This window comes from Microbacterium aoyamense (assembly GCF_023155855.1).
GTDB lineage: Bacteria > Actinomycetota > Actinomycetes > Actinomycetales > Microbacteriaceae > Microbacterium > Microbacterium aoyamense.
The window spans coordinates 1-57,282 of record NZ_JAKNUT010000008.1; the positions used below are offsets into that span (position 1 = coordinate 1).

52 protein-coding genes and 2 riboswitches (1 of these 54 only partly in view) are annotated in these 57,282 nt (G+C 69.3%); of the genes, 31 read left to right on the forward strand and 21 right to left on the reverse strand.

The window, feature by feature from the left end:
* Nucleotides 1-325: 325 nt before the first annotated feature.
* A complete protein-coding gene (locus MA876_RS17370; protein WP_248152550.1) occupies nt 326-1,180 on the reverse strand; it encodes a PhzF family phenazine biosynthesis protein in 855 nt (284 codons plus the stop codon).
* An 85-nt stretch (nt 1,181-1,265) separates the two neighbouring features.
* Between MA876_RS17370 and MA876_RS17375 the strand changes: the two genes are divergently transcribed.
* The 6 genes from MA876_RS17375 (at nt 1,266) to MA876_RS17405 (ending at nt 8,691) form a co-directional block, all read left to right on the forward strand.
* Entirely contained in the window at nt 1,266-1,862 is a 597-nt protein-coding gene (locus MA876_RS17375) for a hypothetical protein (protein ID WP_248152552.1), read from the forward strand.
* Nucleotides 1,863-1,991: 129 nt separating this feature from the next.
* Entirely contained in the window at nt 1,992-3,878 is a 1,887-nt protein-coding gene (locus MA876_RS17380) for a right-handed parallel beta-helix repeat-containing protein (RefSeq protein ID WP_275563328.1), read from the forward strand.
* A gap of 136 nt (nt 3,879-4,014) precedes the next feature.
* Nucleotides 4,015-5,493 carry an HNH endonuclease signature motif containing protein gene (locus tag MA876_RS17390; RefSeq protein WP_248152554.1) on the forward strand — a complete coding sequence of 493 codons (1,479 nt, stop codon included), beginning with the start codon at nt 4,015-4,017 and terminating at the stop codon, nt 5,491-5,493.
* 112 nt (nt 5,494-5,605) lie between these two features.
* Nucleotides 5,606-6,163, forward strand: coding sequence for an alpha/beta fold hydrolase (locus MA876_RS17395; protein WP_248152557.1), 558 nt, complete (start codon nt 5,606-5,608; stop codon nt 6,161-6,163).
* 29 nt (nt 6,164-6,192) lie between these two features.
* Nucleotides 6,193-7,026, forward strand: coding sequence for a glycosyltransferase family 2 protein (locus MA876_RS17400; protein ID WP_248152559.1), 834 nt, complete (start codon nt 6,193-6,195; stop codon nt 7,024-7,026).
* A gap of 24 nt (nt 7,027-7,050) precedes the next feature.
* A complete protein-coding gene (locus MA876_RS17405) occupies nt 7,051-8,691 on the forward strand; it encodes an ABC-F family ATP-binding cassette domain-containing protein (protein ID WP_248152561.1) in 1,641 nt (546 codons plus the stop codon).
* 7 nt (nt 8,692-8,698) lie between these two features.
* Here the strand turns inward: MA876_RS17405 and MA876_RS17410 are convergent, their stop codons facing one another.
* From MA876_RS17410 to MA876_RS17430, 5 genes are all read right to left on the reverse strand, one after another.
* Complete coding sequence (locus tag MA876_RS17410) at nt 8,699-8,902, reverse strand: hypothetical protein (RefSeq protein ID WP_248152563.1); 204 nt, start codon at nt 8,900-8,902, stop codon at nt 8,699-8,701.
* Nucleotides 8,903-8,972: 70 nt separating this feature from the next.
* Nucleotides 8,973-9,890 carry a DUF6999 family protein gene (locus MA876_RS17415; protein WP_248152565.1) on the reverse strand — a complete coding sequence of 306 codons (918 nt, stop codon included), beginning with the start codon at nt 9,888-9,890 and terminating at the stop codon, nt 8,973-8,975.
* 1 nt (nt 9,891) lies between these two features.
* Entirely contained in the window at nt 9,892-10,560 is a 669-nt protein-coding gene (locus MA876_RS17420) for an iron-containing redox enzyme family protein (RefSeq protein ID WP_248152567.1), read from the reverse strand.
* Nucleotides 10,557-11,693: a 3-oxoacyl-[acyl-carrier-protein] synthase III C-terminal domain-containing protein gene (locus MA876_RS17425; RefSeq protein WP_248152568.1), complete on the reverse strand. Its 1,137-nt coding sequence runs from the start codon at nt 11,691-11,693 to the stop codon at nt 10,557-10,559. The genes MA876_RS17420 and MA876_RS17425 overlap by 4 nt, the downstream gene beginning before the upstream one ends.
* A gap of 83 nt (nt 11,694-11,776) precedes the next feature.
* Nucleotides 11,777-13,513, reverse strand: coding sequence for an L-aspartate oxidase (locus tag MA876_RS17430; protein ID WP_248152569.1), 1,737 nt, complete (start codon nt 13,511-13,513; stop codon nt 11,777-11,779).
* 70 nt (nt 13,514-13,583) lie between these two features.
* On the opposite strand from MA876_RS17430, the gene MA876_RS17435 reads away from it, so the two are divergent.
* The 4 genes from MA876_RS17435 (at nt 13,584) to MA876_RS17450 (ending at nt 18,234) form a co-directional block, all read left to right on the forward strand.
* Nucleotides 13,584-14,507, forward strand: coding sequence for a LysR family transcriptional regulator (locus MA876_RS17435; protein WP_248152570.1), 924 nt, complete (start codon nt 13,584-13,586; stop codon nt 14,505-14,507).
* Nucleotides 14,508-14,529: 22 nt separating this feature from the next.
* Nucleotides 14,530-15,993 (forward strand): aminotransferase class I/II-fold pyridoxal phosphate-dependent enzyme, encoded by a 1,464-nt coding sequence (locus MA876_RS17440; protein WP_248152571.1) that lies wholly within the window; start codon nt 14,530-14,532, stop codon nt 15,991-15,993.
* A 97-nt stretch (nt 15,994-16,090) separates the two neighbouring features.
* Nucleotides 16,091-17,032, forward strand: coding sequence for a diacylglycerol/lipid kinase family protein (locus tag MA876_RS17445; protein ID WP_248152572.1), 942 nt, complete (start codon nt 16,091-16,093; stop codon nt 17,030-17,032).
* 122 nt (nt 17,033-17,154) lie between these two features.
* On the forward strand, nt 17,155-18,234 hold the full coding sequence (locus MA876_RS17450) for a fatty acid desaturase family protein (RefSeq protein ID WP_248152573.1): 1,080 nt from the start codon (nt 17,155-17,157) through the stop codon (nt 18,232-18,234).
* On the opposite strand, the gene MA876_RS17455 is transcribed toward MA876_RS17450, so the two are convergent.
* The 4 genes from MA876_RS17455 to MA876_RS17470 all read right to left on the reverse strand — a co-directional run bounded on the left by MA876_RS17455 (nt 18,231) and on the right by MA876_RS17470 (nt 21,282).
* The gene (locus MA876_RS17455) at nt 18,231-18,944 is read right to left on the reverse strand and encodes a GAF and ANTAR domain-containing protein (RefSeq protein ID WP_248152575.1); all 714 of its coding nucleotides are present in this window, start codon (nt 18,942-18,944) and stop codon (nt 18,231-18,233) included. The genes MA876_RS17450 and MA876_RS17455 overlap by 4 nt on opposite strands.
* Before the next feature lie 21 nt (nt 18,945-18,965).
* Nucleotides 18,966-19,391, reverse strand: coding sequence for a VOC family protein (locus MA876_RS17460; protein ID WP_248152582.1), 426 nt, complete (start codon nt 19,389-19,391; stop codon nt 18,966-18,968).
* A gap of 82 nt (nt 19,392-19,473) precedes the next feature.
* The gene (locus MA876_RS17465; protein ID WP_248152585.1) at nt 19,474-20,649 is read right to left on the reverse strand and encodes an aminoglycoside phosphotransferase family protein; all 1,176 of its coding nucleotides are present in this window, start codon (nt 20,647-20,649) and stop codon (nt 19,474-19,476) included.
* Nucleotides 20,650-20,694: 45 nt separating this feature from the next.
* Nucleotides 20,695-21,282 carry a TetR/AcrR family transcriptional regulator gene (locus tag MA876_RS17470; RefSeq protein WP_248152588.1) on the reverse strand — a complete coding sequence of 196 codons (588 nt, stop codon included), beginning with the start codon at nt 21,280-21,282 and terminating at the stop codon, nt 20,695-20,697.
* A 74-nt stretch (nt 21,283-21,356) separates the two neighbouring features.
* Here MA876_RS17470 and MA876_RS17475 point away from each other — a divergent pair, with 74 nt between their 5' ends.
* The 4 genes from MA876_RS17475 to MA876_RS17485 are packed head-to-tail and all read left to right on the forward strand — an operon-like array spanning nt 21,357 to nt 25,362.
* A complete protein-coding gene (locus MA876_RS17475) occupies nt 21,357-23,828 on the forward strand; it encodes an MMPL family transporter (RefSeq protein ID WP_248152590.1) in 2,472 nt (823 codons plus the stop codon).
* 29 nt (nt 23,829-23,857) lie between these two features.
* Nucleotides 23,858-24,694, forward strand: coding sequence for a DNA-formamidopyrimidine glycosylase family protein (locus MA876_RS17480; RefSeq protein ID WP_248152592.1), 837 nt, complete (start codon nt 23,858-23,860; stop codon nt 24,692-24,694).
* 21 nt (nt 24,695-24,715) lie between these two features.
* Complete coding sequence (locus tag MA876_RS19175) at nt 24,716-24,838, forward strand: hypothetical protein (RefSeq protein ID WP_275563329.1); 123 nt, start codon at nt 24,716-24,718, stop codon at nt 24,836-24,838.
* A 17-nt stretch (nt 24,839-24,855) separates the two neighbouring features.
* Nucleotides 24,856-25,362, forward strand: a complete 507-nt coding sequence (locus MA876_RS17485; protein ID WP_248152595.1) for a hypothetical protein — start codon at nt 24,856-24,858, stop codon at nt 25,360-25,362.
* A gap of 7 nt (nt 25,363-25,369) precedes the next feature.
* Here MA876_RS17485 and MA876_RS17490 read toward each other — a convergent pair whose 3' ends face one another.
* Both MA876_RS17490 and MA876_RS17495 read right to left on the reverse strand, forming a co-directional pair.
* A complete protein-coding gene (locus MA876_RS17490; protein ID WP_248152596.1) occupies nt 25,370-25,942 on the reverse strand; it encodes a carboxymuconolactone decarboxylase family protein in 573 nt (190 codons plus the stop codon).
* Nucleotides 25,943-26,034: 92 nt separating this feature from the next.
* On the reverse strand, nt 26,035-27,510 hold the full coding sequence (locus MA876_RS17495; RefSeq protein WP_248152603.1) for an MDR family MFS transporter: 1,476 nt from the start codon (nt 27,508-27,510) through the stop codon (nt 26,035-26,037).
* Between the two features lie 117 nt (nt 27,511-27,627).
* Here MA876_RS17495 and MA876_RS17500 point away from each other — a divergent pair, with 117 nt between their 5' ends.
* A complete protein-coding gene (locus MA876_RS17500) occupies nt 27,628-28,272 on the forward strand; it encodes a DUF1345 domain-containing protein (RefSeq protein ID WP_248152605.1) in 645 nt (214 codons plus the stop codon).
* A 3-nt stretch (nt 28,273-28,275) separates the two neighbouring features.
* Here MA876_RS17500 and MA876_RS17505 read toward each other — a convergent pair whose 3' ends face one another.
* The gene (locus MA876_RS17505; protein WP_248152607.1) at nt 28,276-28,491 is read right to left on the reverse strand and encodes a hypothetical protein; all 216 of its coding nucleotides are present in this window, start codon (nt 28,489-28,491) and stop codon (nt 28,276-28,278) included.
* A gap of 53 nt (nt 28,492-28,544) precedes the next feature.
* On the opposite strand from MA876_RS17505, the gene MA876_RS17510 reads away from it, so the two are divergent.
* Nucleotides 28,545-30,560: an ABC transporter ATP-binding protein gene (locus tag MA876_RS17510; RefSeq protein WP_248152825.1), complete on the forward strand. Its 2,016-nt coding sequence runs from the start codon at nt 28,545-28,547 to the stop codon at nt 30,558-30,560.
* 8 nt (nt 30,561-30,568) lie between these two features.
* Here MA876_RS17510 and MA876_RS17515 read toward each other — a convergent pair whose 3' ends face one another.
* The 6 genes from MA876_RS17515 to MA876_RS17540 are packed head-to-tail and all read right to left on the reverse strand — an operon-like array spanning nt 30,569 to nt 37,429.
* Nucleotides 30,569-31,507, reverse strand: coding sequence for a glycosyltransferase family 2 protein (locus MA876_RS17515; RefSeq protein ID WP_248152609.1), 939 nt, complete (start codon nt 31,505-31,507; stop codon nt 30,569-30,571).
* A gap of 37 nt (nt 31,508-31,544) precedes the next feature.
* On the reverse strand, nt 31,545-32,669 hold the full coding sequence (locus tag MA876_RS17520; protein WP_248152826.1) for a cysteine desulfurase family protein: 1,125 nt from the start codon (nt 32,667-32,669) through the stop codon (nt 31,545-31,547).
* A 2-nt stretch (nt 32,670-32,671) separates the two neighbouring features.
* Entirely contained in the window at nt 32,672-33,523 is an 852-nt protein-coding gene (gene nadC, locus MA876_RS17525; protein ID WP_248152611.1) for a carboxylating nicotinate-nucleotide diphosphorylase, read from the reverse strand.
* Nucleotides 33,523-35,355 (reverse strand): L-aspartate oxidase, encoded by a 1,833-nt coding sequence (nadB, locus tag MA876_RS17530; RefSeq protein ID WP_248152613.1) that lies wholly within the window; start codon nt 35,353-35,355, stop codon nt 33,523-33,525. Before nadB ends, nadC begins: the two co-directional genes overlap by 1 nt.
* Complete coding sequence (nadA, locus tag MA876_RS17535) at nt 35,352-36,695, reverse strand: quinolinate synthase NadA (protein WP_248152615.1); 1,344 nt, start codon at nt 36,693-36,695, stop codon at nt 35,352-35,354. Before nadA ends, nadB begins: the two co-directional genes overlap by 4 nt.
* A complete protein-coding gene (locus MA876_RS17540) occupies nt 36,692-37,429 on the reverse strand; it encodes an NUDIX hydrolase (RefSeq protein ID WP_248152617.1) in 738 nt (245 codons plus the stop codon). Before MA876_RS17540 ends, nadA begins: the two co-directional genes overlap by 4 nt.
* Nucleotides 37,430-37,552: 123 nt before the next feature.
* On the opposite strand from MA876_RS17540, the gene MA876_RS17545 reads away from it, so the two are divergent.
* The 4 genes from MA876_RS17545 (at nt 37,553) to gcvP (ending at nt 43,383) form a co-directional block, all read left to right on the forward strand.
* A complete protein-coding gene (locus tag MA876_RS17545; RefSeq protein WP_248152619.1) occupies nt 37,553-38,728 on the forward strand; it encodes a MarP family serine protease in 1,176 nt (391 codons plus the stop codon).
* Between the two features lie 57 nt (nt 38,729-38,785).
* Nucleotides 38,786-38,879: riboswitch (glycine riboswitch) on the forward strand.
* A gap of 1 nt (nt 38,880) precedes the next feature.
* Nucleotides 38,881-38,962: riboswitch (glycine riboswitch) on the forward strand.
* Between the two features lie 49 nt (nt 38,963-39,011).
* Nucleotides 39,012-40,139, forward strand: coding sequence for a glycine cleavage system aminomethyltransferase GcvT (gcvT, locus tag MA876_RS17550; protein WP_248152627.1), 1,128 nt, complete (start codon nt 39,012-39,014; stop codon nt 40,137-40,139).
* Entirely contained in the window at nt 40,136-40,519 is a 384-nt protein-coding gene (gene gcvH, locus MA876_RS17555; protein WP_248152628.1) for a glycine cleavage system protein GcvH, read from the forward strand. The genes gcvT and gcvH overlap by 4 nt, the downstream gene beginning before the upstream one ends.
* Nucleotides 40,516-43,383, forward strand: coding sequence for an aminomethyl-transferring glycine dehydrogenase (gcvP, locus tag MA876_RS17560; protein WP_248152629.1), 2,868 nt, complete (start codon nt 40,516-40,518; stop codon nt 43,381-43,383). Before gcvH ends, gcvP begins: the two co-directional genes overlap by 4 nt.
* 81 nt (nt 43,384-43,464) lie before the next feature.
* Here gcvP and MA876_RS17565 read toward each other — a convergent pair whose 3' ends face one another.
* Nucleotides 43,465-44,298 (reverse strand): CPBP family intramembrane glutamic endopeptidase, encoded by an 834-nt coding sequence (locus MA876_RS17565; RefSeq protein ID WP_248152630.1) that lies wholly within the window; start codon nt 44,296-44,298, stop codon nt 43,465-43,467.
* Nucleotides 44,299-44,497: 199 nt separating this feature from the next.
* Between MA876_RS17565 and MA876_RS17570 the strand changes: the two genes are divergently transcribed.
* The 3 genes from MA876_RS17570 (at nt 44,498) to MA876_RS17580 (ending at nt 49,120) form a co-directional block, all read left to right on the forward strand.
* Nucleotides 44,498-46,306: an ABC transporter family substrate-binding protein gene (locus tag MA876_RS17570; protein ID WP_248152631.1), complete on the forward strand. Its 1,809-nt coding sequence runs from the start codon at nt 44,498-44,500 to the stop codon at nt 46,304-46,306.
* Between the two features lie 158 nt (nt 46,307-46,464).
* Nucleotides 46,465-47,991 carry an ABC transporter permease gene (locus tag MA876_RS17575; protein ID WP_248152634.1) on the forward strand — a complete coding sequence of 509 codons (1,527 nt, stop codon included), beginning with the start codon at nt 46,465-46,467 and terminating at the stop codon, nt 47,989-47,991.
* Nucleotide 47,992: 1 nt separating this feature from the next.
* On the forward strand, nt 47,993-49,120 hold the full coding sequence (locus MA876_RS17580; RefSeq protein WP_248152635.1) for an ABC transporter permease: 1,128 nt from the start codon (nt 47,993-47,995) through the stop codon (nt 49,118-49,120).
* A 23-nt stretch (nt 49,121-49,143) separates the two neighbouring features.
* On the opposite strand, the gene MA876_RS17585 is transcribed toward MA876_RS17580, so the two are convergent.
* Nucleotides 49,144-49,779 (reverse strand): PH domain-containing protein, encoded by a 636-nt coding sequence (locus MA876_RS17585; RefSeq protein ID WP_248152636.1) that lies wholly within the window; start codon nt 49,777-49,779, stop codon nt 49,144-49,146.
* 44 nt (nt 49,780-49,823) lie between these two features.
* On the opposite strand from MA876_RS17585, the gene MA876_RS17590 reads away from it, so the two are divergent.
* The 8 genes from MA876_RS17590 to MA876_RS17625 form a co-directional block, all read left to right on the forward strand.
* Nucleotides 49,824-51,611, forward strand: a complete 1,788-nt coding sequence (locus tag MA876_RS17590; protein ID WP_248152639.1) for an ABC transporter ATP-binding protein — start codon at nt 49,824-49,826, stop codon at nt 51,609-51,611.
* Between the two features lie 83 nt (nt 51,612-51,694).
* Nucleotides 51,695-53,608, forward strand: coding sequence for a translational GTPase TypA (typA, locus tag MA876_RS17595; protein WP_248152642.1), 1,914 nt, complete (start codon nt 51,695-51,697; stop codon nt 53,606-53,608).
* 115 nt (nt 53,609-53,723) lie between these two features.
* Nucleotides 53,724-54,506, forward strand: coding sequence for an AzlC family ABC transporter permease (locus MA876_RS17600; protein WP_248152644.1), 783 nt, complete (start codon nt 53,724-53,726; stop codon nt 54,504-54,506).
* Nucleotides 54,503-54,817: an AzlD domain-containing protein gene (locus tag MA876_RS17605; RefSeq protein WP_248152646.1), complete on the forward strand. Its 315-nt coding sequence runs from the start codon at nt 54,503-54,505 to the stop codon at nt 54,815-54,817. Before MA876_RS17600 ends, MA876_RS17605 begins: the two co-directional genes overlap by 4 nt.
* A gap of 64 nt (nt 54,818-54,881) precedes the next feature.
* Nucleotides 54,882-55,265: a DUF6113 family protein gene (locus MA876_RS17610; protein ID WP_248152648.1), complete on the forward strand. Its 384-nt coding sequence runs from the start codon at nt 54,882-54,884 to the stop codon at nt 55,263-55,265.
* A 9-nt stretch (nt 55,266-55,274) separates the two neighbouring features.
* Entirely contained in the window at nt 55,275-55,595 is a 321-nt protein-coding gene (fdxA, locus tag MA876_RS17615; RefSeq protein ID WP_248152649.1) for a ferredoxin, read from the forward strand.
* Between the two features lie 2 nt (nt 55,596-55,597).
* Nucleotides 55,598-56,710, forward strand: a complete 1,113-nt coding sequence (gene dapC / locus MA876_RS17620; protein ID WP_248152651.1) for a succinyldiaminopimelate transaminase — start codon at nt 55,598-55,600, stop codon at nt 56,708-56,710.
* Nucleotides 56,711-56,889: 179 nt separating this feature from the next.
* A protein-coding gene (locus tag MA876_RS17625; protein WP_248152653.1) for a citrate synthase crosses the window boundary here: on the forward strand, nt 56,890-57,282 show its start. The gene runs 903 nt beyond the window's last position; the window shows 393 of its 1,296 coding nt (coding positions 1-393); it begins with the start codon at nt 56,890-56,892; its stop codon lies off the right edge, out of view.

The window sequence follows — 57,282 nt, forward strand, 5'->3', positions numbered from 1 at the left end:
AATCGGGCCGCAGCTCGGCGACCATGCGGACAGCGCGCTCACGAAGCTCGCGCGGATACTTGCTGGGACGTCCCATGAGACAGATCCTTCCAAGGAATCATGTCTCCGGACATGCCGGGGCGAGTCATAGCAGGTCGCCCGGGGTTTGTGGGCTCTTCTCAGCTTTGCTTGGGCATGTGCGAAGTCCGCAGCCAGTCCGCAGGAAAGATAACCTGTGTAGTGAACTCGCCAGCACAGCTGACAGAGGTGCTGGCAGAAAAGCCGGATCAGATGGCACTAACGGCAGATGAGCGTCACCAGTGCCAGGCGGGCCCGACGTTCCGCTTCAACGTCTGAGCTCGATCGCAACGGCGTGACCCGAGACCACGATCCCGCCTGACGCGGGGATGTCGACGGTCAGCAGCCCCGGGCGCCCGACGTGCGCGCCCTGCTCGATGACGATCCTGCTCGGTACGTTCACAGCGCCGATCTCGCGCAGGTAGGCGCCGACCGCCGCCGCGGCCGAGCCCGTCGCGGGGTCCTCGGTGATGCGCCCCACCGGGAAGATGTTGCGCGCGACGAAGCGATCGTCGGCGGATCGATGGATGACGGTGATGGTCGCGGGCCAGCCCCGGGCATCCATCAACGCTCGCGCGGAGTCGGGGTCGAACGCGAACCCGTCGAAGGCGGCCCGATCGGCGATCGCGAGGACGGGGTGCGGGTTGCCCGCGTTCGCGATGCGGGGCGGAAGCTCGGGATCGAGTGCGTCCGGTGTGAGGCCGAGCAGGTGCAGGATCTCGGCGAGAGCGTCGTCTGCGAGGTTCGTGACGGTCGGAGGGATGCTGGTGAACGCAGCGCGGATGCCCTGGGAATCGCGTGAAACCAGGATCTCGACGGGTCCGACGCTCGTGGCGAAGCGGATGCTCCCGGTGCGTCCGCGCTCGGCCAGTGCGACGGCGGTCGCGACGGTCGCGTGCCCGCAGAACGGCACTTCGGCGATGGGGGAGAAGTAGCGGATGACGATCGAGCCGTCTTCGGCTTCGCCCGTCACGAAGGCCGTCTCGGCGTAGTCGACGTCGGCGGCGATGCGCTGCATCCACTCGTCGTCTCGTCCGCTCGCGTCGAGCACGACGCCCGCCGGATTGCCCCCGTCGGAGTGGGAGGAGAAGGCGGCGTAGCGGAGGATCTCGGGCGTAGGCACACCCACAGGCTAGGCCGATCTGCTTCGCGCATCGGGCGCCGATCGGGGATCCGTGGACCGTCACGAAGGCGTATAGCGTTGTCGGATGGAGTTCGCAGAGCGTCAGCGCATCAACGGCGCCATCGAGGCTGTTCGTGTGCGCCTCGACGAGTTCCTCTGGGCCGATGGTGCGGCCGATCGGCCGGACTGGGAACGGTTCGAGCACCCCGTCATCGTGCGGGGGACGCACGCCATCATCCCCTTGCTGGTCGCCACGGATCCCACGTCGGATGAGGACTTCTCCGAGATCATGCGGCTGCTCACTCCGGACTGGCTGTACTTCTACGGCGGACACGACTACCGGGTCGGCCGATTCGGGGAGGATGACGAGTGGGGCCGCCGTGTGCTGTCACGCGCGCTCGAAGCTCAAGGGCTGGACGTCACGTTCTGGTGGGAGATGAACACCCATGGCGTGATCCTCGCGTCAACGGTCAACCCCACTGATGGGTCGCGAGCGCTCGCCGTGCACGTCGTGCCGCGGGCATGGATCTTCGCCGGAAACCGGACCGTGCCCCACACCGCGCGTGACTTCGCCGACGCTCGGCGGGCCGAGCGTCGTGCCGCGGCAGCGGATCTGCACTGGACTCCGGAGGACATCGGGGCCACTCCTGCCGGATTGTGGGTGACCCACTCCGTCGGCTGAGCCGCCGCCCTCGACCTCGTCACCGACGGGGTAGCGCTCGCGCGCGAATGGGTGGATCGTGTCTGCCAGAAGCGTGATCGGATGACTCCGGCGCATCCGTCGGTCCGAACCGCGCGGTTGGGGCACATCATGAACAAGCGCATCACTGTCGCGTGTCTGATCACCGTCATCGCCGTGCCGATCGCGGCGATCGTGACCGCGGCGCCGGCCGTGGCGGCGACGGTCACGGTGACCACGACGGCCGACGTCGTCAACGGCGCCGACGGGCAGACCTCTCTCCGGGAGGCCCTGACGCAGGCGAACGCGGCGATGGATGCCACGACGATCGAACTCGCGGCATCCAGCACCTATTCGCTCACGCTCTGCGACGACGACGACGCCAATGCGGGGGGCGACCTCGACTACACCGGCAGCCAGTCGCTCACGATCGTCGGCAACGGCGCGACGATCCAGCAGACGTGCGCGGACGAGCGAGTGCTGGACGTGCTGGACAGTGCGCCCCAGGTGGATCTCGGTGAGCTGATCATCACGGGTGGCGACACGTTCGACGGGGCGGCGATCCGGTTCAACGGCGACGTCGATCTCGCGGACGTCACCGTGTCGGGGAACGACGCGGCTACGGGCTACGTGCTCAACAGCGGCGAGTTCGGCAGCGGATCGAGCATAGGTCTCGTGGACTCGATGCTGGGCCCGAACACGGGCACGGGGATTCGCGTCTCGTTCGGGGGCATCACTCTCGCGGGCTCGACGGTCACCCAGAACACCGGGCGCGGCATCGGCGCGATAGACGGTGCGCTGACCGTGACGGACTCGACGATCTCGCAGAACGGGCAGGGCGGCCTCTCGACGACGGGCCAGGGAGATGGCTTGCTCTCTTTCACCGGTTCGACGGCGAGCGACAACGGCGGTCCGGGCGTGTCCTGCTCCGCGTGCGGCGACCTCGTCGTGACGGACTCGACGATCTCGGGCAACGCGCCGGCCGGGTCGACGACCGGGGGCGGCATCATCTGGAGCGTGGATCAGGACCAGCCCGGCGAGGGCCGTACCGCGACGATCACCGGGAGCACGGTCTCGGGCAACATCCGCGTGGGCGCGGGCGGCGGGCTGTTCGTCGGGATCGTGGAGTTGACGGATGACCCGCCTCCTGCGCAGATCGTCGTGACCTCGTCGACCTTCAGCGGCAACTCCGCAACGGGGATGGATGGACGCGGCGGGGGAATCGCGGCCGCGACGGGCGAGGTGCGCATCGACAACTCGACTCTGTCGGGCAACACGGCCGCGACGACGGGCGGCGGGGTCTTCACGAGCACGGGCGACGTCTTCCTGCGGCACGCGACCGTCGCGGGCAACAGCGCCCCGACCGGCGCGAACGTCGGCACGGGCGAAGACCTCGACAGCTTCGGCTCGATCGTCGCCGACGGAGCGGGAGGAGGCGCCGACTGCGCCATCTCCGGCACCACGATCTCAGCCGGCTACAACGTCGGTGGGGACGCGTCCTGCGCTTTCGTCGGTGGTCCCGGCGATCAGTCGAACGTCGGCGATGTGCAGCTGGGCGGCCTCGCGGCGAACGGCGGCTCGACGCAGACGCGGCTCCCGGCAGGGACGAGCCCCGCGGGAGGCGCAGTGCCTGCTGCCGCGTGCACGGTGTTCGCGGTCGATCAGCGCGGATCGGTCCGCCCGGCCGGCGCGGACTGCGAAGCCGGATCGGTCGAGATCGTCGAAGTCTCGGTGCCGTCCTGCACCAAGACCGGCACCGCGGGCAACGACCTGCTGATCGGCGGGGGCGGGCCCGACGTCCTGTGCGGGCTCGGCGGTCGAGATGTGCTGTTCGGCGGAGGCGGCCCCGACCACCTGATCGGTGGGGACGGGAATGACCTGCTCTCCGGCGACGGCGGCGACGACCAGCTCGACGGCGGAGGCGGGGTCGATCTGCTGATCGGCGGATCGGGCGTCGACGATCTCGACGGCGGGCCGGGGAAGGACGTCTGCATCGACACGAGCATCTGGGTCTGCTGATCGCGATGGCGGCGCCCCGGGGTGCGCGGCGAGTCGAATGCCGGGATTCCAGCGTCCGCATTTCGTTATCTTTCTGTGATCGCCGGGATGCCCTTCCGACCGCTCCTTTGTCGGTGGCCATTCGTATCTTTGTTCTATGAAGTTCGCACCGTCGTCGACTCCCGATGCGCGGCTGCTCGCCGCGGCGTCAGCGGTCGCACGAGTGTGCGACGGTCGCCGTCTCGCCGATATCGTGGGGTCGCTCGACGATGACGATCTGCTCGATGCCATGCGGGATGCCGCAGCAGCGCGCGATGCGGCCGACGTCCTGCTCGCTGCCATGTCGGCTGAGGTCGGGCGTCGATCAGCGCGCGAGTTGGGGTACTCGGGATTGGCGCAGCGCAAGGGCCATCGGAATGTGACGTCGCTGGTGCAGAACATCACGGGGCAATCGCGAGGGGACGTCTTCAAGACGATCCGCGCCGGCGAAGACCTCGTCGCCCGTGTGGATCTGGAGCCGGATGCGGCGCTGTCGACCCCGGTGGCACCGCGGTGGCTGGAGCTGCTTCGGCGGGCGCTCGCGTCGGGGCAGGTCAGCCAGGCGCAATTCCATGCGATCCGGACCGGACTCGGCGAACCCCCCGTCGATCGCTATCCCGAACTGGATCCCGGCTTCCTCCCGGAGGCGTGGGCGAAGGCCGTGGAGATTCTTCTGACCGAGTCCGGCTCGACGCCTGTCGAGGAACTGCGGAACGCCGCCCGAACGGCGAGGGATCGGCTCGACCCGGTGGGCGTGACGCTGCGGTTCGAACAGCGCTTCCAGGCGAGGTCGCTCCGCACCTGGGTCGATGAGCAGGGGCAGCATCAGGCGCGGATCGTGTTCGACGACGAGGCTGCCGCCTGGGTGCACTCCATCCTGGGTGCGGCGCTGCGGCCGCGGCGCGGGCCGCGATTCGTCGGGACGGATGCCGCCGATGAGGCGACCAGCGCCCGGGTCGATGACCGCTCGAACGAGCAGCTGCAATACGACACGCTCATGGCGATCCTGCGCACGGGCGCGAACGCCGACCCCGGGCAAGCGTTCGGCGATCGACAGCCCGGTGTGCGGGTGATCGTCGAGGCAACCGCGATCACGGATGCCGGCGAGCGAGGCAGGATGCGCGTCAGCGGCGTCGGGCACCTCGAGGATTCCGGAGCGGCGCTTCCGGGCGGAGTCATCGAGAAGATGCTCTGCGACGCGGGCGCCACCGCTGTCGAATTGGACTCGTTCGGCCGTCCGCTGGACGTCGGTCGAGATCAGCGGCTGTTCACCAGGAAGCAGCGGATCGCGATCGCCGCTCGCGACGGCGGCTGTGTCTGGCCGTCGTGCGTCGCTCCGATCTCGCAGTGCGAGTTCCACCATTCGGATCACTGGTGGGCCGATCACGGGCGCACCGATGTGGACGACGGTGTTCCGCTCTGCCGCAGCTGCCATATGCGACTCCACAATCAGGGATGGCGGATCACGCGATCCCGCGATCCGCTGACCGGCTTGGGCTCGTACTGGCTGCATCCACCACCCGACCCGGTGACGGGCGAGGTCGACGATCCGATCGCGCTGAGGTCGAAGTCGCCGCGACGTTTCCAAGCTGCCTGAACGCGCCGCGAACCGGGGAGAGGTGTGTCCGGGGCGGGCGTCACGCGTTGGGTGGGAGCTCTCCCGGCCGAATACGCTGGAAGCACCCAGCATCGCGAGAGGACCCACCACGATGACCGACATCCAGACCTTCGAGCCCGAAGGCCGCGCGATCCCGTACGTCGTCGAGGGCGAAGGACCCGTGCCGCTCGTGCTCATCGCAGAGCCCGGGCAGGACGCACTGGGCGTCGTGGGCCACTATCTCGCCGAAGAGGCGGGATTCCACATCATCCGGATCGGCTACGGCCCTGGCGAGCGCTCGCTCGACGAGCGCGCGGACGACGTCATGGCGGTCATCGACCACCTCGGTCTCGACCACACGTGGATCGGCGGTCACGGCTTCGGCGGCACGGTTGCGCGCACGACGGTCGCAGCGCACCCCGATCGCGCGAACGGCCTCCTGCTGCTGGGCGTCGAAGACGTCGACATCCCGCTTCCTCCCGTGATCCCCGTGCTGATCGTGCAGGCGACGGATGACGCGGTCACCCCCGTCGCGAACGCCGAGGCCCTCCAGGCGACGGCTCCCGAGCGGGCGACCATCCGCTCGGTCGCGGGCGCCGGTCACCTCTTCCCGCTGACCCACATCATGGACACCGCGGTCTTCATCGAGGAGTACCTCGACTGGGACTGATTCCTTCGCTCGCTCGATAGGGTCGAGCCATGAGCTCACGCGCCACCGTCTCGGTCGTCATCCCCGCCTACAACGAGGAGGAGACAGTCGCCCGCTGCCTCGTCGCGCTCATCGAGCAGACCGAGCCGGCGGAAGAGATCCTCGTCGTCGACAACCGGTCGACGGACCGCACGCGGGAGATCGTCGAGGGATTGATCACGGCGTTCCCGGATGCCGGCATCCGGCTCAGCAGCCAGAATGACGAGCAGGGCATCACCCCGACACGCAACGCCGGATTCGACGCGGCCACCGGTGATCTGATCGGCCGCATCGATTCGGACTCCGTCGTGCAGGCGGACTGGGTCGAGCAGATGCGTGCCGCGTTCGCGGCGGAGCCGGAGGTCGCGGCGATCAGCGGGCCCGTGGACTACTACGACATGCCTCTGCGGTCGTTCGGCCTGCATGCGGACGACGCCGTGCGCAAGGCGACCGTCAAGCTCGCCGGTAAGTACGTGTTCCTCTTCGGGAGCAACATGGCACTGCGGGCGGGTGCTTGGGCCGCCGTACGCGACTCGGTGTGCCCCGATCGCGCAGACCTCATGCACGAAGATCTCGATCTGTCCGTCCACCTCGCGCTCGCGGGGCTCAAGGTCGGCTACGCGCCGGGCATGGTCGCCGGCATCTCGGCGAGGCGCCTCGATACGTCACCCCGCGACTTCCACTTCTACGTCGATCGGTTCGAACGCACGTATCGCGCGCACGACATCCATGATCCGGGCGCCCTCGCCCCGATGGCCGTGCTGCTCGGGATCTACCCGATGCTGCACGTGCAGCGAAAGGTCGAACACCGCATCGAGGAGCGCCGGCACGCGACCGCCGACTGAGCCGCGGACCGTGAGAATGGACTCATGACCGCAACCCTCGTCGCGCGCGGCGTCGCCGGCGGCCATGGCCATCGCACGCTCTTCGAGTCGCTCGATCTGACCGTCGCCCCCGGTGATGTCGTGGGCGGCGTGGGTGTCAACGGCGCCGGCAAGTCGACCCTGCTGCGCCTGCTCGCGGGGATCGACCGACCGCCGGCGGGCACGATCTCGCTCGCGCCGGCCGACGCGTTCGTGGGCTGGCTCCCGCAGGAGCACGAGCGCATCGAGGGCGAGACGGTCGCCGCGTACATCGCGCGACGCACGGGGTGCGCGCAGGCGACGGCGGAGATGGATGCCGCAGCCACCGCGCTCGGCGATCCCACGGCATCCGGTGCGGACGACGTCTACTCCGCTGCCCTCGAAAGATGGCTCGTGAGCGGCGCGGCCGACCTCGACGATCGCATCCCGGTCGTGCTCGCCGACCTCGGCTTCGACGTCGGCGAGTCGGCCCTCATGACGACCCTCTCGGGTGGCCAGGCCGCCCGCGCGGGCCTCGCCGCGCTGCTGCTCAGCCGGTTCGACATCGTGCTGCTCGACGAGCCGACCAACGACCTCGACATCGACGGGCTCGAGCGCCTCGAGGCGTTCGTGCGTGGCCTCCGCGGCGGGGTCGTGCTCGTCAGCCACGACCGCGAGTTCCTCGCGCGCTGCGTGACCCGCGTGCTCGAACTCGACCTCGCGCAGCACTCGAACCGCGTCTACGGCGGCGGCTACGACGCGTACCTCGAAGAGCGCGCGACCGTGCGGCGGCACGCGCGCGAGGCGTACGACGAGTTCGCCGAGAAGAAGGCCGACCTCGTCGCCCGTGCACGCACGCAGCGCGAGTGGTCGAGTCAGGGCGTGCGCAATGCGATGAAGAAGTCGCCCGACAACGACAAGATCCGGCGCAAGGCGTCCATGGAATCGAGCGAGAAGCAGGCGCAGAAGGTCCGGCAGATGGAGAGCCGCATCGCGCGGCTCGACGAGGTCGAGGAGCCCCGCAAGGAATGGCAGCTCGAGTTCACGATCGGCGCGGCGCCGCGTTCCAGCACCGTGGTGTCCACCCTCTCCGATGCCGTCTTCCGGCAGGGCTCGTTCACGCTCGGGCCTGTGTCGGTGCAGGTCAACGCGGGGGAGCGCATCGGCATCACGGGTCCGAACGGCGCGGGAAAGTCGACGCTTCTGCGCGCACTGCTCGGCACGCAGCATCCCGATTCCGGCACCGCCTCGCTCGGGGCCAACGTGCAGATCGGCGAGATCGATCAGGCACGGTCGCTCTTCGTCGGAACGCGGCCGCTCGCGGCCGCGTTCGCCGACCTCGTGCCTGCACTCGACGCGGCCGAGGTGCGGACGCTCCTGGCGAAGTTCGGGCTCAAGGCCGATCACGTGCTGCGCCCGGTCGACGAGCTCTCGCCGGGGGAGCGGACGCGCGCGGCGCTCGCTCTGCTGCAGGCGAGGGGCGTCAACGTCCTCGTCCTCGATGAGCCGACGAACCACCTCGACCTGCCCGCGATCGAGCAGCTGGAACAGGCGCTCGAGTCGTACGAGGGAACGCTCCTGCTCGTGACGCACGATCGGCGGATGCTGCAGGCCGTCCGCACCGATCGGCGGTGGCGCGTCGAGGCCGGCGCCGTGACGGAGCTCTGAGTCCGGCTCAGTCGGCGGACTCTTCTGCGTCGTCCGCCTCGGGCATCATGTCGTCCAGCTCGCCCCCGATGACACCGATGCCGACGGCTTCGTGACTGGGCTCGGGGTCCTTCGAGGCATCCTTCTTCGGCTCTTCGCCGGGGTCCTTCTCGGTGCTCGGCTCCTCGAGGTCCTTCGTGTCAGGAGTCTTCTCGGCGTCTTCGTCAGGCATGGGGTCTCCTCCGGTCGAGATCCAGCGTCGCCCGACCGGCGAGAAGGAGCCAAGGGGTTGACAGCGCCGCTCAGTCGAACTGCGCGGCCGTCGCGCGCGGGTACTCGCCGTGCGCGAGCTTCACGAGGTGCGCGTGCGCGTACTCGCACACGAGCGCGTGGCGATAGACCATGCGGGGCACGTCGACGTTCGAGTCCATCCACAGGCTCATGCCCGCGAGCTTCCAGTGCCGGAAGGTGTCGTCGCCCGTGATGACGGCGAGGATCTCGAGGAACGAGTCGTCGAAGCGGATGCTGTGCACGGCGCGTCGGTACTCCTCGACCGTCAGCGCCATCGAGAACGGGATGTTCATGAAGCACAAGGCGGTCTGGATGTCGAGGCGGATGAGCCGGCGGTGGTGCCGCTCCGCGTCGAGGCGCGGGATGTCGAGCTGGCTCCAATCGAAGGAGGCGGGCGGCATCAGCTCGATGCCGTCGAGCGCGATGAGCACGTCGTAGACGTTGACGTCGTGCTCGACCACGGCGGAGTCCCCGAGCTCCGAGAGCGATTCGGGGCGGAGCGTGACGGGATCCATCGTCGTCGCGGTGTTGCGGATGATGAAGTTCACGAGGTTCGTCTCGACGACGAAGTGGCGGATGAGCAGCTCGACCGCGTCGGGCGAGACGAAGTTCCGCAGGAACCACACGCACAGGGTGTCCATCGTGTGCAGCGTCATCCAGCGGAACGGGAGCACGCGCTTGACGACCGAGATGATCGCGACCAGCACCCGGGACAGCACACGTGCGAGCGGGTAGATCCAGCGACGCGAGAGCCGACGCTGATCGTTGATGATCTGCCGCACGACGGAGCGGTCGAGAGGTACCGACGGGTCGGAGTAGATCGCCTCCCACATGCTCGGGTCGGACTTCACGTATTCGGGCACGCGCACGAACTCCGTGACCTTGTCGGGCACCGCCGCGAGGTCGGGGAGCTTCGGGAACGACGGCATGTCAGCGATCCAGCTCTTCCAGCTGCAGCGCGTACAGACGTGCGACGACCTCCGCGCAGCGCACGACCTCGTTTTCGTCGTCCTCGGTCAGCAGGCCCGACTCGAGGATCGTCTCGAGGCCGCCCGTGTGCTGCGCGTCGGCCTCCTGGTGGTAGGTCATGAACCGCACCTGGGCGTCGGCGAGCCCGAGCACCTCCTGGAATCGCGCGGCCCAGCCGGCCGCGCGCCGTGCGCCGAGGCCTTCGATGATGAACATCGCGCCGAGGAGTCCTGTCGGGTTGGGGCGGTCGGCGTACGTGAACATGTACCCCGAGAGCGCTTCGGAGCCGAGGTTCTTCCGCCCCGCTCGGAGTTCGTCGAGCGAGCCGCCGATCGCGACATAGTCGCGCTCGATCATCAGGTAGTCGCGATGCTCCTCCTCCGCGTGTCGGATCGCCGCCGCCCGCAGCTCGAAATGCGGGATGTCGAAGTTGGATGCCGCGCGCGAGATCCACGGCGAGCCGTCGACGACCTGCTGGCGCAGGTTGAACAGCAGCCGCTCGTAATCGCGGAGCGTGACGGTGCCGTCGGCGAGGCGCGCGAGCACGGGCACGCGGGTGAGCCGGTCTTCGAAGTCGGCCCACACATCGGCGAGGCGGTCCGCGAGTGTAGCGGTGGCAGTGGTGCTCATGAGGGGGCTCCTTCTGGTGGGGCGACGACGGTCAGATGTGCGAAGGCGAAAGAGAAGCGACCCGACTCGGGCACGGCGAGGAGGATCGTCTCGCCGGGCTGGAACCTGCCCGTGAGCCACGCCTCCTCGAGGGCGATGAAGATGCTCGCCGACCCCGTGTTGCCGCGCGTCTCGAGATTCGAGTACCACCGGTCGGTGTCGAGGGTCGGGATGCGGCGCTGCAGCGCCTCGAAAGCGACATCGCGGAAGAGGTTGGTGCTGTAGTGGCACACGACGTGGTCCAGGTGCTTCACGTCGACCAGGCCGATGTCGACGAGCTCCTCGAACTGCGCGATGCCCGCCTGCGCGAGGTCGTCGAGGTCGCCGACATCCTGCCGCAGCACGAACATGCCGGCCGCCTGCGCGTCGTCGACGGGCACGTCCTGCCACGTTCCGCCGACCGCGGGCTCATCGCCCGCCATGCCCGCCCGCATGCAGACGTCGTGCTCGTGGGCGAGCGACACCTGCCGCACCCAGTCCACGCGCAGCGAGGGACGCGAAGGATGGGGCTGGAACTCGACGATCACCGCCCCGGCGCCGTCCGACAGCATCCACCGCAGGAAGTGGGCGTCCATGCCCGCCCGCACGCCGTCGAAGCGGCGCTGGCGCAGGCTGCGGCTCGACAGCTCGGATCCGACGACGGCGGCGCGAGGATGATCGCCCAGCCGGATCTTGCTGACCGCGGCATCGAGCGCCGAAAGACTCGACGCGCACACCCCCGACGCGGACAGCACCTGCATCGGCCCGCCGCCGAGACGCCCGTGCACCATCGACCCGAAGCCCGGCACGAGGACGTCGCCCATCGTCGTCGCGCACGCGAGCATGCGGAGGTCGGATGCCGCGATCCCGCGGTCGTCGAGGGCGGCGCGGAGCGCCTTCACGGCGAGCTCCTCGTTGAGCTCGGTGGGCTCGCCGTGCTCATCAAGCGCGTAGTGCCGCTGCCGGATGCCGTTGTCCGCGAGGATGCGGCGGCGGATCCGCTCGGTCACGGCATCCTCTCCGCCGAGGCGCGCGACGATGCCGTCGTTGTCGACCGGATCACCCGGCAGGTAGCTGCCGAAGCCGGTCAGATATGCGGTCGCGGTCGCTGGCATGCGTCGAGACTAGGCGACCTCGGTGACGTGGAACCGAGAGTTGTCGGAATCTTCCAAGAACGCATGAGCGTCACGGAATATGACTACTCGACGAGCTTGCCCGCCACCGAGACCTCGTCGCGCATCAGGGCGGCGATCTCGTCGGGGATCGGCGCGATCGACTCACGGGTCACTCCCGTGGAAGGCGACCACACGAGGTTCACCTGCAGAGCGGGATCGGTCTCGGGGAAGTCGCTGCGGTTGTGGCATCCTCGGGTCTCACGACGCTCGAGAGCGGCCTCGAGCGTCGCGCGAGCTGCGAGCGCCGCGGACTTGAGATCGAACGCGTGCGCGAGGTCGTGGAACCCGGCGATGTCGGGATGCACGCCGATGTCGGCCATGCGCGCCTCGATCGCGTCGAGCTCGGCGAGACCCGTGAGGAGGCCCTGCTCGTCGCGCACGACGCCCGCGTGCTCGGTCATCGTGTCGCGGATCGCGCGCTGCAGGGCGCGGACGTTCTCGGTTCCGGATGCCGCGAGCAGCGCCGCGATCTCCTGACGGGCGACCTCGACCGCTGCGGCCGATCGCGTCTGGGCCGGAAGTGCCGCCGAGTACTCTGCTGCCGCCTGGCCGACGATCCGGCCGAACACGAGCAGCTCGATCAGCGAGTTGCCGCCCAGGCGGTTCGCGCCGTGCAGGCCCGACGACGCCTCGCCGATCGCGTAGAGCCCGGGCACGTCGGTCGAGTGGTCCTCCGACCGCACCCACACGCCACCCATCGAGTAGTGCGCCGTCGGTGCGATCTCGATCGGCTCCTTCGTGATGTCGAGCATCTGCAGCTCGAGCATCGTCTGGTAGACGCGGGGGAGGCGGGTCATGATCGTCTCGCGGGGGAGGTGCGAGACATCCAGCCACACACCGCCGTTCGCTGTGCCGCGTCCTTCCTTGATCTCGGTGTAGCACGCAAGCGCGACGCGGTCTCGGGTCGAGAGTTCGAGACGCTCAGGGTCGTATTCGTGCATGAAGCGCTCGCCGAGTCCGTTGCGCAGGATCCCGCCTTCGCCGCGGGCCGCCTCCGAGATGAGCGTGCCGGCTGCCGACTCCGGCTCGATGATGCCGCTGGGGTGGAACTGCACGAGCTCGGGGTCGCGCAGGCGTCCGCCCGCTTCGACGGCGAGCCGGAACGAGTCGCCGGTGTTCTCGTCGCGACGCGACGACGTGCGCCGCCAGATGCGGTTGTGTCCGCCGGCGGCGAGGATGACGGCGTCCGCATGGATCAGGTAGCGCGTGCCGTCCTCGAGATCGAAGCCGTACGCGCCGAAGACCGCGCCGTCGTCGTTCACGAGGATGCGCGTGACGTAGACGGTGTCGAGGATCGGGATGCGCAGCTGCGCGGCTCGGTTGATCAGCGTGCGCTGGATCTCGAGGCCGGTGTAGTCGCCGGCGAACGCGGTGCGGCGGTAGGTGTGCGCGCCGAAGAAGCGCTGCGAGATGCGGCCGTCGTCCTCGCGGGCGAAGGGCATGCCGTAGCGCTCCAGGTCGTCGATCCCGCGCGAGGCGCCGGAGGTCACGATCTCGACGGTGTGCGGGTCGGCGAGCAGATAGCTCTCCTTCAGCGTGTCGGCGGCGTGCTGCTGCCACGAGTCCTCGGCATCCATCGTCGCGAGCGCGGCGTTGATGCCGCCCGCCGCGAGGGAGGTGTGCGCGTCGGACTTCGGTCGCTTGCCGAGAGCCAGTACGTCGATTCCGGCCTCGGCGAGCTCGATCGCGGCACGAAGCCCTGATCCGCCCGTCCCGATGACGAGGACGGACGTGGACAGGCGGCGTTCGGGAGTGGTCATCCCTCCACGGTAGGTTCGCGGCATCCATTACTCCAATGCATCTTCTCGCTCGATTCGATAGCCTTTCTGCATGAACCTCGATCAACTGCGTGGATTCGTCGCCGTCGCGCAGACGGGCAACTTCACGCGAGCGGCCGAGCAGCTCTACCTCGCCCAGCCGTCCCTGAGCCGCCAGATCTCGGCCCTCGAACACGATCTCGGAACCGTGCTGTTCGATCGCGTGCGTTCCGGAAGTACGCTCACCGCGTCGGGCGACGCGCTCCTGCCGCTCGCGCGCCGCATGCTCGCCGACGCCGACGCGGTGCGGCACACGCTCGATGAGCTCGCCGGGCTCCGGCGCGGGCGCGTGCGCCTCGGCGCGACGCCGACGCTCTGCGTGAGCCTCGTCGCCGAAGTGCTGAGCGACTTCCATACGGCACACCCGGCGATCGAGCTCCACATCTCCGAGCAGGGGTCGCGCCGCCTGCTCGACGAGCTCGACGCCGGCGAGCTCGACCTCGCGCTCATCACGACGTCCGATGCCGAGGCGTCCGATCGCTTCGCCGTCGCACGCCTGCTCGTCGAGGAGCTCGTCGTCATCTCGGCGTCGGCGGAGCCGCCGATCACGGCGGGCGACAGCATCCGTCTCGAAGACGTCGCGCGATTGCCGCAGGTCGTCTTCAGCCCGTCGTACGACCTTCGTGCCACGACGGATGCCGCGTTCCTCGCCGCGGGGCTGACGCCGCACGCGATCGTCGAGGGAGTGGAGATGGATGCCGTGCTGCGCTTCGTCGAGCGCGGACTCGGCGTCGCGATCGTGCCCGCGATGGTGCTGATCGAGCGGCCCGGGCTGCGCTCCGTGCGCCTGTCGGACCCGACGCTCAGGCGCACGATCAGCATCGCCCGCATCGCCGGAATCGAACAGAGCGCCGCCGCGACCGTCATGCAGGCCACGATCGCCCGCACGGCGACGACGCTCGCGGGCCGGATGAGCGAGACGATGCGCCTCGCGTGACGATCCACGACACACTGGTTCGATGACCGCCTTCGATCCGCGCGGGTACGCCGACGACGCCCCGCTGTTCGCCGCGTGGCTGCGCTACATGGCCGACGTGCGCGGCGACCGGATGCGACCCTTCAGCATCCCGGGGCACAAGCACCGCACGGACCTCGTCGGTGACCTCATCGTCGGCGACGTCCCGATGCTCGCCGGCCTCGACACGATGAAGCAGGATAAGGGACTGCTCGCCGACGCCGAGTCCCGCGCCGCGACGGCGTGGGGCGTCGATTGGTGCCGCTTCTCGGTGAACGGCTCGAGTCACGCGAATCAGGCGTCGGTGCTGGCGCTGGGGCGGCCCGGTCAGAGCGTCGTCGTCTCGCGTACCCTCCACCGGTCTGTGCTGCTCGGCATCGTGCTCGCGGGCCTGCGTCCCGTGTGGGTGAGTCCGTCCATCGACCCCGTGACCGGTCTGCCCGGCGCGGTGCCGGCGGAGGCCGTCGAGGCGGCCCTCCGGGCGAACCCCGACGCCTGCGGTATGCTCATCGGCGATCCCTCCTACGTCGGAACGCAATCGGACGTCCCCGCGCTCGCCGACGTCTCGCACGCCTTCGACGTGCCTCTGGTGGTGGATGCCGCGTGGGCGGCGTACTTCGGATTCTCGACGCGCGTGCCCGCGCACGCGCTCGCGCTCGGTGCGGATGCCCTCATCACCAGCGCGCACAAATCGCTGCCCGCGTGGAGCCAGTCGGCGCTCCTCCTCGCCCGCACGACGCGGTCGGGTGGTCTGCTCGATCCCGACCGGCTCGAGCGGGCGTTCGATGCCTCCCTCACGACGAGCTCGTCGGGCGCGATGCTCGCGAGCATCGATGCATCCCGAGCCCTCCTCGAACGTGACGGTGAAGAGCTGGTCGGGCGACTCGTCGACCTCGTGGCGGATGCCCGCGCACGCCTGTCGGGCGTGCCCGGCCTCGCTGTGCTGACCGACCACGACGACGTGCGGGTGGATCCCGCGAAGCTCGTCGTCCTGCTGGCCGGGACCGGCGCACACGGGCACGCCGTCGAGGCCGATCTGCTCGAGCACGGCATCACGCTCGAGATGGCCGACCGCGACGTCCTCGTGCCGATGATCACGATCGCGGATGACACGGCATCCATCGATGTCCTCGTCGAGAAGCTCACGGACGCCGTCGAGCGTCGTCGCGGCGTGGCCCGGCGGATCACGCCCTCCGCGGCATGGAGCGTGCGCGCCGAGACCGCGCTCGATCCGCGAGCGGCGTTCTTCGCGCGACACGAGACGATCGACGCGGATGCCGCGATCGGCCGCGTCTGCGCCGAGCTCATCGCGCCGTACCCGCCCGGGGTCCCGGTGCTCGCTCCCGGCGAGATCGTCACGCGCGAGGCGCTGGACGCCCTCCGTGCCACGCGTGCGGACGGCGGTCGCATCGCCTATGCGGCGGATGCCACGCTCGCGACGATCCAGGTGGTCGCGGTCGACGGGTGATCGTGCGGGGCGCTTGTCAAGGCGGCGACGACGGGCGGTGCGCCCCGTAGCGTCGTAGGCAGCCGGACGCACGCTCCGGGGCCTGGAACGGATCGCTGTGACCCTGGATATCGCCGTCATCTGGAACCCGACGAAGACCGATCGCGAGACGCTCGAGAGCGGCTTGGCCGCGGCATCCGATCCCGACGACGGCGCCCGCGTGCGGTGGTGGGAGACGAGCGAGGACGACCCCGGTCAGGCGGTCGCGAAGGAGGCCGTCGAAGCCGGCGCGAACCTCCTCATCGTGGCCGGCGGCGACGGCACCGTGCGCGCGGTCTCGGAGTATCTCGCCGATGCGCAGAACGATGTCGAGCTCGCGATCGTGCCGCTGGGCACCGGCAATCTGCTGGCGCGCAATCTCGAGGTGCCGATCAACGACGTTCCGGCTGCGTTCACCCGCGCTCTGGGCGGGCCGGCACGTGCGATCGACGTCGGCTGGGTCGACGTCGATCTCGAGAAGGGCGGCGAGCGTCACGCCTTCGTCGTCATGGTGGGCTTCGGCATCGACGCGCACATGATCGCCGAGACCGACGACGACCTCAAGGACAAGGCGGGGTGGCTGGCCTACGTCGAGTCGCTCGGACGTGCCCTCGACGCGAGCGAGGTCGTGCCGTTCCACATAACGAAGGACGACGAACCGGCGCGCGACGAAAAGGGGCACACGCTCCTCATCGGCAACTGCGGCATGATCCAGGGCGGGATCACCCTCCTGCCCGACGCGGATCCGTCCGACGGCGAGCTCGACTACCTCGTGCTGAGCGCCGAGGGCGTCGGGGAGTGGGTCGGCACTCTCAAGACGATGGTGTGGGACAACGGACTGAAGAAGGTCTTCGACAGGGCTGCCGACACGGCGAGCACGGATGCCGTCAACCACGGTCGTGCGCGCAAGCTCGAAGTCACGCTGCCCGATGCCCGCGCGTTCGAGATCGACGGCGAGGAGATCGGCGAGACGCGCTCGTTCACGGTGAGCATCCAGCCCTCCGCGATCCGCGTGCGCTGACCGGAGACTCCCAGCCCCGCGCCGCCGGAGCCGGAGCCGGAGTAGACTGCGGAACGGATGTCCTGGACCCCGTCATCCGAGCGGCGCGGAGCGCGTCGCCGGTTCGACGACAGGGTCCCGTCATGTCCACCATCAATCCTCCGCTCGCCGTCCGTGCCACCGGGCGAACTGAGAACCCGTACACCGCGCTGTCGAAGGCGATCACCGCCAGCGGACTCATGCGCCGGCGCTATGGCTACTACTGGACGCGGCTCGTCGCCGCGCCCCTCGCGCTCGCCGCGCTGCTCGTCGCGTTCGTGCTGATCGGTGAGACGTGGTGGCAGCTCGTGACGGCCGCCGTGCTCGCGATCGCGTTCACGCAGGTCGCGATGCTCGGCCACGACGCGGCGCATCGACAGATCTTCCGATCCGGGCGCTGGAACGACTGGATCACGCTCGTCATCGGCAACCTGCTGGTGGGCATGAGCTATGGCTGGTGGCAGCACAAGCACACGATCCATCACGCGAACCCGAACAAGATCGGATCCGATCCCGACATCGATCTGCCGGTCATCGCGGTCACCGCCGATCAGGCGGCACGTCGCCGCTCGGGGCCGCTGTCGTGGGTCATGGCTCATCAGGGCCTGTTCTTCTTCCCGATCCTGCTGCTCGAGGGCCTCTCGCTGCACGCCTCGAGCGTGCGGCGCGTCTTCTCGCGGGCGCCCCTGCGCCGTCGCACGGTCGAGACGATCTTCCTCGCTGTGCGGCTCGTCGGGCTGCCGCTGCTCGTCTTCATGGTGCTGTCGCCGGGCATCGCGTTCGCGTTCCTGGGCGTGCAGCTCGGCCTCTTCGGCGTCTACATGGGTATGGCCTTCGCGCCGAACCACAAAGGCATGCCCCTCGTGCCTGCGGGCGTGAAGCTCGACTTCCTCCGCCGGCAGGTGCTGATGAGCCGCAACATCCGCGGCAGTCGTCTGCTCGACACCGCGATGGGCGGTCTCAACTACCAGATCGAGCACCACCTGTTCCCGTCGATGCCACGGCCGCACCTGCGCGAGGCGTCGGGCATGATCGCCGCCTTCTGCCGCGATCACGACGTGACGTACACGCAGACCGGACTGTGGCAGTCCTACGGCATCGTCGTGAGATACATCAACCGGGTCGGGCTCGGTGAGCGCGACCCGTTCGAGTGCCCGCTTCTGCAGCATCGCTCGACGATCTAGGGTGTGACGCGTCCCGCGATGATCTCGGCCGCGACGGCCGCGAGCCGCGACTGCGTCGAGCGCGCATAGGAGCGGATGCGGGTGAACGCGGCATCCATGTCCAGCCCCTGCTTCTGCGCCAGGTACCCCTTCGCCTGCTCGATGAGCACGCGGCTGTCGAGCGCCCGCTGGAGCTGGGCTTGAGCGATTCCGGATTCCTCGACCAGCCGCTGCTGCAGAATGCTGATCGTCGCGATGTCGGCGAGAGCGCGCGCCGCCGCGGCATCCGGTGCGTTCAGTTCGCCGGTCTGCTCGCGGAACAGGTTGAGCGAGCCGAGCGTCGCATCGCGCAGTCGTAACGGGATCGAGTGGACGGATGCGAAGCCCCACGATCGAGCATCCTGTGCGAACGCGGGCCAGCGCTCGTCAGCACTGTCGAGATCCGCGACCGAGATGACGCGACCCGTCGCGACCGCCTCGACGCACGGCCCTTCGCCGACTCTCAACTGCATCAGCTCGAGGAGCTCGGTGCGATGGCTCGTGGAGGCGATGACCTCGAGCGTCCCGGTCGGGCCGCGGAGGAGAATCCCGGCCGCAGCCGCATCGAACAGGACGATGCATTCGTCGACGAGGTGCTGCAGCACGTCGACGACGTCGAAGTCATCCACGAGCGAGTCCGCGAGGGCGACGAACGTCCTGACGAGACGCTGCTCGCGCGTCAGCGCCGCCATGACGTCAGTGTAGAACCGGCTTCACTGCAGGCAGAACTCGTTCCCCTCGGGATCGGCCATCTGGTAGTAGTGCTCGGGCCACGGGCCCCACGACTGGTCCACCAGGCGCACCACCGAAGCCCCGAGCGCGACGAGGCGATCCTTCTCTGCCTCGAGCTCCTCGTTCGTCGGGGCGCGGCCGGGCGTCGCGCCGATGTCGAGATGGATGCGGTTGCGACCGCTCTTCTCCTCTGACGCGTGGTGGAAGAACAGTCGCGGACCTTCGCCCGCGGGGTCTTCGGCGAGACCGCGCTTGTTCAGATCGTCCTCCGTCAGCCCCGACGCGAGCAGCTCGGCCTTCAGCTCGCCTTCGAACCTCTGCTCGGGGTAGCCGAAGACGCCGCACCAGAAGCGCGCGAGCGCGACGGGATCGTTCGCATAGAACGTGATGTTGCCGAGTCCGGCCATGAGAAACCTCCTGCGCGTCAGTCTCGAGGATGCCTCGGACATCCCTTCCGCGCACGCCCGTTGACGTGCCCGGAGGGCTGCGCTACGCGGCGAGCTCGGCGGCCTTGCGCAGCCACGGAAGCGGATCCGACGCGTGGTAGACCCGCTCGACGGGCTCGATGTTGTCGAGGAACAGCTGGTAGATGAGCGCCTGGCGCAGCGCGCCGACGGGCTCGAGCAGCGCGAGGGCGCGCTCGGGGTCGCTGCCGGGTGCAGCCGTGCGCCAGGCCTCCATCCAGTGCGCCGTCGCGGCGGCGGAGGCCGTGGCATCCATCCTCTGCACGAAGGCGGGCACGTCGTGCAGCGGATGCCCCCACCCGCTGTCTCCCCAGTCCAGCAGCGTGAGCGACCCCGCAGTCCCGCGCAGGTTGCCGGGGTGGAAGTCACCGTGCACGAGCGTCTCCGGTATGCCGCAGTCCTCGACCGCTCGCGCCGTCGAGCCGAGTCCGTCGATGATCCGCTGCACGGTGCGACGGTGCTCCTGCGAGAGCTCGGGAGTCGCGTCGAGCGCGCGCTGCGCTCCCGGACCGAGATCGGCGACCGACCACGACGGCAGGTCGGGCAGCGACGAGCGCTCGACGTCGGACTGCATCGCGACGAGCAGGTCGATCATGCGCAGCGCGTCGGGCAACGACGGCTCGTACAGGTCGACACCGGGGATGTCCGCGAGCAGCGTGACGCCGTCGGCACGCGCGATCACGCGCGGCACCGGGTGACCGGCGAGTGCCTCGAGCACCGCGCCCTCGTGGGCGAAGAACGGCGGCACGGCCTTGAGCCACGCGCTGCCCGCGTCGGTGGGGAGCCGCCAGAGGCTCGAGAGGTTCCACGACCGCACCTGCACAGGAGCACCCGTGACGCGGACACCGGATGCCGCGAGCGCCGTCGTCGCCCAGTCCAGCTGAGCGGCGGGACCGCCCGGCTTCGCCCACGGCATCCGCAGTGGCTCATCGGCGAACAGCGTCGCATCGACCGGATCGAGCGCGAGCACCGGCTCCGCCGCGACCTCGGCGGCGTAGATCTGGTGGTGCAGGCCGCCGGACTTCACGGTCTCGGCGAGGCGCAGGATGACGACCTCGAGCCCCCACGCCTCGCGCGCCGCGGAGACGAGGGCCGCGGCATCCGTCCACCACGTCCCGTCGGCGAAATCGAGCGCGGGCGTGAGGCCTAGCGGCGTGCCGTCGTGCAGACACAGGGCGAGACGGATGCGGCGGGCACTCACGCCGTCACTGTATCTCCGACCCGGGCTCGCGGCGTCCGTGCGAGCTCACGCAGGGCCGAGCACGGCCGCGACGATGCGGGCGGCGTCGCCCGGCTCGCGAGGTGCGCGGCTGAGCGCGCGCAGCACGATCGCCCCGACGAGCGTCTCGCTGAGCTCTTCGAAGGGAGCGCCCGGCGTGAGGTTGGGCGCTGTGCCGATGGATGCCTCGAGCCGCCCGACGATCGACTCGGACCCGGCGAGGCTCTCGCGGATGCGTCGGCCGATGTCGGCGTTCTCGGCCGCGGCGGCGATGATCGAGCGCAGGAGCGTCTCGCCCTGCGGTTCGGCGAGAAGGGTCAGGACGGCGTCGACCCACGCGGTGAGGTCGGCGCGGATATCGCCGGTGTCGGGCGGCGCGAGGCGGTGGGGGAGCAGCATCCCCTCGACGAGGCATTCGGCCACGAGGGCGCTCTTCGACCCCCACCAGCGGTAGATCGTCTGCTTGCCGACAGCCGCTTCGGCGGCGATGCCCTCGATCGTCAGGTGGTCGTACCCCCGCGCGGCGAACTGGCGCGCTGTCGCCTCGAGGATCGCGAGCCGCACGCCTTCGCTGCGCACGGGGCCCGTGCGACGAGGGGGAGCGGCGGCGGTCATCCGGTCATCCTACGTCGTCTCGAGCGAGACGAGACGTTGCGTATCATCTAGGAGGACGATCGAAAGGGCACGACGTGGCCGAGCTGCTGTACCGACTGGGATCCTTCGCCGCGCGCCGCGCCTGGATCGTGATCTTCGGCTGGGTCGCGATCCTCGCGATCGCGGTCGGCGGATTCCTCATCGGGTTCAAAGGACTCACGTCGAGCTTCGACGTGCCGGGAACGGCGTCCGGCGACGTCATCTCCGAACTCGAGGACAAGCTGCCCGAGTACGGGGGAGCGGCAGGCACGGTCGTCTTCGCGACGGAGGACGGCTCCGCCCTCACCGCCGAGCAGCGGGCCGCGATCAGTGCGCTCGTCGCGTCGAGCGACGACCTGCCCGACGTGACCGACGTCATCGACCCCTTTTCGACCGAGCAGGAGCGCGCCGATCGTCAGCAGCAGATCGACGACGGCCGCACGCAGATCGAGGATGCCCGGGCGCAGCTCGACGCGGGCCAGGAGCAGCTGGATGCCGGAGTCGCCCAGCTCGACGCGGCACAGGCCCAGCTCGATCAGGCTCTGGCATCCGGGATCCCCGCCGACCAGCTCGCGCCGCAACAGGCGCAGATCGATGCGGGCAGGGCGCAGCTCGATGCCGAGCAGACGAAGATCGACGACGGGCGAGCGGAACTCGAGATGCAGAGCGCCCAGCTCGAGCAGGGCGCCGAACTGCTGAGTCTGGCCGACGGCATCCGGGTCGTCTCGGAGGACGGGTCCACGGCCCTCGTCAACGTCGCGTTCAGCGAGCCGCGCCTCGAGCTGCAGGAGGCCTCGAAGCAGGCCGTCGTCGAGCACTTCGAGTCAGAGCCGATCGACGGGGTCGAGGTGTCGTTCTCGACCGAGATCTCGCAGGGCGTTCCGCAGATCCTCGGCGTCGGAGAGGTCGTGGGTGTCGCGCTCGCAGGCGTCATCCTCATCGTGATGCTGGGCTCGCTGCTCGCGGCATCCTTCCCCCTCATCACCGCCATCCTCGGCGTCGCGGTCGCGGCGCTCTCGACCCTCGCCTTCTCGGGCGTCGTGCAGATGGCCTCGGTCACGCCCGTCCTGGGCGTCATGCTCGGCCTCGCGGTCGGTATCGACTACGCGCTCTTCATCATCTACCGCCATCGCAAACAGCTGCTGCAGGGCGTCGAGGTCACCGACTCGATCGCCCTCGCGAACGGCACGGCCGGCAACGCCGTCGTCTTCGCAGGATCCACGGTCATCATCGCGCTGTTCGCCCTCAACGTCACGGGCATCCCGTTCCTCGGTCTCATGGGGACGGTCGGCGGCATCGCCGTCGCGATCGCCGTGCTGATCGCGATCACCCTCACGCCGGCGCTGCTGGGGGCTGCGGGCACGCGGATCCTCTCGCGCCGAGCGCGGGCGAAATTGGCGACGGATGCGGTGGCCCCGCCCGCCGTGAAGCCCATGCCCACGTGGCGTGCGGTCGTGACCTCGCTCGTCGCGGTGCTCGCGCTGCTCGTCATCGCGATCCCGTCGCTGTCGATGCGCCTCGGGCTGCCCGACGGTTCGTCGGAACCCGCGGACTCGTCGGCCTACCAGGCGTTCACGACGACGGCGAAGGCCTTCGGCGAAGGCGCGAACGGAACGCTGCTCGTGACGGCGGAGCTGTCGGGAGGCCAGAGCGACGACGAGATCCTCGCTGCGCAGCTCGAGATCGCGCGTCTGCTCGCGGGCGAGGACGATGTCGTGGCGGTCGCTCCGATCGCCGTGTCGGACGACGGCGAGCTCGCCGCCTTCCAGGTCGTGCCGGCGGAAGGTCCGACGAGCGAGTCCACCGACGCGCTCGTGCGCGACCTGCGCGGTCTCGAGTACGGCGGCGAACCGCTCGGCGTCGCGGGTCAGGCGGCGATCAACATCGACATCTCCGAAGCGCTCGCCGACGTGCTGCCGCTCTACCTGTCGGTCGTGATCGGCCTGTCGTTCCTCATCATGATCATGGTGTTCCGCTCGCTGCTCGTGCCGCTCATCGCGACGGGCGGGTTCATCCTGTCGCTGTTCGCGACCTTCGGCGCGATCACGGCGGTGTTCCAGTGGGGGTGGGGTGCCGAGGTCTTCGGGATCCACAGCACCGGGCCTGTGCTGAGCTTCCTGCCCGTGATCCTCGTCGGCATCCTATTCGGGCTCGCGATGGACTACCAGCTCTTCCTCGCGACCGGCATGCGCGAGGCGTACGTGCACGGCTCGCCCGCGCGACTCGCCGTCGCGCAGGGCTTCCGGGCGGGCCGAAGCGTCGTCATCGCGGCAGGGCTCATCATGGTCGCCGTGTTCTCGGGCTTCATCACGTCGGAATCCACCATCATCAAGTCACTCGGCTTCGGGCTCGCGCTCGGCATCCTGCTCGACGCGTTCCTCGTGCGGATGCTGCTCATGCCGGCGCTCATGCACCTGCTCGGTCGCTCGGCGTGGTGGCTGCCGAAATGGCTGGACCGGGTCATCCCGAACGTCGACGTCGAAGGCGCGAACCTGGAGCGCACGCACCCGCCGCACCACACCTCGTGAGTGTCGGTCGGCCGTGACAGGATGACGGCATGCCGGAGTCTCCCGAGGTGCAGGCGCTCGCCGAGTTCCTGGACGATCGTGCGCGCGGTCGCACGATCACGGGGGTCGACGTGCTCGAGTTCCGCGCGATCAAGACCCGCGCGGCGCCGCCGGAGTCGCTCGTCGGCGCCGAGATCACGGGCGCGGAGCGCTACGGCAAGCACCTCGACCTCGCGGTCGGCGGGCGTCACCTCGGCATCTCGCTCGGCCGGCACGGATGGGCGCGGTGGTCCCAGGGTCGTGAGGATCCACCCGAGGGCGCGCCCCCCGCACTCGCGACGCTGTCGCTCGACGACGGCGCGGAGCTGTCGTTGACGGATGCCGGCAACTGGATCTCGCTCGGCCTCTTCGTCGTCGATCAGCCCCGTGACGTGCCGGCAGTCTCGAAACTCGGCCTCGATCCCGCCGATCCCGAGTTCACGCAGGCCGACCTCGACGCGGTGGTCATCGGACGCCGCAAGCAGCTCAAAGCGGTCCTGCAGGAGCAGGAATCGCTCGCCGGCATCGGCAACGCGTACTCCGACGAGATCCTGCATCTGGCGAAGCTGTCGCCCGTCGTGCATGCCGCGGCTCTCGACGAGCGTGAGCGAGGCCGCCTGTTCGACGCGACGACGTCGACGATCAGCGGTGCCATCGCCGCACGCCGGGGCATTCCGATCGATCAGCTCAAGGCCGCGAAGGTCGCTGCGATGCGCGTGCACGGCCGGACGGGCGAGGTCTGCTCCGTCTGCGGCGACACCGTGCGCTCCTTCTCGTTCGGCAGCACGACGGCCGAGTACTGCCCCACGTGCCAGACCGACGGCGCGCTGCTGGGCGCCGACGCCTGATCGCGCGAGTAGCATGTCGGTATGACGACTTCGCCCCTCACCACGCCCACGACCGTCCAGCCCGTCGGCGATGACAAGAACCTGCTGACCGTCGTGGAGAGCTCGTCGTCGTGCTGCGGCGGGGGCTCCTGCAGCACCGTCTGACCCGTACGACGCCCGTCATGACCGACGAGCAGCTCCTCAAGCCCTCTGTCACGAGGGTCCTGCAATCCGAAGAGGCCGTCTACGGCCTCATCCTCGTCTCGGGGATGATCGTCGTCAGCGGCAGTGCGACCGGCTCCTCGATCAACGCGTTCCTCACCGTCGTCGTGACGGTGATCGTGTTCTTCCTCGCGCACATCTTCGCGGGGTCGCTCGCGCGCCTGGCCGCGACCGAGGGCGCCGCCGGATTCTGGCCTTCCGTGCGGGCATCCGTCCGTCACTCCGTCGGAATGCTCGTCGCCACCGTCCCGGCGCTCGTGATCCTGCTGCTCGGCGCCACGAAGGCGGTCGACGACGACACCGCCATCTGGACGGCGCTCATCTTCGACGCGGTGCTCCTGGGCCTGCTCGGCTGGTTCGCCGTCGCGCGCTGGACGACCAGGGTCTGGCCGCGCTTCGTCAGCGCGATCGTCACCTCGGCGTTCGGATTCATCCTGGTCGCGCTGAAGGCCTTCATCCACCACTGAACGCCGGTCAGCGGCGCGTGGATGTCAGCAGTGCATCGACGAGCCCCGGTGTGAGACCCGGAACGTCGTCGACCGGCACCGCGAGCGCCTGCAGCGTGCGGCTGAAGAAGTTGCGCGCACCGGCTGCCAAGGCGATGTCGACGATCTCGCGGTCGGTGAAGCCGGCGTCGCGGAGCGACCGACTGTCGGCGTCCGTCATCGCCGACGCATCCGTCGACAGTCGCTCGGCGAAGCGCACCACTGCGGCATCGGAAGCGCTCAGCCCTGAATGATCGCCGCGCGCGAGGGCGGCGAGCGTGTCTTCATCGAGCACCCCCTCGCGCAGAGCGCGGCGCCCGTGCGCGAGCAGGCAGTGGGCGGAGCCGAGAGCGCGGGCGGCGCCCAGCGTGGCGAGTTCGTAGGTGCGGAGGCCGAGCGACTGCGCCAGCGAGCTCGTGATCGCGTCGAAGAGCTCGTGCACCTCGGGGTCGATCTCCATCGCCTGCGTGTGGCGATACACGAAGCCGTCACCGCGGAGGTCGTCGTGGTACTTCGCCGCGACGTGCGGGTCGCTCTCGGCCGTGGGCGGTGTGACGATCATCGGGTGCTCCTCGCTCGGGTGCGGGTCGGCCAGGGCTCAGCCTGGCACACGCCCGCACCCGCCACGAGGGGGTGGACCGATGCGCTGATACGTCAGTGGCCGATCGGCGCGCCCTCGATCTCGCCGTCGACCGGCTTCCGGACGAACAGGCCGAGCACGACCGCGGCCGATGCGATGCAGGCACCGACGAAGAACGCCGCGTGGACGCCTTGCGCGCTCGCCAGAACGGGGTCGGTTCCGTTGCCGACGGCGGCCGCCGCGGTGACGGACATGAGTGTGACGAACAGGGCGGTGCCGGCGGCGCCCGCGACCTGCTGCACCGTGCCGACGACGGCACTTCCGTGCGGGTACAGCTTGCGGGGGAGCGAGCCGAGCGCCGACGTCATCAGCGGAGTGAAAGTGAGGCCCAGACCGAGGTTGAGGACCAGGTAGACGACGACGATCCACCAGACCGGTGTGCCCTCGTCGAACGTGGTCATGCCCCACAGGGAACCGGCGGCGATCACGAGTCCGGGGATGACGAGCGGGGTCGGACCGAACCGGTCGAAGAGGTTGCCGACGATGGGGGCCATCACACCCATGAGGATGCCGCCGGGCAGCAGCATCAGCCCGACGGTCAGGGTGCCGAGTCCGAGCACCTGCTGCAGGTAGATGGGCAGGAGGATGAGCGAACCGAAAAGCGCGGCGAAGACGACGGCGACCAGAACGACGGCGAGACTGAAGGTCTTGCTCTTGAACGTGCGGAGATCGAGGAGTGCGCCGTCGGTCTTCTGCAGCTTCAGCTGACGGAGGACGAACAGGACGAGCGCGACGGCGCCGACGACAAGCGGGATCCAGACCGGCACGGCTGCATGACCGGATGCAGACTCGCCGATGCTGCTCAAGCCGAAGATCAGTCCACCGAAGCCCAGCGCGGAGAGCACGACGGAGAGCATGTCGAAGCGCGCGTGCGGATCGGTCTCGGTGACGTTTCGCACCCAGATGGCGCCGAGCGCGATGGAGAGCAGAGCGATCGGGAACATGATCCAGAAGATCGCGTGCCACGTCAGCGTCGAGAGGATGAGGCCGGACACCGTCGGGCCGATGGCAGGTGCCACGGCGATGACGATGGTGATGACGCCCATCATGCGACCGCGGTGAGACGCCGGCACGATGTTGAGCACTGTCGTGAACAGCAACGGCATCATGACACCGGTCCCGGAGGCCTGGATGACGCGGCCGGCGAGGAGGAACGGGAAGCTCGGAGCGAGCGCGGCGACGAGGGTTCCGAGCGCGAAGAGCGACATCGCCGCGAAGAAGACCTGGCGGATCGTGAAGCGGGACAGCAGGAACCCGGTCAGCGGGATGACGATGGCCATCGTGAGGAGGAATCCGGTCGTGAGCCACTGACCCGTGGAAGCGGTGATGCCGAGATCTTCCATGATGGGCGTGAGAGCAACGCCCATGGTCGTCTCGTTCAGGATGACGACGAACGCGGCGACGACGAGAAGTGCGATGACCGGCCCGGTGCGGGTGACGTTCTGCGCGGGGATGCTACCCGTCGAGGGGTGGATGTCGGTCGCGGCCATAGGTCGTCTCCTCAGGGCTCGGGTGGTGCACGAACAGCGCCACCCGAGGATGGCAAGCTTTCAGACTAACGGCGGGGTGGGGCATCCCATTCCCGAATGCCGTGAAAACATTCGCGTATGGCTGGATCCGGACCCCGCTCGACCGTCGTGCTCCGCTCGATCGTCGCGCTCGTCGCGGGTATCGCCGCGGCGATCGTCGTGAGCCCGCTGCTCGGCATCGCCGCCGGACTGCTGGCGGGGTGGTCGACGCTGTGCCTCGTGTCGGTGATCTGGATCACGATCATCGTGTGGCCGATGACGGGGGCCGAGACGCGGCGGCACGCGAGCGCCGAGGATCCCGGCCGCCCGGCTGCGCGTCTCGTCGCGCTCGTGGGCAGCACCGCGAGTCTCGCGGCGGTCTTCGTCGTGCTCTACCAGACGGGGATCGAGTCCGATCTCGAGTCGTACGTCCTGGCGGCGATCGCGTTCGTGAGCGTCGCCTCGTCGTGGGGGCTGATCCAGGTCGACTACGCCTTGCGCACCGCGCGGGTCTACTACTCCGACCCCGTCGGAGGCATCGACTTCAACGAGGGCGACGTCGACCCGAGCTATTCGGACTTCTACTACTTCTCACTCGGCGTCGGCATGGGCTACCAGGTGGCCGACACGAACGTGAAGAGCAGTCAGATCAGGCGCACGGTGACGGCGCAGGCGCTCATCGCCTACCTGTTCGGTGCCGTCATCATCGGCACCGTGGTCAATCTCGTGCTCGACCTCGGATGACCGCTACTGCTGGTCGAGCGACTCGTCCTCGACGGGGAGGTCCCACTTCTCGGAGCCGATCGCGTCGGTCGGCGCCGCGGTCGCCTCGTTCTCTTCGACGATCTTCGGGAGCGGGTTGAGAAGCTCGTCCTCGGGGATCGCCTTGAGTTCGTCGATCTCGTCGCGGAGCTCGGCGAGGTCGCTGCCGTCGTGGGCGGGGGTCTCGGGAGTCGAAGTCATGCCCTCAGCCTAGCCCCGGCACCGCTCGGGCTGATTAGGCTCGGGCCATGAGCATGGGCGGCCGAGGCGGAGCAGGCGGCGGCTTCCGCGGCGTCGACATCGAGGCGCAGAAGAAGCTCAACGCCGAGGCCCCGAAGATCGCGCACCTGGGCCGACGTGTCGTGGTGCTCTTCCGCCCGTACACGTGGCGCATCGCCTGGACCGCGTTCCTCGTCATCGCCGGCGCGGCGATCGCCGTCATTCCGCCCCTCCTCGTGCAGCGGATCTTCGACGATGCGCTCTTCCCCACAGACGGCGGCGGTGTCGACCTTCCGCTGCTGTGGCGGCTCGTCGTGCTCATGATCGCGCTGTTCCTGCTGTCGGCCGCCCTCGGGGTCGGGCAGACGTGGCTCACCTCGACGGTCGGCAATCAGGTCACCGGCGATCTGAGGGTGAAGCTCTTCGACCACCTGCAGGCCATGGAGCTCGGCTTCTTCACACGGACGAAGACCGGCGTCATCCAATCCCGCCTGCAGAACGACGTCGGCGGCGTCGCGGGAGTGCTGACCAACACCGTCACGAGCATCCTGGGCAACGTCGTCACCGTCATCGCGTCGCTCGTCGCGATGATCATCATCGACTGGCGGCTGACCCTCATCGCCGTCGTGCTGATGCCGTTCCTCGTGCTCGTCCAGCGACGAGTCGGCCAGGTGCGCGCGCGCATCGCGGGCGAGACGCAGGAGTCGCTGTCGGAGCTCACGTCGATCACGCAGGAGACCCTGAGCGTGTCGGGCATCCTGCTCTCGAAGTCGTTCAACCGTCAGCGCACCGAGTCGGCCCGCTACGCCGACGAGAACCGCAATCAGGTGCGTCTGCAGGTGCGCCGCGCCATGAGCGGTCAGGGCTTCTTCGCGGTCGTGCAGGTGCTCATGGCGAGCGTGCCCGCCGTCATCTACCTCGTCGCGGGGTATCTCATCACGGGCGGCACCGACATGATCACGGCGGGCACGATCGTCGCGTTCACGACGGTGCAGGCGCGGCTGCTCATGCCGCTCATGGGTCTGATGCGCGTCGCGCTCGACCTGCAGACCTCCGCCGCGCTGTTCGCCCGCATCTTCGAGTACCTCGACCTCGTGCCGGCGATCGAGGACTCGCCGGCGGCGATCCCGGTCGCGAAGGCGCCCGGTCCGCTCGGGCGGATCGAGTTCCGCGACGTGGTCTTCCGGTATCCGGATGCCGCGGCTGACGCCAGGCCGACGCTGCGCGGTGTCAGCTTCACGGCGGAGCCCGGCCAGCACGTCGCGTTCGTCGGCCCCTCGGGGGCAGGCAAGACGACGGTGCTGTACCTCACCCCGCGCATGTACGAGGCGTCCGGCGGATCCGTCCTCTTCGCGGGCGCCGACGTGCGCGAGCTGACGCAGGAGTCGATCATCGACAGCGTCGGGATCGTTTCGCAGGAGACGTATCTGTTCCACGCGACGATCCGCGAGAACCTGCTCTACGCGAAGCCCGAGGCGACGGATGCCGAGCTCGAGGACGCGTGTCGTGCTGCCAACATCCACCACATCATCGAGGGTTTCGAGCGCGGCTACGACACCGTCGTCGGCGAGCGCGGCTACCGTCTGTCGGGCGGCGAGAAACAGCGGATCGCGATCGCGCGCGTGCTGTTGAAGGATCCGCCCGTCCTGCTCCTGGACGAGGCGACGTCGGCACTCGACACGGTCTCCGAGCGCGTCGTGCAGGAGGCGCTGGATGCCGCGGCCCGCGGCCGTACGACGCTCTCGATCGCGCACCGGCTCTCGACGGTCATCGCGGCCGACGTCATTCACGTCGTCGAGGCCGGTCGGATCGTCGAATCGGGAACGCACTCGTCGCTCCTGGCCGAAGGCGGGCTCTACGCCGAGCTCGCGGCGCAGCAGCTCGCGGCATCCCGCATCCTCGAGGTCGAAGCGGCCGACCCGCCGCCCGCGCTGCCCGATCGCCGTGCCGACCGCGCGCCCGCCGGACCGGCGCTGGAGCTCGCGGTCACGGTGCCCATCGCGGTGCCCGAATCCCGCGTCTGGACGACTCCCGGCCTCCCCGAGAACTGACGGGTCGGCTACCAGTCCAGCGCGGGCGCGATGACGGATGCGAGGGGCAGGGGCGAGCGCGCCGCGAGGGCGCGGACGAAGGTCCCGAGCTCGGCCCGGTAGGCGGGATCGGGATGGGTCTCGGCGATAGCGATCAGCGGCGGCAGATCGAGGCGCTGGATGAGACGGATGCGGGATGCCACGGCACCCGCTTGGCCCGCGGCATCCAGGATCTCGATTCCCCCTGTCAGCGCCTCGAGATAGTCGCGGAGCACCGGCAGCGCATCCTTGCGCTGCGTGATCGAGGTGCCTTCGGCGCGCTCGCGCCACTCCACGACCACCTCGGGGATGACGTCGAAAGCGTGGGCGCGTGTGTACAGCAGCTGCGCGACCAGCTGGTCCTCGTAGGTCTTGCCGAGTGGGAACCGCACCTCGCGCCACAGCTCCGTGCGGGAGGCCTTGGACCACGCGACGATGTTGCCCGAGGCATCCGGATGCTCCGTCAAGTTCGTGGCGTCGCGCGCGGGGTCCGTCGCCGCCGCGACCCACGGCTGCACCTCGCCGGGAGCGTACCCGCCGCGACCGTCGGGCCGGAGGCGCACGTACGCGCCGGCCACGAGGTCGCTGCCCGTCCGTTCGAGGGTGCCGACGAGGTTCTCGATCGCGGTGGGAGTCATGACGTCGTCGGCGTCGAGGAAGCCGACGTAGGGCGTCGTGACCAGGTCGAGGCCCGTGTTGCGCGCGGCGCTCAGTCCCTGCTGCAGGTCGTGATGCACGACCTGCACGCGCGCATCGGCGGCGGCCGCGGCCTCGAAGATCGCGCCCGTGCCGTCTGTGGATCCGTCATCGACGAGGACGGCGGTCCAGTCGGTGCGGGTCTGACGGCGGAGCGACTCGATCGCCTCGCCCGCGTAGCGGACGACATCGAACCCCGGCACGATGACGGTGATCGCGGGGGAGGATGCCACGGCCCGATCCTATGCGCGGCGCACGGGGTCGGGGCCGTCAGCCGGTGACGGCGGCGACCGACGCCTCGACGGCCGCCGCGAGCATCGCCGGATCGAACGACGCGTCGTGCGCGAACGTGAAGCGCACGGCGGTCTGCGCCACTTCGGGTCGAACGCCCATCGCGGTCAGCACGTGCGAGGGCTCGTCGCTCCCCGCAGCGCACGCCGAGCCGCTCGACGAGACGACGCCGCGGCGTTCGAGCTCCAGCAGCACGGCTTCGCCGCTCACACCCTCGAAGGTGAAGCTCGCAGTGCCCGGCAGACGGTGGACGGGATCGCCCGTCAACCGTGCCCGGGGCACGCGGCCGAGCGCGTCGGCGATGAACGCGTCGCGCAGTGCCGAGACGCGGACGGATGCCTCGGCGCGCTCGCTCTCGGCGAGGTCGAGCGCCACGGCCAGGCCGACGGCGCCGGCGACGTCCTCCGTACCGCTGCGGCGCCCGCGCTCCTGGCCGCCGCCGTGCAGGAGCGGCTCGAGAGGGACGCGCCCGCGGACGGCGAGCGCACCGGTCCCCTTCGGCGCGCCGAGCTTGTGGCCCGCGATCGAGATCGCGTCGGCGCCGGTGTCGCGCAGCGCGAGCCAGCCCGCGGCCTGCACGGCGTCGAGATGGACCGGGATGCCACGCCCATGCGCTGCAGCGGCGAGGGCCGCGGCATCCTGAATCGTCCCCACTTCGTTGTTGGCGAATCCGAACGAGACGAGCGCCGTGTCGTCGCGCAACGACTGCTCGAGCGCCTGGGTCGTCAGCCGGGCCACGTGATCGACGGGCGCGAGCGTGACGTCGAACCCGTGCAGGCGTGCGAGGTAGTCCGCCGACTCGAGGATCGACTCGTGCTCGATCGGTGTCGTGACGACATGCCGCTTGCCGTGGGCGGCGAGCGCGATGCCCTTCACGGCGAGGTTGTTCGCCTCGGTGCCGCCCGACGTGAAGACGACGTCGGATGCCCGCATCCCGAGCACACGCGCGACGCGCGACCGCGCATCGGCCAGAGCTCCCGCCGCCGCTTCGCCCACCGTGTGGTGGCTCGAAGGATTGCCGAACCATCTCGTGTAGTACGGCAGCATCGCCTCGAGCACTTCGGGACGCACGGGCGTCGTCGCGGCACTGTCGAGGTAGAGCATGCTCATGGTTGGTCGATGCGGACGTCGAGCCCCAGATCGAGCGCGCGGGCGGAGTGGGTGAGCGCGCCGACCGAGACGACGTCCACCCCCGTCTCGGCGATCGCGCGGACCGTCTCGAGGGTGACGCCGCCGGACGCCTCGACGACGGCGCGGCCCGCGACCTGGGCGACCCCCGTTCGCAGGTCGTCGAGCGAGAAGTTGTCGAGCATGATGGTGCCGATGCCCGCGGCGAGCACGGGCTCGATCTGATCGAGGCGGTCGACCTCTACCTCGATGTGGGTCGTGTGGGGGAGGCGATCCTTGGCCGCGCGGAGCGCGTCTGTCACCGAGGAGCCGCCGAGCACGGCGAGGTGGTTGTCCTTCGCCATGACGGCGTCGGACAGCGAGTGACGGTGGTTGCGCCCGCCGCCGTCGACGACCGCGTGCCGTTCGAAGGCCCGGAGCCCAGGGGTCGTCTTGCGCGTGTCGGCGATGCGCGTGCCGGTGCCCGCGACCTCGGCCACGTAGCGCGCGGTGAGCGTCGCGATGCCGCTCATGCGCTGGACGAAGTTCAGCCCGATGCGCTCGGCTGTGAGGAGGGACCTGGCCGGGCCGCTCACGACCGCCAGCACGGTTCCGGGCCCGAAGGCCTCGCCGTCCGCGGTTGCGAGCCGAACGTCGACGCGGGTGTCCGTCAGGCGGAATGCGGCGGCGAACACCTCGCCACCGCTGAAGATCCCCGCTTCGCGCGCGACGAGCTCCGCCGTCGCCGTCGCGGTCTCGGAGATGAGGTACTCGCTCGTCAGATCGCCCCACGGCGCGTCCTCTTCGAGCGCGGCGGCGACGACGCGGTCGATCACGGCACGGGTGAGCATCAGGCGTGCGCCTTCGCGAAGTAGTCCCGCTGGACGTCGTCGATCCACCAGCGCGCGGGCATGGAGCCGGAGGGATAGGGATTCGCCGCGAGCACGTCGTCGATCGTGACCGTGCCGGCCAGTGCGTCGGCGACCGTGGGCGGATGCTCGTCCGAGCGGAAGTGCGCACCCACCGATGCCGTTCGCAGCAGCGCCGCGTCGACGAGCGCGATCGCGACGGTGAGCAGGTTCTCGTCCTCGAGCTCGGCCTCGGTGCGGGGTGCGCGGTCCTGCCTGCTCCAGGCGTCGAGCGTCGACGCTGCGGAGCGCAGGCCCGCGGCATCCCGCACGAGGCCCGCGTGCTCCCACATGAGCTGCTGCAGAGCGTGCCGTGAGAACGGCCCGACGACCGACGGCGTCCGGCGCCAGCCGGGCTCGACGGCGCTGGGGACCGTTTCGGGCGTGGCCGGCGTCGGCCAGATTCCGGATGCCGCGTCGGCCGCGATCGCGTCACCTGCGCGCGCGCCGAAGACCGCTCCTTCGAGGAGGGAGTTGGATGCGAGGCGGTTCGCGCCGTGCACTCCCGTGCGCGCGACCTCGCCGACCGCGTACAGACCGGGGATCGACGTGCGCCCGTGCAGGTCGGTCGTGACGCCGCCCATGAGGTAATGCGCCGCGGGGGTCACGGGGATCGGCTCGCGCGCCCAGTCGAGTCCTCGTGCCCGCACGGCGGCGTCGATCGTGGGGAACCGCTTCGCGAGGAAGGCCCGGGTCTCGGCCTCGGTGGGACGCAGGTGCGTCGCGTCGAGGAAGACGGGCCGGCCGTCCTGGAGCTCCATCCGGTGCGCGATCGCGCGGGCGACGACATCGCGCGGAGCGAGCTCGCCGTCGGGGTGCGCGTCGAACGCGAACCGGCGCCCGTGCTCGTCGACGAGGGTCGCGCCCTCGCCGCGCACGGCCTCCGAGACGAGGAACGCGTCGCCCGCGCCCAGGATCGTCGGGTGGAACTGGAAGAACTCGAGGTCCTGCACGACGGCGCCGGCGCGCAGCGCCGCGGCGATCCCGTCGCCCGTCGCCACCGGCGGGTTCGTCGTGTGCGCGTACAGCTCGCCGGCGCCGCCGGTCGCCAGGACGACGGCATCCGCCTCGATTGTCTCGCGGACTCCCGTCGCGTCGGGCCCGTCGCCGACGAGCAGCTCGACACCGCTCACCCGGCGGGCGTCGCGAGCCCGGAGGTTTTCGTCGAACCCGGCGTCCTCGAGCCCCGGCTCGACCGGATCGCTCGGGTTCGCGTCTGCCATGAGGAGATCGACGAGGAACGCGTGCTCGATGACCCGCACATCGCTCGCGCGCAGGCGCGCGACGAGGGCCTTCTCGATCTCGGTCCCGGTGGCATCGCCCCCGGCGTGGAGGATCCGCGGATAGGAGTGCGCCGCCTCGAGGCCCTTGATGTAGGCGCCGTCGTCGCCGCGATCGAACACGACGCCGATGTCGACCAGTTCCTGGATGCGCGTGGGTCCCTCTTCGACGAGCACGCGCACCGCTTCGGGGTCGCTCAGGCCCGCGCCCGCGACGAGCGTGTCGCGGATGTGGTCCGCGGCCCGGTCGTCGGCGAACATGACGCCCGCGATGCCGCCCTGCGCGAAGCGCGTGTTGGCGTGGTCGAGCACGTCCTTCGTCACGAGCGTCACGCGGCAGCCGCGCTCGACGGCGTGCAGCGCGACGGTCAGGCCCGCGATGCCCGAGCCCACGACGACGGCGTGGACGGCACCCGTGTCCCGATTCGCCTCGGAATGGATGCCGGGTAGCGGCGTGTCGTGGGACACGAAGCGCTCAGAAGGGGACGCGCTCATGAGGCGTTCGTCCAATCGCTCGGACGCGCCTCGGGCGGCTTCGCGGCGAGCATCCGCTCGAGCGCGAGACGCGCGGGCTCGGCGACGTCGTCGGGCACGACGATGCGGTTGCGCACCTCGCCGTCGACGAGACCCTCGAGCACCCACGCGAGGTAACCCGGGTGGATGCGATACATCGTCGAGCACGGGCAGACGACCGGGTCGAGGCAGAAGATCTCGTGCTGCGGGTTGTCCGCCGCGAGGCGCTGCACGAGGTTGACCTCGGTCCCGATCGCGAAGGTGGTGGGCTCGGTCGCGCCCTCGATCGCGCGGCGGATGTAGTCCGTCGAACCTGATTCGTCCGCGGCATCCACCACCGCCATGGGGCACTCGGGGTGCACGATGACCCGTACGCCGGGGTGCTCCGCCCGCGCCTTGTCGATCTGATCGACCGAGAACCGGCGGTGCACCGAGCAGAAGCCGTGCCACAGGATGACCCGCGCGTCGTCGAGCTCTTGCGCCGACGAGCCGCCGAGCGGCTTGCGCGGGTTCCACATCGGCATCTGCTCGAGGGGCACGCCCATGGCCTTCGCGGTGTTGCGTCCGAGGTGCTGATCGGGGAAGAACAGCACGCGGCGGCCGCGGGCGAACGCCCACTCGAGCACCGTCCGAGCATTCGACGACGTGCACACGATGCCGCCGTGGCGACCGACGAAGCCCTTGATCGCGGCCGAGGAGTTCATGTAGGTGACCGGGATGACGGGCACCAGGCCGTCGGCGTCCACGGCATCCATGTCTCCGTAGACGTCCTCGAGCTGCTCCCAGCACTCCTCGACCTGATCGATGTCGGCCATGTCGGCCATCGAGCAGCCGGCCGCGAGGTTGGGCAGGATGACGGACTGCTGCGGCTGCGACAGCAGGTCGGCGGTCTCTGCCATGAAGTGCACGCCGCAGAAGACGATCGCCTCGGCGTCGGGGTGTTCGAGCGCCGCGTTCGCGAGCTGGAACGAGTCGCCCACGTAGTCGGCGTGCCGCACGACCTCTTCGCGCTGGTAGAAGTGGCCGAGCACGACGGCGCGGTCGCCCAGCGCCGCCTTCGCCGCGACGATCCGTGCGTCGAGCTCTTCGGGCGAGGCGTCGCGGTAGGACTGCGGGAGCTCGCCCTGGCGCGGTGAGCCGGTCGGGATGACGTCGCCCATCGACGACCCCGGCCCGTAGCCGGGTCGGTCGTCGAACGTCCACGGACCGGCGGCGAGGTCGGTGTTGCAGGTCTCGGCCGTCGATGCACCATCGACGATCGCCTGGATGGCGTGGTCGACGGACGGATCGGTCGGCCGAGGCTGGAGCGTGATGGCGGTCATGACGACCCCTTTCGGACGAAGCCTGCGAGCGGGCCCAGATCGGCGAGCTCGACGTCACGGTTGTAGCGGTAGAGGCGGGCGGGCCGGTGACTGCCCGTGCGGAAGCGGTCGGTCGGCAGGAGCGTGCCGGAGCCTTCGACCTGGCGACGGAAGTTCGCCGGGTCGAGGCGTCGGCCGAGGATCGACTCGTACACTTCGCGCAGCTCGGCGAGGGTGAACTCGTCGGCGAGCAGGCCGTGCGCGATGCGGCTGTAGCCGACCTTGTTGCGCAGGCGCCAGAGCGCGTACTCGACGATCTCGTTGTGGTCGAAGGCGAGGCGGGGCAGGGATGCCGCATCGAACCACTCGACGTTCTCGAGATCCTTGGAGCCCTCGACCTCGTCCGGGCGCAGAAGTGCCCAGTAGACGATCGATACGACGCGGGTCGGGGAGCGATCGACGGCACCGAACGCGTACAGCTGCTCGAGGTAGCTCGGGGCGAGGCCCGTCGTCTCGCCGAGAGTGCGCGAGGCCGCGGCATCCAGGCTCTCGGCGATGTCGAGCCATCCGCCGGGAAGCGCCCACAGGCCCTCGTGCGGATCACGGGTGCGCCGCACGAGCGGCAGCACGACCGTCGAGCAGTCGCTGCCGGGATCGCGCCGCAGCGAGAAGATGACGGTCGACACGGCGACACGCGTCACGTCCTCGGCGGCGGAAGCGGCGGAGGCGAGGGATGCGGTGGCTGTTCGTGTCATGGTGACTCTAACTCTCGAGTCGATCTTATAGTCAGGACGACCAGAAGGCAAACCGCTCGCGGGTCACGGCGCGGACGCAGAGGTTCGTCGTCTACGCTGGCGCGGCGGAGTGAAGGGGGCTGGATGCTGATCGTCGACGTGCTCGTCATCGTGATCCTCGTCCTCGCGCTCGTCTCGGGGCTCGCACGCGGGTTCTTCGCGAGCATCGGAACCCTCCTGGGACTCGTCGCGGGCGGTGCTGCGGCGTTCTGGCTGACACCGCTCGTGAGTGCATGGGTGCCTTCGCCCGGCTGGCGCACGGTCGCCGTGCTCGTCACGGTGGGCGGTCTCCTCGCGGTCGGCGCGGCGATCGGCACGGCGATCGGCTCGGCGCTGCGCGGGGGAGCCGAGAAGCTGCGGCTCGGCGTCGTCGACCGCCTCGTCGGGGGTGTCGCCGGTGTCGTCATCGCGGCCCTGTCGATCGTCCTCGTCGCTCCGGCTGTCACGGCCATCGGTATGCCGGGAGTCTCGTCCGCCGTCGCTTCCTCGCGTGTCATCCAGACGATCGACGTCTTCACGCCGCCGTTCGTCGATTCGGCCCTCGCCGAGCTGCGCTCCACCGTGCTCGACGACGGGCTTCCGCAGCTCGGCGATCTGCTGGCGCCCGACACCTCCGTCGAGCCCGCGCCGCCCGTCGTCCTCGACGACCCGGCGCTGCAGACCGCAGGCGCATCGGTCGCGCGGGTGTCGGGCACCGCGTTCTCCTGCGGGCGCAGCTTCACGGGCAGCGGATTCGTCGTGAGCGCCGATCGGATCGTCACCAACGCGCACGTCGTCGCGGGTGTCGAGACCCCCGTCGTCGAGCTGCCCGGTCTGGGTGCGCGCGAGGGCCGGATCGTCTACTTCGATCCCGAGGACGACCTCGCCGTCATCGCGGTGGACGACCTCGGGGTCGCCCCGCTCGCCGTCGCACCGACTCTCGCGCCGGGCGCCGCCGCCGTGGCGCTGGGCTATCCGCTTGGCGGTCCCTTCACGTCGTCGCCGGCCACGGTGCTCTCGGTCGCGACCGTGCCCGTCGAAGACGTCTACGGCGACCGACAGGTGCTGCGGGAGGTCTACTCCCTGCAAGCGTCCGTGCGACCCGGAAACTCGGGCGGCCCGCTCGTCACCGCCGACGGACGCGTCGCGGGCGTCGTGTTCGCGCGCGCGATCGACGATGCGGCGCGCGGGTATGCGATGACCACGGCAGAGCTGGCACCGGTCGCCGACCGTGCGCCTTCGCTCTCGGAGCCCGTGTCGTCGGGACCGTGCGTGGACTGAGACCCGCTATGTCGGCCGTTCGCCGATATGCTGGACGCACAATCGAAGACAGGCCGCATGACGTGTGCGGGAGAACTCCGGCATCCATCTCGGAGTACCGAAGGAGCAAGCCTCCCCGCCAATCTCTCAGGTCCCGTACCGCGCACGTCCGGCCGCTCTGGAAAACGACGTCACGTCGTGCCGAAGGTGAAAGCCCGCGAGGGTGAAGCTCTCAGGCCAAATGACAGAGGGGGAGTTCCTCGGGCGCTGAACGGCGCCCGCCCGCACGACCACGGGAGAACTCATGACCGCAGCCCGCTCGACCCCGCTTCGTGCGCGCCACGAAGCGCTGGGCGCCGCCTTCACCGACTTCGGCGGATGGATGATGCCCGTCCGCTACACGTCCGATCTCGCCGAGCACCACGCCGTGCGCACGGCCGCGGGACTCTTCGACATCTCGCACATGGCGCAGTTCGGCGTCGCGGGGCCCGACCGCGAAGCGTTCCTCGCGTACGCCCTCGCATTCGATCCGTCGAAGCTCGCACCCTCGAAGGCGAAGTACACGATGATCCTCGCCCCGAGCGGCGGCATCATCGACGACCTCATCGTGACGCGCAACGCCGAGGATCAGTTCCTCATCGTCGCCAACGCCGGCAACCGCGACGCCGTGCGCGAAGCGCTGACCGAACGTCTCGACGGCTTCGACGCCGCACTCGTCGAACTCGACGATGCGCTCATCGCCGTGCAGGGCCCGCGGGCGCGCGAGATCCTCGAGGCCGTCGACGGGCTGACCCACGACGAGGACCTCGCGATGGGGCACACGCTCGAGACCCTGCCCTACTACACGGCGATGGGCATGCGCTTCGGCGACGGTGCCGTGCTGGTGAGCCGCACCGGCTATACGGGTGAAGACGGCTTCGAGATCAGCGTCGATGCGCCGGACGTCGAGGCGTTGTGGCAGGCGATCACGGTCGCCGGCGCGCCGTTCGGGCTCTCGCCCGCGGGGCTGGCGTCGCGCGACACCCTGCGGCTCGAGGCAGGCATGCCGCTCTACGGGCACGAGCTCTCGCTCGACGTCATCCCCGCTCAGGCGGGCCTCGGCCGGGTCGTGCCGCTGTCGACCAAGGAAGCCGATTTCGTCGGTCGCGCGGCCCTCGAGAGCGTCATCGCCGCCGACGCGCCCGTGCTGGTCGGCCTCGTCGCCGACGGCAAGCGCGCCGGCCGCGCGGGGTACGCCGTGTTCGACGGCGACACGCAGGTCGGTGAGATCACGAGCGGTGCGCTGAGCCCGACCCTCGGGCATCCCATCGCCATGGCCTACGTCTCGCCCCGCGCGAGCGAACCCGGAACCGAACTGTCCATCGACGTGCGCGGGACCCGCATCCCCGCGACCGTCACCACCCTTCCCTTCTACAAGAGGACCGCGAAATGACCGATCTCACCAGCCTCAAGTACACCGCCGAGCACGAGTGGATCGCCGTCGACGGCGATGTGGCCACTGTCGGCATCACCGACTACGCGGCCGAGAAGCTCGGCGACGTCGTGTTCGTCGAGCTGCCGTCGGTCGGCTCGACCGTGGCGGCGAGCACGGTCGTGGGCGAGATCGAGTCGACGAAGTCGGTCGGCGAGCTGTACGCGCCGCTCGACGGCGAGGTCGTCGAGGTCAACGACGCCGTCGTCGCCGACCCGTCGCTGGTCAACTCCGACCCGTACGGCGACGGCTGGCTCGTCAAGATCTCGGTCGATGCGGCAGCCCTCGACGGGCTCCTCGACCGCGAGGCGTACGTCGCGCTCACGGGCGGCGACGAATGACGGGCGCGTTCCGGGATCGTCATATCGGAACGGATGCCGCGGCGCAGGCGACGATGCTCGCAGCCCTCGGCTACGACACGGTCGAGGCGCTCGTCGAGCGCGCGGTGCCGGCATCCATCCACGTCCGCTCTCGCGAGACGAGCGACATCCCGCCCGCCGCGACCGAGGCCGAGGCGCTCGCCGAATTGCGCGCCCTCGCGTCGCAGAACCGCACGGCGCGTCCCATGATCGGACTCGGCTACTACGACACGTTCACTCCGTCGGTCATCGCGCGGAACGTGCTCGAGAACCCCTCCTGGTACACCGCGTACACGCCGTACCAGCCCGAGATCTCGCAGGGCCGGCTCGAGGCGCTCATCAACTTCCAGACGATGGTGACCGACCTCACGGGTCTCGCGACGGCGAACGCCTCGATGCTCGACGAGTCGACCGCCGTCGTCGAGGGCATGCTCGTCGCCCGCCGGGCCTCGAAGTCGTCGTCGAACGTGTTCCTCGTCGATGCCGACACGCTGCCGCAGACCAAGGCGCTCCTCGAGCACCGCGCGGCCGCCGTCGGCATCGAGCTCGTTTCGACCTCGTTCGCGACCGTGCCCGAGGCGTTCGGCGCCTTCATCCAGTACCCCGGGGCGTCGGGTCGCGTGTGGGATCCGACCGAGGTCATCGGCGCCGTTCAGGCGCAGGGCGGTCTCGTCGTCGTCGCGGCCGATCTGCTCGCTCTGACTCTGCTGCGCTCGCCGGGCTCGCTCGGCGCCGACGTCGCGGTCGGCACGACCCAGCGCTTCGGCGTGCCGCTCGGCTTCGGCGGACCGCACGCGGGCTACATGGCCGTGCGGACGGGTCTGGAGCGCCAGCTCCCGGGTCGCCTGGTGGGAGTGTCGATGGATGCCGCGGGCCACCCCGCGTACCGCCTTTCGCTGCAGACGCGCGAGCAGCACATCCGGCGCGAGAAGGCGACCTCGAACATCTGCACGGCGCAGGTGCTGCTCGCCGTCATGGCAGCGATGTACGCCGTCTACCACGGGCCCGACGGGCTCCGCGCGATCGCGACCGACGTCGCCCGCAAGGCCGAAGCCCTGGCATCCCGCCTGCGCTCCTACGACCTGACGCTCGTGAGCGACGCGTTCTTCGACACGATCCGCGTGCACACGCCCGGACCGTCGCGGCGGGTCATCGAGCGCGCCCGCTCGAAGGGCTATCAGCTGTTCTGGGTGGATGACGCGACCGTCGGCGTCTCGGTCGACGAGACGACGACCGCCAATGACCTCGCGAACGTCGCGTGGGCGTTCGGGCTGCCCGCGGCGGACGAGCACGACGTCCGGGACCTCCCGTTCGCCGAGGCCGAGGCGCTCGCGGGCGTCGCGGTCGGGCTGTTCCGCGAGGACGAGTACCTCACGCATCCCGTCTTCAACTCCCACCGCTCCGAGACGGCGATGATGCGCTACCTCAAGCAGCTCGCCGACCGCGACTACGCGCTCGACCGCGGCATGATCCCGCTCGGCTCGTGCACGATGAAGCTCAACGCCGCGACCGAGATGGCGGCCGTGTCGTGGCCCGAGTTCTCGCGCGTGCATCCGTTCGCCCCCGCGGCTGACGTCGTGGGCTACCTCGCGCTCGTCGAGCAGCTCGAGTCGTGGCTCGCCGAGGTCACGGGCTACGACGCCGTCTCGCTGCAGCCCAATGCGGGTTCGCAGGGCGAGCTCGCGGGGCTCATGGCGATCCGCGGCTACCACCGCGCGAACGGCGACCTCGATCGCACCGTGTGCCTGATCCCGTCATCCGCCCACGGCACGAACGCCGCGTCGGCGGTCCTGGCGGGCATGAAGGTGGTCGTCGTCGCGTGCGACGAGGCCGGCAACGTCGACCTCGACGACCTGCGCGCCAAGATCGCTTTGCACTCGGATTCGCTGTCAGCGCTCATGATCACGTATCCGTCGACGCACGGCGTGTACGAGCACGACGTGCTCGAGATCACGCAGGCCGTGCACGACGCGGGTGGTCAGGTGTACGTCGACGGCGCGAACCTCAACGCGCTCCTCGGGTTCGCCCGCTTCGGAGACCTGGGGGGCGACGTGTCGCACCTGAACCTGCACAAGACGTTCGCGATCCCGCACGGCGGCGGCGGACCGGGCGTCGGCCCCGTCGCGGCGAAGGCCCACCTCGCGCCCTACCTGCCGTCGCATCCGCTCGCGCAGCGGGCCGACCACGCCGGCGGGTTCGTTTTCGACGGCGGCCCGATCTCGGCCGCGCCGTACGGCTCGGCATCCATCCTCCCCATCTCATGGGCGTACGTCCGCATGATGGGAGCGCAGGGGCTGAAGGATGCCACGGCCGCCGCCGTGCTCTCGGCCAACTACATCGCGCACCGGCTGAAGGACCACTACCCCGTGCTGTACGCGGGAGAGGGCGGGCTCGTCGCGCACGAGTGCATCCTCGACCTGCGACCGCTGCGCGAGGCCACCGGGGTCACGGTCGACGACGTCGCGAAGCGGCTCATCGACTACGGCTTCCACGCCCCGACGATGTCGTTCCCCGTCGCGGGCACGCTCATGGTCGAGCCGACGGAGTCCGAGGACCTCGCCGAGATCGAGCGCTTCATCGAGGCGATGATCGCGATCAAGGCCGAGGCGGACGCCGTCGCCGCGGGGGAGTGGTCCGCGACCGACAACCCGCTGGTGAACGCGCCGCACACGGCGCAGGCGGCGATCGAGGGTTCGTGGGATCACCCGTACTCTCGTCAGATCGCCGTGTATCCCGTGCACACGCTCGTGCGGACGAAGTACTGGCCGCCCGTGCGCCGGATCGACCAGGCGTACGGCGACCGCAACCTCGTCTGCGCCTGCCCGCCGATCGAGGCCTTCGCCTAGCAACCGGTCGTCCAACCCGAGCGTTCTCGTCGAACTACGCGTCCACCGCGTGCGGTTCGACGAGAACGCTCGGGTTCGACGTCAGGGCGTGGGCGTGGGAGTGGGGGAAGGGGTGGGGGCCGGGGCGAAGACGCCAGGCCAGAGGCCTGCCGCGACGGGGTAGCCCACGAACGCGATGACGTCGATCACCACGTGCGCGATCACGAGCGGCATGACGCGACCCCAGCGCTTGTAGCACCACCCGAAGACGACGCCCATCGCGAAGTTGCCGATCATCGGACCGAAGCCCTGATACGCGTGATAGGTCGCGCGCAGCGCGGCCGTCGAGAGGATGATCGTCCACCAGCCCCATCCGATGCGCCGCAACCGGTCGAACAGGTAGCCGAGGAAGATGACCTCCTCCGTCAGCCCGGCCCGGAGGGCGGCCAGCAGGAGGAGCGGGATCGTCCACCACGACGGATCGAGGGGAGCGGCATCGACCTGCACCGTGATCCCCAGTGCGCGGCCGAGAGCGTAGAGGCCGAGGCCGGGGATGCCGATGACGGCGACGAGCAGGATGCCGCGGCCCACGTCGCCGCCGAAGCGGCGGAAGTCGAGGCCGATCCGCCGGAACGCCGACATCCCGGGCTCCCACAGCAGGTAGATCACCAGGGCGACGGGCGCGAGCGCGAACAGCAGCGAGAGGAACTGGTAGAGCACGTCCCAGAACGCCGCAGCGCTCGCGCCGGGGTTGAGGGAGGTCTGCTGGTCGCCCAGCGACTGCTCCTGCTGGAGTGCGCGGACGAGCTGCAGCACGGAGTACAGCGCAGAACGCCCGACGGAGAGCGCGAGGACGATCCCGATCTCCCACCACAGCCGCGCGTTCGACGCGGGCTTGTGGATACCCTCCGGGGGAAGAGGCTCCGACGTGCTCACGGTTGTCAGAATGTCACATCCGAGCGACTTTGAGTAAAGGGCTTGTAACGTTTTCCCGCTTTGATTTGATCGAAGATGAACGTCTGCTTATTGTTTCCCTACCCGTGCCCGACGCCGTAGTCGGCTGTCGTTGGCACAAACCTCATCCCTGCACAGGAGGAATCAAGAGTGAAGATCACACGTCTGGCAGCGGGCGTGGGTGTCGTTGCGGTCGGGGCTATGGTCCTGGCCGGATGCACCCCCCCCGCGCGAGTCGGAGGTCATCGAGGGCACGAGCATCACGGTCGCCTGGAATGACATCTACTACGCCTTCAACGACGGCCTCGCCGACACGAACGCCACCTCGAACGCGGTCGTCAACTACATGGCCAAGTCGGGCTTCTGGCACTACAACGCCGACAGCGAGCTCGTCAAGGACACCGATTTCGGCACCTACGAGGTCGTCGAAGAGGACCCGCTGACCGTCAAGTACACGATCAACGAGGGCGTCAAGTGGACCGACGGCAGCGCCGTCGACGCCGCTGACCTGCTCCTGGTCTGGGCTGCCAACACGACCCACGTCTCCGACGGTGAAGGCACGATCGACGAAGAGACCGGTGAGCTCACGGGCCAGACCGGCACCTTCTGGAACACCGGCGCACTCGAGGACTACGCCCTCGACCTCGTCTCGGAGACCCCCGAGATCGGTGACGACGGCCGTTCGCTGACCTTCACGTACGACAGCTTCTACGTCGACTGGGAGCTCGCGTTCTCGGGCCCCGGCATCTCCGCTGCCGGCACGGTCATGCTCGCGTACCCCGACGACTACGCCGAGGGCGACGAGCAGAAGGCGAAGGATGACTTCGTCAAGGCCGTCCAGGACAAGGACCTCGCGTGGCTCCAGCCCGTCTCCGAGGCCTACAACCAGGACTACAAGTTCTCGTCGGGCACGCCCGACAGCCCGCTGCAGCTCCTGTCGAACGGCCCGTACACGATCACCGAGATCAACGCGACCGACGGCTACACGACGCTGACGGCGAACCCCGACTACACGTGGGGCCCGTCGCCCAAGTACGAATCGATCACGGTTCGCGTCATCCCCGACATGCAGGCGCAGATCACGGCGCTCGAGAACGGCGAGATCTCGATCGCGTCGGGTCAGCCGACGGCTGACATCGCCGCGCTGCTCGGTGCGGGCGTCGAGGGTGTCGAGTACTCGGGTGCGCCCGAGGGCACGTACGAGCACATCGACCTCCAGGTCGGCAACGGCGGTCCGTTCGACCCCGCGACCTACGGTGGCGACGAGGAGAAGGCTCTCAAGGTCCGCCAGGCGTTCCTGAAGATCATCCCCCGTCAGGAGATCCTCGAGAAGCTCATCCAGCCGCTCCAGCCCGACGCTGAGCTGCGCAACTCGCAGGTCTTCCTCCCGGGTACCTCGGGCGCCGAGGCTGCTGCTGCCGTCAACGGCTACCCCGAGATGACCGAGCCCGACGTCGAGGGTGCCAAGGCGCTCCTCGCCGAGGCCGGCGTCCCGAACCCGACGGTTCGCTTCCTGTTCAGCAACACGAACGAGCGTCGTGCGCAGGAGTTCCTGCTCATCCAGCCGTACGCGGAAGAGGCGGGCTTCGACCTCGTCGACGCATCGCGCGAGGACTGGGGCTCGGCGCTTTCGGCCGCGACCACCGAGTACGACGCAGCCCTCTTCGGCTGGCAGTCGACCTCGACCGCTGTCGGCTCGTCGGCGGCGAACTACCAGACCGGTGGCCTGAACAACTACTACGGCTGGTCGAACCCCGAGATCGACGATCTCTTCGACCAGCTCGCAGGCGAGGCCGACCCGGCCGCGCAGGAGGACCTCCAGGTCCAGGCCGAGGAGATCATCGGTCAGCAGGCGTGGTCGGTTCCGATCTTCCAGTTCCCCGGCATCACGGCGTGGAGCGCCGAGACCGAGGGTGTGGTTCCGGGCTTCCTGAGCCCGACCTACTTCTGGAACTTCTGGGACTGGAAGCCGGTCTCGGCCGCGGAGTGATCCACGGAGTATGACCAGCAGATAATCTCTGCAAGTTGAGGGGGGCGCCGGATGCCCGGCGCCCCCCTTCCCCTGGTCACTGCGGCTTTCACAACCCCGTGCCGTAGTGTCTTACGCGTGGCTCCGAACGAGCCCAGCGAGAGAGGGCACACCCCCACGTGTTCAGCTATATCGTGCGGCGGCTCATCGCAGCCGTCCTCATCGTCTTCGCGGCGAGTTACCTCATCTACATCCTGGCCGCCAATGCCGGCGACCCACTCGAGGATCTCCGAGGCTCGACCGCACCCAACAAGGAACAGCTGATCGCTGCGAAGATCCAGCAGCTGAACCTGGATGTGCCGCCCTTCCTGCGGTATTTCATCTGGCTCGGGGGAGTCCTCAAGGGCTTCACGGGCAACATCGACCTCGGCTACAACATCCGCGGTCAGGAGGTCGCCGCCCAGGTGGGCATCGGCATCGGCCAGACCGTGCAGCTCGTCGTCGCGGCGACGGTCCTCGCGATCCTCCTCGGCATCTCGATCGGCATGGCGACGGCGCTGCGCCAGTACAGCGGCTTCGACTACACCGTCACCTTCATCGCGTTCCTGTTCTTCTCCCTCCCGGTCTTCTGGGTCGCGCAGATCCTCAAGATGTACGTCGCGATCGGGTTCAACAACTTCCTCGCCGACCCCGTGGTCGCGCCATGGATCGTGATAGTCACGGCCTTCGTCGTCGGCTTCGCGTGGGCGAGCATCGTCGGCGGCTCGGCGAAGAAGTACTTCCTCAACTTCGGGATCGCGACCCTCGTCACCGGTGCCGGACTGTTCTTCATCCTCTACACGGGCTGGCTCGACACTCCCTACATCGGGATCATCGGCATCCTCGTGATCGGCGTCGCCTCGGCGTTCGCGGTCACGTGGATCACGGCGGGGTTCTCCAACCGCAAGGTCATCTACACGGCGCTCGTGACGGCCGTGGCCGGCGCGGCTCTGTGGTACCCGTTCAATTACCTGTTCTTCTACGTCGCCGGGTACCTGTCGTGGGTCATCGTGTTCGTCGTCATGATCGGCATCGCGATCGCCGCGGCCTTCATCTTCGGCGGCGATGAGAGGCCGTCGTCGATCCGTGCGGGCATCATCGTCGCGATCATCTCGTCGATCCTCATCATCGTCGACCGCGTCATGGCCTCCTGGCCCGACTACGTGCAGATCACGAACGGCCGTCCGATCGCGACGATCGGCTCGTCGACGCCGAACCTGCAGGGCAGCGTCTGGATCCAGACGCTCGACAACTTCACGCACCTCCTCCTGCCGACGATCGCGCTCATGCTGCTCTCGCTCGCCGCGTGGAGCCGCTATTCGCGCGGCAGCCTGCTCGAGGTCATGAACCAGGACTACGTGCGCACGGCGCGCGCGAAGGGGCTCAGCGAGCGCACCGTCATCATGCGTCACGCGTTCCGCAACGCGATGATCCCCATCACGACGCTCGTCGCGTTCGAGATCGGCGGGATCATCGGCGGTGCCGCGATCACCGAGACCGTGTTCGGCTGGAACGGCATCGGCCGCATGTTCGTCCAGGCCGTCCAGCAGGTCGACCTCAACACCGTCATGGCGATCTTCCTCATCACCTCGATCGTGACGCTCGTCTTCAACCTCATCGCCGATCTCTCATACTCGGCACTCGACCCGCGGATCCGGGTGAACTGACATGGCACGCAAAGAACCGACTCCCACCGAGTCCCTCAACGAAGTCCTCACGATCGAGCAGCGGGAGGTCGAAGGTCTCAGCCAGGCGACGATCGTCCGCCGCCGCTTCTTCCGCCACCGCGGGGCCGTCTCGGCGATGATCGTGCTCGCGCTGCTGTTCATCCTCATCTACTCGTCGATCGGTTTCGACGTGTTCGGCATCAAGGTGCCCGGATGGTATCCGCACACGTACCTGCAGCGCTTCGACGTCGCGCTGCCGGGCGGCCAGCCCACGTGGGTGCTCCCGTTCAACTTCGGAGAGTTCCCGTTCGGGCAGGACGAGATCGGCCGCGACATCTTCGCGCTGGTCATGCGCGGTGCGCAGCAGTCGATCACCGTCATGGTGGTCTACGGCTTCGTCGCCGGCGTGCTCGGCATCGTCATCGGCGCGATCGCGGGCTTCTACCGCGGGTGGGTGGATGCCGTGCTGATGCGCATCACCGACGTCATCATCATCATCCCGTTCCTCATCCTCGCCGCGGTCATCGGCCGGGCGACCGGCGACTTCGGCGCGTTCTTCCTCGCCATCGCGCTCGGACTCTTCGGGTGGACGGCGCTCGCGCGACTCGTCCGCGGTGAGTTCCTGTCGCTCCGCGAGCGGGAGTTCGTGGATGCCGCGCGGGTGGCCGGGGCATCCAACCCCCACATCCTGTTCCGCCACATCCTGCCCAACGCGATGGGCGTCGTGATCGTCGCGATCTCGCTCCTCATGTCGGGCGCGATCCTCACCGAGGCCGCGCTGAGCTTCCTCGGCGTCGGCGTGCAGTCGCCGGATGTCTCGCTCGGCCAGATTCTCAACCAGTACCAGGGTGCGTTCTCGACGCGCCCGTGGCTCTTCTGGTGGCCGGGTCTGTTCATCATCGCGCTCGCGCTGTGCGTGAACTTCATCGGCGACGGTCTCCGCGATGCGTTCGACCCCCGGCAGCGGCGCATGCCCGGCAAGCGCGGGCCCTACCGCCAGGCGTTCGGCGCGATGTTCGGTGGCTTCTCGGGCGGCGGTCGCTACGACACCGACCGGGAGGATGCCGAGAACCCGGGCGTCATCGAGGTCACCTACGCCGACGACGAGCTGCGCAAGGAGTCGAACTAGTGATGATCGCCTTGCGCGGGGGATCAGACCCCCGGAAGGACGATCACCGCGATGCTCGCGGCGAGCGCCGCGCCGCTCACCACGACGAGCAGCGGGCGAACCGCGACGGTCGCGCGCGCGGCCGTGTCACGCCGGATGCCCTCGTGCTCTCGGCGGGCCAGTTCGCGGCGGATGACCGTCGCGGGAGCGCCGGACGCCGAGCCGACGGTGTCTCCGGGACGCGCAGTGCCGCCGGCGCGTACGGACTGCGGTGCGTCGTTCCAGTCGCTGCGGTTGGTCGCGCGACGACGGCTCATCGAATCGCGCAGCGACGCGGCGCCACCGGGTGCGGGAGCGCCCCACGCCGAGAAGCTCTTGCCGCCCGAGCGCACGACGAGCGAGTACCGCGTGTCGACGTCGTCGATGGCGTCGTAGGGCACGTCGACGTCGCGCACGAGGTTGCGCAGCTGCACACCTCGAGCGTCGGTGACGACGCTCGGACGCCAGAACGCGAGCCACACGAACCAGCCGAGGCTCGCCAGCAGCACGACCGGCACGAGTCCGGCCCCGGACACGAGGCTCGAGACGATGCCGGCGGCGCTGATCGCCCACACCACGATCGTCAGGCCGATTCCGAATCGGGAGCGGAAGACGATCCGGGGCATCTCAGGCTGGTCCACGATCCCATGCTTCCACGAACCATTCGAGAGGACGGTGCTTTCGTATGAGCACGGTCGACACCACGGCGACGCCGTCGCCCGAGACCTCCGCAGACCGCCCCATCATCGAGGCCAAGAACCTCGCCGTCGACTTCTGGGTCAACGGCGAATGGGTCAACGCCGTCAAGGGCATGGACTACAAGGTCCACCCGAGCGAGGTCCTCGCCATCGTCGGCGAGTCGGGATCGGGAAAGTCCGTCAGCTCGATGTCGCTGCTGGGGCTGCTCCCGCCCAACTCGCGCTCGCGCGGCAGCGTCAAGCTCCACGGCCGTGAGATCCTCAACGCGCCGGTCGAGTCGCTGCGCAAGATCCGCGGCAAGCGCATCGCCGTGATCTTCCAGGAGCCCATGACGGCGCTGAACCCGGTGTACCGCATCGGCTACCAGATCACCGAGGCGATCCGCGTCCACAGCAACATGCCCCCGGCGCAGGCCAAGGAGCGCGCGCTCGAGCTGCTGAAGCTCGTCGAGATGCCCGATCCCGAGAAGGCCTACAACTCCTTCCCGCACCAGCTGTCGGGCGGTCAGCGTCAGCGCGCCATGATCGCGCAGTCCATCTCGTGCGACCCCGACGTGCTCATCGCCGACGAGCCGACGACGGCGCTGGACGTCACGATCCAGGCCGAGATCCTCGACCTGCTGCGCAGCCTGCACAAGCGGCTCAACAGCGCGATCATCATCATCACGCACGACCTCGGCGTCGTCGCCGACCTCGCCGACAACGTGATCGTGATGAAGACGGGCGAGGTCGTCGAGCGCGGCTCGGTCCACGAGATCTTCAGCGACCCGAAGAACGACTACACCAAGGAGCTCCTCGCGGCGGTGCCCAAGCTCGGGTACACCAACGAAGGCAAGACGGTGCGCACGGGTGCACCGGTGCTCGAACTGAAGAACGCCGTCATCGAGTACCCCGGGCGTCGTCGCGTGCCGGCTTTCCGTGCCGTCGATGACGTGAGCTTCGCGATCCACCCGGGCGAGATCGTCGGCCTCGTCGGCGAGTCGGGCTCGGGCAAGACGACCATCGCGCGCGGCGCGATCGGCTTGCTCCCGTTCAAAGAGGGCTCGGCCATGGTCAACGGCGTCGAGCTCGTCGGCATCAAGCCGAACGCGCTGCGCGAACTGCGCAAGGACATCGGCATCGTCTTCCAGGATCCGGGTTCTTCGCTCAACCCGCGCTGGCCCGTCGGTGAGTCGATCGGCGAGCCGCTCCAGCTGCTCGGCGACTTCACCAAGAAGGAGATCAGCACCCGTACGGAGGAGCTCCTCGATCAGGTGGAGCTGCCGCGGTCCTTCCGCAACCGCTACCCGCACGAGCTCTCGGGGGGTCAGCGTCAGCGCATCGGCATCGCTCGCGCCCTCGCGCTCAAGCCCAAGCTCCTCGTCGCCGACGAGCCGACGAGCGCGCTCGACGTCTCGGTGCAGGCACGCGTGCTCGATCTGCTCGAGAACCTCCAGGAGGAACTCGGGTTCGCCTGCCTCTTCGTCAGCCACGACCTCGCGGTCGTCGACCGCCTCGCCGACCGCATCGTCGTCATGAACCACGGCAAGCTGGTCGAAGAGGGCTCGCCCGACGAGATCCTGCGCAACCCGCAGCAGGCGTACACGAAGCGCCTCATCGCCGCCATCCCGGTGCCCGATCCCACGGAGCAGGCCGTTCGGCGCGATGAGCGGCGCCGCGTGCTCGACGAGCAGAAGGCCGCGGGCGAGCAGGTGGACGCGAACGAGGAAGCCGAGATCCACGCGCCGGCGGCTCCCGAGGAGCCGACGCCGCCGCCGCAGCTGCCGCACGCCTAGCCGGGAGGGCGGGCTCCCAGGAGCCCTGCGGTAGGCTTGTACGTCGGCTTCTCGACGCATCCACCCCACCGCAAGGATCATTCATGGCGCGCGCCCTCCGTCCGGACCTCCGCAACGTCGCGATCGTCGCGCACGTCGACCACGGCAAGACGACCCTCGTCGACGCCATGCTCCGCCAGACCGGCTCGTTCGGCTCGCACGAGCACATGGAAGAGCGCGCGATGGACTCGAACGATCTCGAGCGCGAAAAGGGCATCACGATCCTCGCCAAGAACACGGCGATCACCTACAACGGCGCCCACACCGACGTCCCGGTGACGATCAACGTCATCGACACCCCCGGTCACGCCGACTTCGGCGGCGAGGTCGAGCGCGGACTGTCCATGGTCGACGGCGTCGTCCTGCTCGTCGACGCGAGCGAGGGCCCGCTCCCGCAGACCCGGTTCGTCCTGCGCAAGGCGCTCGAGGCGAAGCTTCCCGTGATCCTCCTGGTCAACAAGACCGACCGCCCCGACGCGCGCATCGCCGAGGTCGAGGAAGAGGCGCACGACCTGCTCCTGGGCCTCGCGTCCGACCTGCACGACGATGTCCCCGACCTCGATGTCGACGCCCTGCTCGACGTGCCGGTCGTCTACGCGTCCGGTCGCGCGGGCGCGGCATCCCGCAACCGTCCCGAGAACGGCTCGCTGCCCGACAACGACGATCTCGAGCCGCTCTTCGACGCGATCCTCGAGCACGTGCCCGCGCCGTCGTACGACGACGAGGCGCCGCTTCAGGCCTGGGTGACCAACCTCGACTCGAGCCCCTTCCTCGGCCGCCTCGCGCTCCTGCGCGTCTTCAACGGCACGCTCAAGAAGGGCCAGACGGTCGCCTGGGTGCGTCACGACGGCTCGCACTCGAACGCGCGCATCACCGAGCTCCTCAAGACCCGTGCCCTCGACCGCTACCCGGCGGAGTCGGCCGGACCCGGTGACATCGTCGCGATCGCCGGTATCGAGGAGATCACGATCGGCGAGACGATCGCCGACCCCGAGGACGTCCGTCCGCTGCCGGGGATCACGGTCGACGACCCCGCGATCTCGATGACCGTCGGCACGAACACCTCGCCGCTCATGGGCAAGGTCAAGGGCCACAAGCTCACCGCCCGCATGGTCAAGGACCGCCTCGACCGCGAGCTCATCGGCAACGTGTCGATCAAGGTCGTCGACATCGGACGCCCGGATGCGTGGGAGGTCCAGGGACGCGGCGAGCTCGCGCTCGCGATCCTCGTCGAGAACATGCGTCGCGAGGGCTTCGAGCTCACGGTCGGCAAGCCGCAGGTCGTCACGCGCAAGGGCGAGGACGGCAAGCTCAAGGAGCCGTTCGAGCACCTCACGATCGACGCTCCCGAAGAGCACCTCGGCGCGATCACGCAGCTCATGGCCGCCCGCAAGGGTCGCATGGACACCATGACCAACCACGGCACCGGCTGGGTGCGCATGGAGTTCATCGTGCCCTCGCGCGGCCTCATCGGATTCCGCAGCGAGTTCCTCACGATCACGCGCGGTACGGGCATCGCCAACGCGATCTCGCACGGCTACGACGACTGGGCAGGCAACATCTCCACGCGCCAGAACGGCTCGATCGTCGCCGACCGCAGCGGTGTCGTGACCCCCTTCGCAATGATCGCACTGCAGGAGCGCATGAGCTTCTTCGTGCAGCCGACCGAAGAGGTCTACGAGGGCATGGTCATCGGCGAGAACTCGCGGGCCGACGACATGGACGTCAACATCACGAAGGAGAAGAAGCTCACGAACATGCGTTCGTCGACGTCGGACTCCTTCGAATCGATGACGCCTCCGCGCGTCCTGACCCTCGAGGAGAGCCTCGAGTTCGCGCGCGACGACGAATGCGTCGAGGTGACGCCCGAGAAGGTGCGCATCCGCAAGGTGAACCTGGATGCCACGGAGCGCGCCCGCGCGACGGCACGCCTCAAGCGCCAGGACGCCGGCGTCTGATCCGTTCTCGTCGAAAGGGCAGGGGAGACCCTGCCCTTTCGCGTCGGCAGGAATCGGTCCACGGATGACCGGGCGGACCGCGGGTCTCCGAACGGCGCATCGGTAGGCTCGATCGGTGAGCTCCGAACCCCATTTCGACGACGCGCACGCGCCCGGCGAGGCGCGGCGAGCCGTGCGCGCGGGGCTCGGCGTCGCTCTCGCGACGAGCGCGTACGGCATCTCGTTCGGTGCGCTCGCGGTCGCGTCGGGTTTCGACGTGTGGCAGACGATGGTGCTGAGCCTGCTGATGTTCACGGGTGGATCCCAGTTCGCTTTCGTGGGAGTGATCGCCTCGGGCGGTCTCGCCGCGGCGCCGTCGGCGATCGCCTCGGCGTCGCTCCTCGGCGTGCGCAACGTCGCCTACGGCATCTCGATGTCGTCGGTCATCGGTCCGGGCCTGTTCAAGCGCGCCGCGGCCGCGCACTTCACGATCGACGAGTCCACCGCCGTGTCCCTCGCGCAGAAGAGCGCGCACGCGCGCACCGTGGGATTCTGGGTGACCGGCATCGGCATCTATGTGGGATGGAACCTCACGACGGCGATCGGCGCGATCGGGGCGGATGCCCTCGCATCGGCCGACGGAGCCGGATTCGATCCGAGAGCCTGGGGACTGGATGCCGCGGCCGCCGCCGCGTTCCTCGCCCTGCTGTGGCCGCGCCTGCGCCGTCGCCAGCCCATCGCGGTCGGCATCGCCGCGGCGGTCGTGGCGATGCTCGTGACGCCGTTCGTGCTGCCGGGCCTGCCGGTGCTGTTCGCGGCCGTCGTCGCGATCTTCGTGGGGTGGTTCAACTGGCTCGGGACGCCGGAGAACACCGCGGACGAGCCGGATGACGTGCCCGAGCGGGAGGGACTGCCATGACCCTCTGGACCGCGGTCCTCGTGGCATCCATCGTCTGCGTCGCCCTCAAGACCGTCGGCTATCTCGTGCCGCCCCGCTGGCTCGAGGCGCCGCGCCCCGCGCGCATCGCCGACCTGCTGACCGTGGCGCTGCTGGCGGCCCTCGTCGCTGTCCAGACGCTCGGAGAGGGGCAGGCGATCGTCGTGGACGCGCGCATCCCCGCCGTCCTCGTCGCCGCGGGGCTGCTCTTGCTGCGCGCGCCGTTCCTCGTCGTCGTCATCGCGGCGGCCGTCGTCGCGGCGCTCCTGCGCCTGTGGGGGCTCGCCGCGTGACGAGCCCCCCGGCGGCGGTGGTCGCTGAGCCGTCACGGGGATCACCTCGGCGTAGGCTTGCCGCGTGAAGTTCTCCTGGGCGCGTGCGGGCACGTGGCTGATCGCGTTCATCGTCGGCGCGGTCTATGGCCTCGCCGGCACGATCGCGCACTCCTTCCCGCTCGGCTGGCTGCCGCTCGGGCTGATCCTCTCGCTCCTGGGCTGCGCCGCGATGCTCGCCGCTGTGCGCCTCCTCACGGCCGACCGATGGGCGGCTCTCGCAGCCGGCATGGGCATGATGATCGCGACGCTCGTCTTCTCGGGTCGCGGGCCGGGCGGCTCGGTGATCGTGCCCGATTCGGTGCTCGGCCAGGTCTGGACGATCGTGATCCCGATCCTCGTCCTTCTCGTCGTCGCGTGGCCGGCGCTTCCCCCGCGTCCTGCCGACGTGTCTCTCGAAGCGAATTAGACTGGTCCCGTGACGTATGTGATCGCTCTCCCGTGCGTGGATGTCAAAGACCGCGCCTGCATCGACGAATGTCCGGTCGACTGCATCTACGAGGGCGAACGGAGCCTCTACATCCACCCCGACGAGTGCGTCGACTGCGGTGCGTGCGAGCCCGTCTGCCCCGTCGAGGCGATCTACTACGAAGACGACCTGCCCGAAGAATGGCAGGACTACTACAAGGCCAACGTCGAGTTCTTCGACGACGTGGGCTCGCCCGGTGGCGCGGCCAAGGTGGGTGTGATCCACAAGGATCACCCGATCATCGCCGCCCTCCCTCCGCAGGAGCATTGACCGTGGGGGTCGCCGACCTCGCCGACTACCCGTGGGACGCCGTCGCGCCCTACGCCGAACAGGCACGCAGTCACCCGGGCGGCATCGCGGATCTGTCGATCGGATCACCCGTCGATGCGACGCCGGCGCTCGTCGCCGAGGCGCTCGCGGGGGCGACCGACGCCCATGCCTACCCGCAGACGATGGGCACCCCGGCGCTGCGCGCCGCCATCGCCGACTGGTACGCCCGTCGCCGCGGTGTGCCGGGCCTCGCGCCCGAGAACGTGCTCCCGACCGTCGGGTCGAAAGAGCTCGTCGCGCTCCTCCCGCTCCTGATCGGCCTCGGGCCCGGCGACGTCGTCGTGCACCCGCGCGCCGCGTACCCCACGTACGAGGTCGGTGCCCGCCTGGTGGGTGCGACACCGCTCGCCTCCGACGACCCGGCCGAGTGGCCCGCTGAGACGAAGCTCGTGTGGCTCAACTCGCCCGGCAACCCCGACGGGCGGGTGATGGATGCCGCGTCCCTCCGCGCAGCCGTCGAACGCGCCCGTGGCCTCGGTGCCGTCCTCGCATCCGACGAGTGCTACGCCGAACTCGGCTGGGACGCACCGTGGGACGTGGAGCCCATCCCCTCGGTGCTGGATCCGCGCGTGACGGACGGCGAGCTGCATGGCATCCTGTCGGTGTACTCGCTCAGCAAGCAGTCGAATCTCGCCGGGTATCGCGCGGCGTTCCTCGCGGGGGATCCCGCGCTGGTCGAGCGGCTGCTGACGGGACGCAAGCACCTCGGGCTCATGCTGCCGGCGCCCGTGCAGCGTGCGATGACCGCGGCGCTCGCGGACGACCGGCACGTCGCCGTGCAGAAGGAGCTCTACCGTCGCCGACGCGAGGTGCTCAAGCCCGCCCTCGAGGCGGCGGGTTTCCGCGTTGACGGGAGCGAGGGCGGACTGTACCTCTGGGCGACCGAGGGACTCGACGCGTGGGACAGCATGGGTCGACTGGCGGCCCTCGGCATCCTGGCCGGACCAGGGCATTTCTACGGCACGCACTATCCGCGGCACATCCGCTTGTCGCTGACGGCGACGGACGAGCGCATCGACGCGGCCGCCGATCGGCTCCGTTCCGCCGCTCTCTAAGGGTTCCTACAGTCGATTCCCCGTCTGTTTGGCGGTGTCCGCGGTAGGTTCCGCGGCCCATTAGGCTGTAAAAGCGCGGTGACGCGGCATCCCCCCGTCCTCGCGTCCGTTCCCTGGATCGCCACCGGCTGTCCGAAGGGGCGACACCCCCGCAGACCACACCAGCGCGAGGAGGCGGCGTGACCGACGCGAGCACCCAGCACGACAAGGCCGTTCTGACTGTCGGCGATCGCACGGCCGAATTGCCGGTGCTGCGCGGCACCGACGGCGTGCCCAGCATCGACGTCTCGACGCTGACGCGGCAGACGGGGCACACGGCTCTCGACTACGGGTTCGTGAACACGGCGGCGACGAAGTCGGCCATCACCTTCATCGACGGCGACCAGGGCATCCTGCGCTACCGCGGGTATCCGATCGAGCAGCTCGCGAAGAACTCGAGCTACCTCGAGGTCGCGTGGCTGCTCCTCTACGGCGAACTGCCGACGGCCGACGAGCTGGGCGCGTTCGACGAGCGCATCCGTCGCCACACGCTTCTGCACGAAGACCTCAAGCGCTTCTTCTCGGCGCTGCCG

Bases quoted from the DNA above. Each gene is read 5' to 3' on its own strand.
- MA876_RS17455 (WP_248152575.1), bottom strand. From the start codon at position 18,944: ATGGCGGCGCTGACGCGCGAGCAGCGTCTCGTCAGGACGTTCGTCGCC.
- MA876_RS17460 (WP_248152582.1), bottom strand. From the start codon at position 19,391: ATGGCCGGACTCGGCAACATCACGTTCTATGCGAACGATCCCGTCGCG.
- MA876_RS17390 (WP_248152554.1), top strand. From the start codon at position 4,015: ATGAAGTTCGCACCGTCGTCGACTCCCGATGCGCGGCTGCTCGCCGCG.
- MA876_RS17510 (WP_248152825.1), top strand. From the start codon at position 28,545: ATGGGCGGCCGAGGCGGAGCAGGCGGCGGCTTCCGCGGCGTCGACATC.
- MA876_RS17420 (WP_248152567.1), bottom strand. From the start codon at position 10,560: ATGAGCACCACTGCCACCGCTACACTCGCGGACCGCCTCGCCGATGTG.
- MA876_RS17375 (WP_248152552.1), top strand. From the start codon at position 1,266: ATGGAGTTCGCAGAGCGTCAGCGCATCAACGGCGCCATCGAGGCTGTT.
- MA876_RS17425 (WP_248152568.1), bottom strand. From the start codon at position 11,693: ATGCCAGCGACCGCGACCGCATATCTGACCGGCTTCGGCAGCTACCTG.
- MA876_RS17520 (WP_248152826.1), bottom strand. From the start codon at position 32,669: ATGCTCTACCTCGACAGTGCCGCGACGACGCCCGTGCGTCCCGAAGTG.
- MA876_RS17380 (WP_275563328.1), top strand. From the start codon at position 1,992: ATGAACAAGCGCATCACTGTCGCGTGTCTGATCACCGTCATCGCCGTG.
- MA876_RS17415 (WP_248152565.1), bottom strand. From the start codon at position 9,890: ATGCCGTCGTTCCCGAAGCTCCCCGACCTCGCGGCGGTGCCCGACAAG.
- MA876_RS17500 (WP_248152605.1), top strand. From the start codon at position 27,628: ATGGCTGGATCCGGACCCCGCTCGACCGTCGTGCTCCGCTCGATCGTC.
- MA876_RS17400 (WP_248152559.1), top strand. From the start codon at position 6,193: ATGAGCTCACGCGCCACCGTCTCGGTCGTCATCCCCGCCTACAACGAG.
- MA876_RS17545 (WP_248152619.1), top strand. From the start codon at position 37,553: ATGCTGATCGTCGACGTGCTCGTCATCGTGATCCTCGTCCTCGCGCTC.
- nadA (WP_248152615.1), bottom strand. From the start codon at position 36,695: ATGACCGCCATCACGCTCCAGCCTCGGCCGACCGATCCGTCCGTCGAC.
- MA876_RS17410 (WP_248152563.1), bottom strand. From the start codon at position 8,902: ATGCCTGACGAAGACGCCGAGAAGACTCCTGACACGAAGGACCTCGAG.
- MA876_RS19175 (WP_275563329.1), top strand. From the start codon at position 24,716: ATGACGACTTCGCCCCTCACCACGCCCACGACCGTCCAGCCCGTCGGC.
- gcvH (WP_248152628.1), top strand. From the start codon at position 40,136: ATGACCGATCTCACCAGCCTCAAGTACACCGCCGAGCACGAGTGGATC.
- gcvT (WP_248152627.1), top strand. From the start codon at position 39,012: ATGACCGCAGCCCGCTCGACCCCGCTTCGTGCGCGCCACGAAGCGCTG.
- nadC (WP_248152611.1), bottom strand. From the start codon at position 33,523: ATGCTCACCCGTGCCGTGATCGACCGCGTCGTCGCCGCCGCGCTCGAA.
- MA876_RS17450 (WP_248152573.1), top strand. From the start codon at position 17,155: ATGTCCACCATCAATCCTCCGCTCGCCGTCCGTGCCACCGGGCGAACT.
- MA876_RS17395 (WP_248152557.1), top strand. From the start codon at position 5,606: ATGACCGACATCCAGACCTTCGAGCCCGAAGGCCGCGCGATCCCGTAC.
- MA876_RS17505 (WP_248152607.1), bottom strand. From the start codon at position 28,491: ATGACTTCGACTCCCGAGACCCCCGCCCACGACGGCAGCGACCTCGCC.
- MA876_RS17435 (WP_248152570.1), top strand. From the start codon at position 13,584: ATGAACCTCGATCAACTGCGTGGATTCGTCGCCGTCGCGCAGACGGGC.
- gcvP (WP_248152629.1), top strand. From the start codon at position 40,516: ATGACGGGCGCGTTCCGGGATCGTCATATCGGAACGGATGCCGCGGCG.
- MA876_RS17430 (WP_248152569.1), bottom strand. From the start codon at position 13,513: ATGACCACTCCCGAACGCCGCCTGTCCACGTCCGTCCTCGTCATCGGG.
- typA (WP_248152642.1), top strand. From the start codon at position 51,695: ATGGCGCGCGCCCTCCGTCCGGACCTCCGCAACGTCGCGATCGTCGCG.
- MA876_RS17490 (WP_248152596.1), bottom strand. From the start codon at position 25,942: ATGATCGTCACACCGCCCACGGCCGAGAGCGACCCGCACGTCGCGGCG.
- MA876_RS17470 (WP_248152588.1), bottom strand. From the start codon at position 21,282: ATGACCGCCGCCGCTCCCCCTCGTCGCACGGGCCCCGTGCGCAGCGAA.
- MA876_RS17590 (WP_248152639.1), top strand. From the start codon at position 49,824: ATGAGCACGGTCGACACCACGGCGACGCCGTCGCCCGAGACCTCCGCA.
- MA876_RS17485 (WP_248152595.1), top strand. From the start codon at position 24,856: ATGACCGACGAGCAGCTCCTCAAGCCCTCTGTCACGAGGGTCCTGCAA.
- MA876_RS17480 (WP_248152592.1), top strand. From the start codon at position 23,858: ATGCCGGAGTCTCCCGAGGTGCAGGCGCTCGCCGAGTTCCTGGACGAT.
- MA876_RS17580 (WP_248152635.1), top strand. From the start codon at position 47,993: ATGGCACGCAAAGAACCGACTCCCACCGAGTCCCTCAACGAAGTCCTC.
- MA876_RS17440 (WP_248152571.1), top strand. From the start codon at position 14,530: ATGACCGCCTTCGATCCGCGCGGGTACGCCGACGACGCCCCGCTGTTC.
- MA876_RS17405 (WP_248152561.1), top strand. From the start codon at position 7,051: ATGACCGCAACCCTCGTCGCGCGCGGCGTCGCCGGCGGCCATGGCCAT.
- nadB (WP_248152613.1), bottom strand. From the start codon at position 35,355: ATGAGCGCGTCCCCTTCTGAGCGCTTCGTGTCCCACGACACGCCGCTA.
- MA876_RS17605 (WP_248152646.1), top strand. From the start codon at position 54,503: ATGACCCTCTGGACCGCGGTCCTCGTGGCATCCATCGTCTGCGTCGCC.
- MA876_RS17540 (WP_248152617.1), bottom strand. From the start codon at position 37,429: ATGACACGAACAGCCACCGCATCCCTCGCCTCCGCCGCTTCCGCCGCC.
- MA876_RS17495 (WP_248152603.1), bottom strand. From the start codon at position 27,510: ATGGCCGCGACCGACATCCACCCCTCGACGGGTAGCATCCCCGCGCAG.